The following is a 57,671-nucleotide window of genomic DNA, read 5'->3' on the forward strand; positions in this document are numbered from 1 at the left end:
CACTGATCCGCGGGCATCTGGTGCGGATGTCGGACGAGGAACACGTCTTCCTGCTGACCCAGCATCACATCGTCTCGGACGGCTGGTCGATGGGCGTGCTGCTGCGTGAACTTAGCCAGCTTTACCGAGCATTCGAGGCTGGGCAGGACGATCCCCTGCCGCCGCTTGCGATCCAATATCCGGATTACGCCGCCTGGCAACGCCAATGGCTGTCGGGCGAACGGCTGCAGAAGCAGGCGCAATATTGGCGCAGCGCCCTGGCAGGCACGACCCGTCTTGTCTTGCCGACGGACCGTGCGCGGCCTGGCCAGCAGTCGTTTGCCGCGGCCACGGTCCCGATCGTCATCGATGCGGATCTGACGCGGGAGCTGAGGCGGCTGAGCCTGCAGCATGGCACGACGTTGTTCACGATCGTGCTGGCGGCCTGGGCGGCGGTGCTGTCGCGTCTGTCGGGACAGGACGATCTTGTGATTGGCGTGCCGAGCGCCAATCGGGGGCACCGGGAGATCGAAGAGCTAATCGGCTTCTTCGTCAACACCCTGGCGCTTCGGCTGGATCTGTCGGGCGAGCCAAGCGTGTCGGAGTTTCTGGAGCGGACGCGGCGCACGGTGCTGGCTGCGCAGGAGCATCAGGACCTGCCGTTCGAGCAGGTGGTGGAGATCGTGCAGCCGCCCCGCGCTCTTGATCACACGCCATTGTTCCAGGTGATGCTGGCCTGGGAGAACAATGCGCTTGGGGCGTTGGAGCTGCCGGGGCTGAGTGTCGAAGCTGCCGGGGACGAGATTGATCAGGCTAAGTTCGATCTGGAGCTGAGCCTTGGCGAGCATGGCGCGGAGATCGCCGGAACGCTGGCTTATGCCACGGCGCTATTTGATCAGGCGACCATCGAGCGGCAGCGTGGTTATCTGCTGGCGCTGCTGCGGGCGATGGCTGCCGATGCGCAGCAAGAGGTCCGCCGGATTGAGCTGCTGTCGACTGCCGAGCGCACCTATCTGCTGGAGGAGCTGAACCGAACGGCGGCGAGATATCCTGCGGAGCGGTGCATCCATGAGCTGTTCGAGGCGCAGGTCCAAAAGGCGCCGCATGCAGTGGCGGTGGTCTGCGACGATGAGCGGCTGAGCTATGCTGAACTCAATGCAAGGGCCAACCGCCTCGCACATCACCTGATCGCCCTCGGGGTTAGGCCGGACCAGCCGGTTGCGATCTGCCTTGAGCGCAGTTCGATGATGGTGGTGGGGCTGTTGGCGATCATGAAGGCTGGTGGGGCCTATGTGCCGTTGGACCCGGCATATCCGTCGGCACGGCTGCGCCAGGTGCTCAACGATGCGGTGCCCCGCCTACTGCTGACCGATGTGGCCGGCCGTGCAGCCTTGGGCGCGGTAGTGTCGGCCGATGTGAGCGTGGTGGAGCTCGATGCTGCGGCGCCGGCCTGGGCCAGCTTGCCGGATGCAAATCCTGACCCGCGCGCGCTCAGCCTAACCTCCCGCAATCTCGCCTATGTGATCTACACCTCGGGATCCACGGGCACGCCCAAAGGGGCCCAGAATGAGCATCGGGCTATCGTTAATCGCCTGATCTGGATGCAGAACGCCTATGGTCTGAAGGCAACAGACCTCGTCTTGCAGAAGACGCCATTTAGCTTCGATGTCTCGGCTTGGGAGTTCTTTTGGACTTTGCTTGAAGGGGCAACGCTGGTGCTGGCGCCGCCTGGTGCGCACAGAGATCCCGATGCATTGGTCGACTTGATCATCAGCCAGCGCATCACGACGGTTCACTTCGTGCCATCTATGCTGGTCAGCTTTTTGGATGCCAAGAGTGTTGAGCGCTGCACATCGCTGCGGCGGGTTTTATGCAGCGGCGAGGCGCTCCCTGCCGCCAGTGTGCATAGAGTTCGGCACGTATTGCCCTGGACGGCCCTGCACAATCTCTACGGTCCGACTGAGGCCGCGATCGACGTTACATCCTGGAGCTGCCCCGCTGAGTTTGATAACGCTATCGTTCCGATTGGCCGTCCAATCGCCAACACGCGGGTCTACTTGCTGGATGGTCATGGCGGGTTGGTCCCGTTCGGTGCGGTCGGCGAGCTTTACATTGGCGGGGCGGGGGTGGCACGGGGCTATCTGAACCGCCCTGAGCTGACGGCCGAACGGTTCATCGCCAGTCCCTTTGTCGAGGGCGATCGGCTGTACCGGACTGGCGACCTGGCACGCTACCTGCCGGACGGCAATCTTGAGTTCCTGGGCCGCAACGACGATCAGGTGAAGATCCGCGGCTACCGCATCGAGCCGGGCGAGATCGTAGCAAAGCTTTGCGAGCACGCCTGGGTGCGCGAGGCGGTGGTGGTGGCGCGCCAGAACGGCCCCAGTGACAAGCATCTGATCGCCTATGTGGTCTACGCGCCCGAGGCCGGCTCTGACGAGGGCGATGCAGGCACCCTTGCGGGCGCTTTGCGCGCGCACTTAAGTGCGCGGCTGCCGGACTACATGGTGCCGAGTGCGTTCGTGCGGCTGGCAGCGCTTCCGTTGACGCTGAACGGCAAGCTCGATCGCAAGGCGCTGCCGGCCCCTCGCGACGAGGCTTATGTGCGCCGGACCTATGCGCTGCCACAGGGCGAGATGGAGGCGGTTCTGGCCCAGATCTGGGCCGAGCTGCTCGGGCTGGAGCGGGTCGGACGAGACGACAACTTCTTCGAACTGGGAGGGCACTCGCTCTTGGCGGTGCAGATGATCGAGCGTCTACGGCGGCGGTCACTGCGCATCGAGGTGCGCACCTTGTTCGTCAAGCCGGTGCTGGCGGATCTGGCTGCAAGTCTGGGTCGTCATTACGAGGCGGCGGTCCCGGCCAACTTGATCACCGAGCGGACTGCGGCGATCACGCCGCAGATGTTGCCGCTGATCGAGCTGACGCAGCGTGACATCGACCGGATCATCGCCACGGTACCCGGCGGGGTTTGCAACATCCTGGACATTTACGGTCTGTCGCCGCTGCAGGATGGCATCCTGTTCCATCATTTGCTAGCGGCAAAGGGCGATCCATACCTACTGGTGTCGCAGATGGCGTTTGCCGAGCGTGGGCTGCTCGATCGCTATCTTGCCGCGGTCCAGCGGGTGGTGGATCGCCACGACATCCTGCGTACCTCGTTTGTCTGGGAGGGGTTGTCGCGGCCAGCCCAGGTGGTGTGGCGGCAGGCGCGACTGGAGGTGATCGAGATTCAGCTGGATGGCGCTCACGGCACTGGCGCCGAGCAGCTCAAGGAGCGGTTTGATCCACGTCGGCACCGCATCGAGCTTGGCCGCGCGCCACTGCTGCGGTTTGTGATTGCGCGCGAGCCCGGTAGCGCGCGCTGGCTGCTGCTGGAGCTGCAGCATCATCTCATCGGGGATCACACGACGCGCGACGTGATGCATGCTGAGGTCCGGGCGGAGCTGGAGGAGCGTGTGCATGAGCTGACGGCGCCGCAGCCATTCCGTAATTTGGTGGCACAGGCGCATCTACGTGGTGATGCCAAGTCCGATGAAGCGTTCTTCCGGGAGCTGCTGGCCGACATCGACGAGCCGACCACGCCCTTCGGCTTGAGCGAGGTGCGCGGCGACGGTGGCGGGGTTCGAGAGGCTCATCGGATGCTGCCGCCAGCGCTCCATGCGCAGCTACGCGAACAGGCGCGTCGGCTGGGGGTGAGTCTGGCGAGCCTGTGCCATCTGGCGTGGGGACAGGTGGTGGCGCGCAGCAGCGGCCGCGAGCAGGTGGTGTTCGGCACGGTGCTGTTAGGCCGGCTGCAGGGCAGTGCTGGCGCCGACCGCGCCATGGGGCTGTTCATCAACACCCTGCCGCTGCGACTTGATCTCGATGGGACCGCCGTCGAGGCGAGCGTGCGGATGACGCACGCCCGGCTGGCCGACCTGCTGGCACATGAGCATGCCTCGCTGGCATTGGCACAGCGCTGCAGCGCTGTTGCGGCGTCGGCGCCGCTGTTCAGCACGCTGTTGAACTACCGTCACAACACGGCGCCGGCTGTGCCGGGCTCCGGGACGGATAATGTCTTGTCGGGCATGGAATGGCTGGGTGGGGAGGAACGCACCAACTATCCCCTGACCCTGTCGGTGGAGGACTTTGGCGAGGCGCTGGGCCTCACTGCGCAGGTGGCGGAGCCAGTCTCGGCGGATCGGATCTGCGGCTACATGCAGCGCGCGCTCGAGCAACTGGCAGAGGCGCTCGAGCATGCCCCGGATACGCCGGTACGTGACCTCGACATCCTGCCGGCCAAGGAGCGTACCTATCTGCTGGAGGATCTGAACCGGACGGCGAGGGCCTATCCATCGGACCTGTGCGTCCATGAGCTGTTCGAGGCGCAGGTGCAAAAGGCGCCGGAGGCGGTGGCGCTGGTCTGCGATGATGAGCGGCTGAGCTATGGCGAGCTCAATGCGCGGGCCAACCGCCTGGCACATCACCTGATCGAGCTTGGGGTCAAGCCGGACCAGCCGGTTGCGATCTGCCTCGAACGCAGTCCGGCGATGGTGGTTGGTGTCTTGGCGATCCTCAAGGCGGGCGGTGCCTATCTGCCGCTGGACCCAGCCTATCCCAGCGAGCGGCTGCATCAGGTTGTCGACGATGCCGCGCCGAGGCTGCTGCTTTGCGACGTCGTCGGTCGCGCAGCACTCGGCGCCGAAGTGCTGACCGATGTGACGGTGATTGATCTGGAGACGGCGACCCCGCCCTGGGCCGAACGGCCGGCTTCAAACCCTGACCGGCGGACGCTTGGCCTCACATCGGGCCATCTTGCCTACGTGATCTACACGTCAGGATCAACCGGATCCCCGAAGGGGGTCATGGTTCAACATCAGGGATTGGTCAATCTGCTGTCGGCTCAGGTCGGGCTCTTTGGCGCGTCTTCCAACAGCCGAGTCGTGCAGTTCGCCTCCATTGCTTTTGATGCAAGCGCTTGGGAGCTTCTTATGGCGTTTGGCTCCGGAGCCTCTTTGCACTTGCCTTCGGAAGAGATCCGTCAAGCGAGTAACAAGCTATTGGAATATCTCCAAAGCGAAGCCATCACCCACGCGACATTACCCCCAGCATTGCTTCAGACAAGCGAGGATCTGGAAGGTTTGACCTCACAAGTTCTCATTCTCGCCGGAGAGCTGCCGAAGCCTGAACTCATCCGAAGTCGGACCCCAGCATCAATTTTCAACGCTTATGGCCCGACCGAGGCAACGGTCTGTGGAACGATCTGGACTTGCCCGGCTGATTTCAATGGGTCGGTGGTCCCGATCGGGCGTCCAATTGCCAACACGCGGGTGTACCTGCTGGATGGTGATCGCGCGCCCGTGCCGTTCGGTGCGGTGGGCGAGCTTTACATTGGCGGGGCAGGGGTGGCGCGTGGCTACCTGAACCGCCCTGAACTGACTGCCGAGCGGTTCATCGCCAGTCCCTTTGTCGAGGGCGATCGGCTGTACCGGACCGGCGACCTGGCACGCTACCTGCCGGACGGCAATCTGGAGTTCTTAGGCCGCAACGACGATCAGGTGAAGATCCGCGGCTACCGCATCGAGCCGGGCGAGATCGTGGCGCGGCTTTGCGAGCACGCCTGGGTGCGCGAGGCGGTGGTGGTGGCGCGCCAGAGCGGCGCCGGCGACAAGCATCTTGTCGCCTATGTGGTCTGCGCGCCCGAGGCCGGCTCGGACGAGGGCGATGGAGGCGGGCTGGCGGGCGCCTTGCGCGCGCACTTGAGTGGCCGGGTGCCGGACTACATGATGCCGAGCGCGTTCGTGCGCCTGGCGGCGCTTCCGTTGACGGTGAATGGCAAGCTCGATCGGAACGCGCTGCCGGCCCCTCGCGATCAGGCCTATGCGCTGGCGGCCTATGAGTCGCCGCAAGGTGCGGTGGAGACGGCGCTGGCGCGGATCTGGGCCGAGCTCCTTGGTGTCGAACGCATCGGACGCAACGACCACTTCTTCGAGCTGGGCGGCCACTCGCTCCTGGCGGTGCACCTGCTCAGTCGAGCATTAAAGTTTGGGCTGAGTTTTAGCGCCACCGACCTCTTCCGGGCTCCCGTTCTGAAGGAGCTTGCATCAAAGATTCGTTTGCAGGTGCAACCCAGTAACTCGGCAGTGGTTTCCGTTCGACCGACCGGATCGCAGCCACCGCTCTTCTTTGTCCCCACAGGTTGGGGAGATTATTCCTATGTCCTCGGTTTGGCGGCGGAAATGGACGCAGACTGCCCGGTCTACGCTCTGCCATGGCCCCCTTTCGATGACGTTTGTCCACCGACACTTGAGGCGATGGCAGCGGAGGTGATTGTTGCAATTAAACAGATCCAGCCACGTGGCCCGTACCGCTTGGCCGGATACTCATCAGGTGCAATCCTGGCTTATGCTATTGCCGAGCAGTTACTGAGCATTGATGAAGTCGTGTCATTCATTGCGTTCATCGATGTTAGCCCACCTGCGGCTTCAAACGCGTCACTTAACCATTTGGCGCGAGAATTTGTTTTGGATCGTTGTGGAATCTTACGCGACGAACATCGCGAGGTTTTGGCACGCGACACCGAACAATGCTCAATCTCTGAGTTGCTTGAAAAGGCGCAGCAAATCGGAGCGTTAGCTCCAGATTACGATCTCCACAGTTGCGCTTCAATGTATCTAAGGATCGCGACATTTCACCAGGCGCTGCAGTCTTATCGCCTTCGGTCGCTCCCGATTGAAATACACCACTTTTATGCCAATGAGCCTCTTGTCAATCGTTGGGTATCAGCTGACAAACAACTTGATCGCGACTTGCCGAGGCAGGGCTGGGACCGGGTCCTGAATGCTGGGGCTGTTCATGCGGTACCCGTTCCAGGCAACCACGAGACAATGGTGAGCAATCCAGAAAACCGCCGAGTTCTGGCTCGAGCCATTTCCACGGCCTTGATCGGGACTGTTGAACAGACCCAAAGAACTTCTCCGAGGGCTCAGGGTTCGAAGGTTGTCTAGGGCCGCAAACTATTCACTACTTGTGGCATACGGACCTCTCGTGCACTGACTCTGCTCTATGACATCGCGAGCATCCTTATGCAGCCACAGTCGCCGGTCGTGAACTTTCCAGCAGGGCTAGGTGGACCGGCCATCGCGCGTCCTCAGGCGCTGACGTCGGCCATGCCTGCGATTGGCACTGTGGCCTTGTCGCCCCGCAGCAAGCACGGCAAGGTTACTTGTGAGAGGTTTCTCACTCCTGCCTTCGGGCGCTCGATCCGGAGCCGTCCGTGCGCCCATCTGTTCCAGCAAAGCAAGAAAGGCCCGGCCTTTGTCCGTTATGATCCACTGTCCGGGTTCTCGCGCAACCAGCCCTTGTCCGAAAATGTTGAGATCCGGCGCCCGCTCCGCCAATCGCTTCATACGATCCGTCCACTCCGGACCGCTGGTGTAGTACACCGCCAGGTAATCCTTCAGGACAGCGAGACTCGCACAGCCCTCCGGTTGGCCAGCGAGAATCTTAAGTATCGAGACCTGAAAACTCAATTTCTCCGACCAAACGCCTCTTAGCGCGGCACCGGCCGGACCCCGCGCTCGACTTCAAAACTAGAGCCTGAAAGAAATGCTGATGCACGGACCATCCGGCAAATTTGCATGAAGCTTAGGCTGTGCTTTGTTGTCTGGGGGGACCCTTTTTGAAGCAATCTTCGGCCTTTCCTGGATGGCGTGCAGGCTGTCGAGCATCGAACCTGACTGATGGTGGACAGCCCGGAGCTTTGCGAAGGGAGCTTGTGCGTCTCACGTCAGGTCTCGCGAGCGAGAGTTTTCGACTAAGGTCGACCCCGCAAGAAAGCTGAAGACTACCATACGCGCGTGAATGTATCGGCGCCCTTCAGCTTGCTGGGCTTGCCGTTCTTATCAACGTAGAACAGCGTCCATGACGTTGGCATTTGAGGACCGTTGATTTTTCCAACCCAGCGGGTGAGAGAATTGCACTGCCCAAAAGTAACAACAAAATACAGTCCGGTTGGACGGACGGCTCCCGATGCGGGATAAGGGATACCCTGGCAGGCAAACCCTTGAGCATGGTTTGTGAAAGTACCTTGTATGGTCCCGCCATTCGTGGACCAAACAAACAGTTCCGACCCCCGTTCATTCTTCCAGTATGAGGGCGCAGGAAGTCCCTGCGCGCCCGCCTGACCGACGGCCAAGAAAAACTGACCGATCAACAAAAATGCCAGAAGTCTCTTCATAGTGAAGCCCCCAAACTCGCCTGAAAACGGCATTCGGGTCACCAGTCTGATACAATTTCCGGTGACGTTTGCTGCTCTTCTTTCGCGTCTGGTGAAGGAATGCGGCGCACATGCAAGAGTTCACGCTGGAACTCGGCGTCGCTCCTCGGCCCTGCATCGGTGGGACGGTGCGCCCAAGCGGCCGAACTCCAAGACCATCATAGGCTAGCTGTCCGTCATGAGTTTAATCTCTAGAGGCAGAGGCAATTACTACACCGATAGCGGGACTTCCGGCGCGCACCGCGCCTCGCCCGCAGCTCTTGACCGGTGCCGATTATTACGTGAACGAGAAGCATCAAAGTCTGGGAATGGCAGCTGAGAATGATAGAAGTGATTGAGGCGAGCCCCTCGGAGTTACCGCGCGTATTGCACAAAAACTCATGGCGCTTGTCTTGGATTCTCGCGCTCGTGGTCATCTCCTTTGGTCTGTGTGCCGCGGCAGCCTATGTTGAGCTATGCAGAATTCTGGGTGACGAGGTGATCAGGCGGCGTGGGTTGCCGGCATTTGGATAACCTCGATGCCATCGTTGAATCTGACACCTGCGATGATCTTCGGCAACTGATTTGTGCCTTTGAGCCGCCGCCAGGTTTTTGATGCGGCGACAACCAGTTTGAACACCATCAGCCTGGCGGTCGTTGCCGACAGCGATCCTTTCGTCCGCACGGTTCTGTGCCGCACGGTCGCGAACACGGTTTCGATGGGGTTGGTAACCGGTATGAGATGTCTCGGTGCCAACGTTCTGCCCCGGCGTCCCACGCCGTGGCGTATGGTGCGACCATCGGGACAGAGGCACCGGGAGCACGAAGGTGCGGGCAGGCCGATACACACGATGAGCCGAGAGCTCGAGTTAGTAGCTGGCCGCCTCTGCGACTCGCCCGGTTGCGCCGAGAGCGCGAATCCGTAGTTGTCGTGTCGCCCGCAGCTCCCGTCATGTGTCAGGCAGGAGGTGCAAATGCGACGGGTAGTTGGCATTGACGTCCACCGTACTTTCGGGGAGGTGGTGATTTGGGAAGACGGCAGGCTCCGACATGCGGGCCGCATTGATATGACGCGGACTGCGCTGGAGGGATTTGGCAAGACCCTGCTGGCCAATGATGAGGTGGTGGTTGAAGCGACCGCCAACAGCATGGCGGTGTCGCGGGTTCTGGCGCCGTTCGTGGCGCGGGTGATTATCGCGAATCCGTTGCAGGTGAAGGCGATCGCCCAGGCTCACGTCAAGACCGACAAGATCGATGCCGGCACGCTCGCCAGTCTGCAGGCGGCCGGGTATCTGCCGCAGATCTGGACGCCGGACGCGGAGACCGAACGCAAGCGTCGGCTGGTGGCGCGGCGCTACCAGGTTGTGCGGCATCGCACGCGGCTCAAGTCGGCTGCAGACCACGGCATAGCCCTCGAGGTCATAAAGCCTGTCGGAGGCCAAAGGAGGCTTCGTGCTGCTCCCAATGCGATGGGTCGTCGAACGATCCTTCGTGTGGGCCACACGCTTCCGAAGACTTGTCAAAGACTACGAGCGATGCGCTCAGACTCTCGCCGATCTCCACCTGATCGCTTTCGCATGCATCATGCTCAAAAACGTCGCTAAACTCGCTGCTGGTTCCTAACAGCCCCTAGGCCGCGAACATAACCGAGTCGACTATCGGGCCCTGCCGCGCTTTCCATCAGCCGCGCGCGAAGATCCGTGAGCCGCAGCGCTTCTTCGGCCGTCCAGATCCCAGCGATGCTCCAGGCCGCCATCTCGCCGACGTTGCAGCCGGTGACGGCGGTTTGCTCGATCAGGAGATCGGCGATGCAGGCGTGAATCGCGAGCGTCGATGTAACCGTGAGGATCTGGCTGGAATGATTGGCGGAAAGTTCATCAGCGGTCCGCGTCCTGATGAACTGCCGGGGGTCCGCGCGGAGACAAGCCATCGCTGCGGCAAAACCGGCTCCGCGGCGGGCGGCTCTGCGACAAGATCAAAAATCTTGTCCGAGAGCGTACCTTGACCGCCGCAGAGTAGTGCTAGCATCAGAGTTCTATCCTATCGACGAACAGCGCCATCGCGAGCAGATCGGCCGAGCCGCCGGGGCTGAGATTGCGCGCCACGAACGCCTCATGAATGTCGGCCGCGCGCCGGCGCCATCCAGGCGATCCGAAGTCGCCGGCGGCAGGGAAGCTGGAGGCACTCTCTTGCGCGAAGTGCAGTCCCTCGGGCCCGCCACGATGCAGCAGGTTGGTGTCGGTGACCTTGGCGATCAGTCTCATGCAGGTCTCAACGCGCACTGCTTCCTCGTCGTCGGGCGCAAGCTTGCGCGCCGCATGCAATGCGGACAGGGGCCGAAGATCGACAGATGCGGGCTGCCGCCGCCACAGCAGCCGGCGCGCCCGCCGATCAGGCCGATGACATTGATGTCGCTGCGCCGCGCCTCGATCACCGCGCGCATGATTTCCGCGATCGCGAGCTCGCCGGCATTGGCTTCCTGAAGTCGCCCGCCGCAGGTGTCGAACAGGATCACCACATCCTGCTTGAGCGCGCGCGCCGAACGCAACAGGCCGGTGAGCTTGGCGCCGTGGACTTCGCCGAAGGCGCTGCCCATGAAGTGTCCTTCCTGCGCGGCTACGAGCGCGGATGCGCGTCCATCCTCTACTTCACCGTGCGCGCAATTATGGGAAGCTGAATGGCAGGTCTGTTCAAAGTTGCAGAAGCCGAAGAAGATGGCGGCCTCCTCTCCGATCGCATCCGCAATGCGCTCACAGGCGAGATCGCGTCCGGCGCGCTCGTCGCCGGTTCGGCTCTCGAAGAGCAGTAGCTTGCTGATCGCTTCGGAGCCTCGCGTACCCCGGTGCGGGAGGCGCTGCGACAGCTCGTCGTCAGCGGGCTGGTTGAGGTCCGTTTGACACCCGAACGGATCATGGACATGTTCGAGACCAGAGCAGAGGTGGAAGCCATGTGCGTCCGCCTCGCCACCTATCGCATGACGCCGCTCGAGCGCAGCCGTCTGATCGAGTTGCACGAAGGCTCGCGGGCGATGGTCGAGGCCAACGACGTCGATGCCTATGATGCGTTCAACCGGGTTTTCCACACGAATGCATCTACGGTGCAACGCACAACTCGTTCATGGCCGAACAGGCCCAGGACGTCCGTGCCAGGCTAAGTGCCTTCCGCCGCACGCAGTTGCGGCAGGGCGATCGCATTCGCAAGTCCCGCGACGAGCATGATGCCATCATGCAGGCGATTGCCGAAGGGGACGGCGAGAACGCCTCACGCCGGATGCGTGCGTATATGCTGAACGCCGCGGCAGCGCTGCGGCGTTACATCGAAGATCGCGTCAGGCCCGTCGAGGGGCCTGAGCCCGACAAACTCTGACAAGGCGGTCATCGACCACCCTTGACGTAAACGAAGGCAGGCGCGGCTGAAGGTACCTCCAGCCGCAATCCGGTTGCCCGCGTGCCGGCAGTCACCGGGGCGCCGCGCCAGCGATCAATTTTCGGCCCCTTCGCATGCCCACCGGAGGACGCTCGGATGCGCGAGTAAACTGGCCGAGCTCTCCAAAAAGTGTGAGTTACGGCCTGAGGCCAATCTAAGTTTGAGGCTGGCGAACGCAGGACAACCAAGAATACGGTTAGGGCACTTCGGGGCTGTAATCGCTGCCGACGTTGCGATGAGAGGCGCTCCCGTTATCGAGGCTAAAAGAATGACACGTTTACAGATCTTTTAAGTTGGAAAGATACGTAAACAGAACATAATGGTTGATCCCAGTTTCTGAGCACGATATGTATACGGATCTTGTAAAAAGGTACGAGTAGGGATCATGGAGCGCGGCTCGGAGACCACCTTCCACCTAGGACGGCTCCTCCGGGATGCCAGGAAACAAGCGGGTCTGACTCAAGAGCAGGTGGCTGAACGCGCGGGGATTTCGAGGCCTCGTTACCGTGACATCGAGCAGGGCGCGGCCGCCGCGCGTGCCACGACCCTGATCAACGTCGCGCGCGCGCTGGGTATGGAGTTGATGCTGATCCCACAAGCAATGGTCCCGGGCGTCAATGCTCTGCTTCGCCCTTCCGACGACGAAGACCGACCGGCCTTCACCACCGATAAGGACGGTGATGAATGAGTGTCCAAGTCCGCGCCCCCAACACCATCCGATCGCTCGACGTGTTCCTTCAAAAGCTCAAGGTCGGAACGCTCGTACGCACGCCGGGCGATTTCAACGCTTTCAGCCTGGATCCAGCGTATCGAGCCATGGCAAGGCCTCCAATCTTGAGCCTTTCGTTGCGCTCCGCCGATGGCGGCCTTCGCAAAGATCCGAAACCCCTAGCGCACGTCTTGCCGGCCTTCTTCGCGAACATGTTGCCTGAGGACAGGCTCCGCGAGGCAATGGAGAAACACCACGCAGGAGCGGTGAGGCCGGGCAACGATTTCGACCTCCTGGCGGCGCTTGGCACGGACTTGCCGGGCGCCGTGCGCGTCGTGCCCAGCGACGGCACTACCACAAAAGCTGCTCAAACCGATCCACAAGTGATCAAAGCTCGTTTTTCCCTGGCCGGAGTTCAGATGAAGCTCTCGGTGATGAAAAACACGGGCAGGGCAGGCGGATTGACCTTGTCCATCGGCGACGAGCAGGGTCAGTACATTGCGAAATTCCCCTCAACCAATCTTGTCGGATTGTCGGAAAATGAGTTCGCCATCCTAGCGCTCTCGGAGGCAATCGGTATGGATGTGCCTCAACGAGAGCTTGTTGAAAAATCGGATTTCGAGGAGATACCTGAAGAGTTCAACACCCTCTCGACCGGTAAAGTTTTGTTGGTGAAGCGTTTCGATAGGGGCCCCGACGGCAGGCGGATACATATCGAAGACTTTGCTCAGGTTTTCGGCCGGCAACCATCCAAGAAGTACGATGACGCTTCATACCACGATATCGCCTCCGCACTGAACGTCGCGGTGTCGACAGATGCCGCACTCGAATTTGTCCGCCGCCTGGCTCTTGCTGCGCTCGTCGGGAACGGAGACATGCACTTGAAAAATTGGTCTACGATCTATCCGGGCGACGGTTGCACTCCGGCCATCGCCCCGGTGTACGACGTGCTGTCGACCACGGCCTATTTTCCAAAGGACGACATGGCGCTGTCATTGGGGGGCGAGAAGTCCTTCAAGGCGCTTACTCCGGATCGTTGGCGGAAGTTTGCCAACCGGGCGCGGCTACCGGATCCCGCCGTCATCTCGGCCGTCAAGCAAGTCGTTTCATCGGTGAACGAGCTTTGGTGGAACCTTCCTGAGCGGGATGTTGTTCCGACGGCTGTCCTCGAAAAGATCGATGCAAAAATCCGCGAGATGAGCTTGGTTCTAGATCCAAGCTAAGTCTCATCTCTTTTGCCCTTCAGGCTCGCGAGCATTGCTGCCGTCGGGATACTGCTCGCTCGGGCTCATCAAAGACAGCGAAGGAGCAAGGGATCGTGCTGCGCGAGGCCTGGTCTGGGCGGCAGCCTCGACGGCCAGCTTCGCTACGGCGCGCTGGGGGCGCTGCGGTTCGATCCGCTCGTGGGCTCTCGATCATCGCGGGTGCGACAAGAGATGTGGGTCTTGGCGCGACCAATTGGATCAAGCAGTCGAACTTCTCGATTGCCGAGTCGCTGCCCGGCACGATTCATGGCCGGCTCTACGATCAGGGGATCATACCAAATATCGCCCCAGATCGTGGCGCTTTGCAAGGCTGACTGTGATGAACTTGGTCGGAAGTTTAGGTTTGTCGACTGCTAAGGCGGACGTGTGCACGAGGTGTGACCAGGATGTCAAAAAACCCTCATCAGGATGTGATTAGAATGTAGCTGGTCTAAAGCGCCAAGACATTCAAAGCAGCGATCATAGAGGCATGGACCAAGCGGTCGCATTTCAGAAATGAGACGGCGACAATAAGGTGAACGGCCGCGCGGCTGACACGTAACTACGACTCCAAATTGGTCCGTTGCAAAAGGCAGAAGGCGCGTATCACCATCGAACTCACTTGCCGGCCTCTCGGTGCGGTCGAACTCGCCACATTCTTCTTGACGTCAGTTCTGCAGGCGAGCGCGCCAACCGCCTTTTCGATGGATTGATCACCCGAAGAACGCCTGACGCATCGATCGCAGTGCTCCGTCGATCACCTCCGGCCCGTCGATCACCATCGAGGCCGGTGGGGGCTCGGAAACGCAGATCAAGGAGAACTATTATGGCGAGCATCCGTACCTTCACGAGGACCGGCAACAACGAGATCATCGGTGGAATCGTCACCCTCTCGCTCCAGGCCAGGAACGTGCGGATTGCCCCCGAAACCAACCGCTCCGGCGACAACCGAGCCACTGGGTCTACGTCGGCCGTTGGAGATCAGGGCCGCCCGGGCGAAGGGCTCCAACGAGGGGGTCTGAAGCTCGACGATCCGAGTTTCACCCCACCGATCTTCGCCAACCTGCCGACGAGGAAGGTGAGGGCTTCAGCCTGATCTGGCCCCGTCCCAGCCGCGCAAGGGCGACTGACCCCGACCATGCGAGGATCGCAGGACGGACGCACCGAACCCCTCAAGCAGCTTTAGTCGCAAGTAACGGAGGGCGCGTCGTGGTGCTTGAGGTGTCTCTTTCGGACATTGTAGCTTACCAGCCAGATCACGCCGACCGCGATCGGCACGAAGGCCGCGGTCAGGAACGATGGCTCTACTCGCAGTCCGACGTCATGCGCGCCCTTGGCAAGATAGCTAAACAGGCTGACCACATAATATCCTATCGCCCCGACCGACAATCCTTCGACCGTGCACTGCAGCCGAAGTTGCTGTCTCGCGCGCTCGTTGATAGCCTGCAACAGGTCATGATTCTGCCGTTCGATTTCGACGTCGACCCGGGTTCGCAACAGATCGGCGGCACGCGCTAGCTTGTCCGATAGAGTCGCCTGACGGTCCTCAACGGTCGCGCAGGTTCGCATCGCCGGCGCCATACGGCGCGCTAGAAACGCCGACCAGGTTGGATAGCCCGAGATATTGTTGCCTTCAATGATGGACAGACGCGATTGGACCAGCTCGTTATAGGCCCTGCTCGCGCCAAAGCGAAACAGGCTGCCGGTCGCGCCTCTTTCGAAGGAGGCTGCCAGCGCCGTCAGCTCCGCAAGCAGATGGTTGTTGAACCGCAGCCCCTCACCGCTTTGCATCTTCTCGAGCGCCTCAACAAGCCGGCGGTCGATGCGATCAACAGATGGTGCAAGCTCAAGGGCCGCCGACAGACCAAGCAGCGCCAATGGACGGTAGGTCTCGATTTCCAGGAGCCGCTGCACTAGCGCTCCAAGATCGTGGGATGTCATGCCAAGGTCGCAAACGAGGATTTTCGTGAAGCCTTTTTCGTCCACGCGGAAGTCTGAGGCGGCAATGCCTGTGCCGCTCTTTGTGGCAACCATGGCGAGGCTGTTCTCGTCAAAAATCTGTTCGGCCCGCGTAGTCGGCGAGGCGTCCTGCTCCACTTCTAGCCTGATCGCGACCAGCAACTGTCCGGTCTGACGCAACGCGCGGATCAGCGATCGGACAGTACCATCAACTTTGTCAAATCGGTCTGCGGCAGAACAATTTGAATTAGTCCAGATCCAGGTGAGTGTTGTAAATTCAGAATGCTGCTCCCAGCGTAGCGTAGCGGGCCCGATGACAATCTGATGAAGTTTCGCCGATTGCTCAGGCGGCGTAAGATTGCGCTCGAGGCAAAAATCGATAAAACGGCAGCGTTCGCTTGCGGCCGCCTCGCCCTGTGCAAGAAAAGCGAAGTGGATCACACTGAACGGCGAATCAAGGCGCGTGAAGGGGCGCGCGTGCACTTCGCGGAGCACAGCGTCGCGTTGCGGATGTGGCGTGAAGGTTCGCAGATCCAGTTCGTCATCGATCATGTATTGACGCCTCGCTTCAGGTGAGCAGGCAACCGTCAGCCTAGACGCCGGAGGCAATGGCGGTGCTGGGAAACGGTTGCGCGCGGCTAGGTAGCTGACGAAGCCGTGTCGATGATCACGCCGCTTGAACTCGGGAAAGAGGTCTTGCGGGACGCGCGTCAGACCAGGCAGATTAAGGTGGAGCCGCCCCATCCAGCTTTCGACGCCATCAACGTATGGTCCGTTGTTTATGGCGAAATGCCGGCATTGAGGCTCAACAGGTGTGGCGGTGCGCGCGCGACCTTTGCGGTGGCGCGCGGCACCGTTCGATGGATGCCTAGATCTACGTGGACATTGTTGTCTGGCCGTCCCTCAGGTTCCGCCGCGTGTCCGCCGATAAGCACCTTGGTTTGTGGCTTGAGCATGCCGACGTGCAGGGAGGTGCCGGGCGGAAGCTCCTTCGCGGCCACGACCCAAAGCTCCTGCTCGCCCTGCAAACGATTCGGGCGCGAGTTGGCGAGATTGAATGCGGCGAAGGCCGAAATGAGGCTCGTCCCTGGAGGACGACGCTCGCATTTGGTCGACAGAGCCAGTGTGCGTGGCTTTACAGGAACGGGCATGAAGCCTGCCAAGACGTTTTTCGTCCCCACCAATATCGCTCGAGCGTGACAGACTTTCGGTCGCTCGATGCAAGCGCGTCTTTATGTCCCATACCAAATTTGGTAGGCAGCCGTTTAGCTCCGCGTTGCGTAAACCGTCGTTTCCACGGCAAAGGTTGATATTCGAAGCAGCGGCAATTTGCTCAAGCAGAATCTTCGGTCCCCAAAGCCGCTCCGCCGCAGCTTACCGCGATGCCGCGACTAGCAGTTCGACGGTCGCGAATGAACCTTTGCCGCCATCAGGCGACGTCAGCAACTGCGGGTTCAAGGCTGAAGGGCTGACCGTCAAGCACAAAGGCAACTTCGTCATTCGATTCGCTTTGACGATCTCAGCCTTGGACGTTGATCGCTGTACCAGCTTTTGTGCCGACGAGCTCTGACAAGTTTGAGGCTTGTAGCGTCGCTATTTTAGGTGACTGGGGTGCATCGCGATCAACTTGCCGAATTCGAGAAGTTCATCGCGGCCGTCAGCTTTTGGTCAGGGGACCGGTCTAGTCAGGCGCTGTCCGAAAGGTGCCAGGGCATCCCCACGAAGCTCCTTCTGACCTGCGCTGCATTTTCATCCAGCGGCAGTTAGAATCTCGGAGTGCATGCAGCGAGACCGAACTTTGGATCGAGCTATGCAGAATTCTGGGTGACGAGGTGATCAGGCGGCGTGGGTTGCCGGCATTTGGATGAATGCCGTCGGTGAATCTGACACCTGCGCAGAGCAAGCTGCTTCTCGACGATATGCACGCCTGGCCGCTGCGCGCGCGCGAAACCCTCTCGCGCTCGTCCGAGGTGCTCAAGGCTATCAATTATATGCTCAGGCGCTGGGAAGGGTTCGCTCGCTTCCTCCATGACATCGCCCAGAATAAAGGTTTGCTGACGCATGCTGTCCCTGATGGCGCGTCCATCGTTGGAACGGAGCTTCGCTCAGCTGATCTCAACTTCGGCCGAGTTATGAAGACGCTCCGGCGAGCGCGGCGCCGAACTGCGCGCGCTCGCCGGCTCGCTCTACGTTTCAGAGAATTGTGCTTTTCGTTTATTGTCGGCGTCAGCTTACGGACAGCTAAGCTGCTTATCGGCGGGGTTAGGTCTAATGACCTGAACACAATGCAAAAGCCATAGGAGTGTGGTCGCCATGGGCGGTCGAATTAACAATTGGTCGGATATTCCATCCGCTGATGAGTATCATAACGCGAACTCCCCGGAGCACAGGAATGCTGACTATTTCGCGGACGCGTTCGGTAGAATGGGATTGCAGGATTCGGGTGCCAGCTCATCCTCGCAGCCGAGTTATTACCTCACTTCAAGATCTCCCGTTGTTGAGATCGACCAAGCCGAATTCCGGGAACGGGTGAGGAGTTTTCATGGTGACGAGATCAATCATATCGCCAACAATCCGCAGGAATACTCAGAATTTGTATCCGAAAGAGCTAGGCGCACCGCGGATGTCGCTAGCAATTACGCGATCCGAAGGGATTCTGGTGCCGCCCGATATTACAGCTACCAACTGGGAAACAGGAGCGTCGGCCTCCAAAGAACGGAAGCCGGATTTCCTATGGCGACTGAGTTCACCAGCCAACGGTGGCGAGAACAGTTCCCCGGACGAACTGACGTCACATCAATCGTGGATTTTCAGGTTGCTCATCCGCTCGTCGGCAACGCCGGCGATATTCTGCTTGAGCACCAACTACAGCAAGACGGCGAACGGCCGCTGGTGAATTGGCGTCCTGCTAATGATGAAGCGAGAGCCCGTGCAGAACAAATGGGCTTCGTTGATGTAGATCACAATGATATGGTACTCGATCCCACCCAGTCCCGACAGTGGAGATATAGGGATGGTGAATGGCAACGTGCAACCAATTCTCCGATGTATCTCTCCAAAGTCAAAACGCCGAGTGATGATGAACCTTCACCAGGGTCCGATTCGGATGGAGACTTTATGTGACGTGAGATCTCCACCAATCGATTGAGGTGGAGCAGGAGCGCAGACCAACCGACACCTGCGGCTTACGATCGAGGGTTGGATGGAACGAAGCCGAAGTCAAATTCGGCTCAATGCGTGAGGTGCACTGTACTGACCTCACCGCGGGGGTTTAGTAGAGTTGTTGCCTATAATAGCACAAAAGAAAATCCCGGCTTCCAACCGGGGTTTTCGACTGTGGCCCGGGCGGGAGAAGCGGATTGCCTATGGCATGCGCGAGCTGACAAGTCAGTATTCGACTCGCTGGCGGGCGAATGCGTCGTATCCTCCCAGAAATTGAGCTGCTGCCGGTTTGATGGACACCGCGATTAGGTGTTTCATGAAGTCGGAGGTGGGCGACGAAGAGACTGCCTTGCCAGCCTCACTCCTGCCCACGCTCCGCACCCTCAATGTCATCGGTAACCAGTTGAGCAGGCTGCCGGCCCAGCTTCCGGGCGGACTCCGGGACCTCTACGCCTCTGATAACCGGCTGACTAGTCTGCCCGACCTTCCAGCCAGGCTCCGCCGCCTAGACGTCAGCGAAAATCAGCTGACGAGCCTGCCCGATCTTCCAGCCAGACTGCGCTACCTGGACGCAAGCAACAACCAGCTGACGAGCCTGCCCGACATCCCGGCCAGGATTGGATATCTGGACGTCAGCGAAAATCAGTTGACCGATCTGCCCGGGACACTCCCGGTCGGGCTTGAAATGCTCGGCGCCAGTAACAACCAGCTGACCGGCCTGGCCGCGACCGTGCTGACGCAGCTCGGCAGCGCGTCCAGCATTGACCTGCGGTCTAATCCGATACCGGCCACGGTGCTGGCCGATTTGGCGTCAGCCACACGTGGCGCGGATTATGCCGGTCCGCAGGTCTTGCTATCGATGCCACTACAACCGGTGGAACATCAGCCGCGGCTACTGTTGTCGCGGATTGGCTCGCCGACGAGCCCGGCGCAGTGGACGCGTGGCAGGGCTTCGCCGAAGAGCCCGGTGCGCAGGACTTCGCACTCTTTCTCGAAAGTCTCGCGGGCACCGTGAACTATGGTCATCAGCCGTTCCGCGACCAAGTAGCCGAGAATCTGCTACGAGCCGCGATGAGGCCGGCGCTGCGCGAGCGGCTTTTCGAGCTGGCCAATGGATCGACTGCGTCGTGCGAGGACCGCATCACTTTGACCTGGAACGGCATGCAGACCGCACGCCTGAACGCTGATGTCAATGAAGGGCTCTATGACAATCGGCTCGATCAACTGCTCCAACACGGCCGTGTTATGTTTCGTTTGGAGGCGCTTGACGAGATCGCACGCGAGACGGTCAGCTCCCTCCGTGGTGCCGACCCGCAGGCAAATATCGACGAGATCGAGGTCTATCTTGCCTATCAGACCCAGCTACGGGATCAGCTGGAACTGCGCCACATCGCCCCGGATATGCGCTTCTTGAATCTTGCTGACGTCACGCCTTACGACGTTGCCAGGGCTGAGACGTCGGTGCGGGAACAGGAAGAGACGGGTTTGGCGGATTTTCTGGCAACGCGCTGGGAGCCTTGGGATACGGTGGTGAGGCGGATCGCCCCCGATGATCATGCCGCGATGCGGGACCGGCTTGCCGATGCCCTGGAGGATGAGTTTCCGACGCGCTTGAACGAGCGGCTCGCGGAGCATGGCCTGACGGAGGATGTTGATGCCCGGCGGGTGGTCGGAGCACAGATCCTCAGCGAAATCGCACGTGAGACAAGGGCGAGCTAATGGACAGGGTTCTCCGGGAGCACGGCCTCGAGCTTTGATCGATGCGATAGCCGCCCCGATCACGCGGTCTCGTTTGGAGATTTCGGACGAGCAATTGGTTGTCGTCCGTGAAGAGCGGCTACCCGTGCCGCGGTTGGCAAGAGATCACACGTCCACGCTACAACGGCGCGGACGGGCCCTTCCGCACCTCCAAAAGCGCCGCCGAATTGCGCGACAACGCGCTCAATGTCGGTCATGGTTAGTCTGGACACGAACAGCAAACACGCAACGGCTTTTTGGGCTCGCAAGGTTGAGTGGAATCCATCGGCTACAAATTGGCCCAGGGCGCTGATCAACCAACCCGAGAATCCCTGCTGGTGCAATTCGGCAGGCCAAAGCTGCAGCTCCTTTTGAGTACTCTTATTCATCGGAAACAGCACCTGAGCCGCTTGCTGCAATGGCTCAGATCAGAGCGCTCGTGCGGGAAAAGCATGGCGGAAGAACTCTTCGCCGCTGAAGAACTGGAAACATGGGTCGCGAACCCAGCGCTCGCACACACCTCTCAGACAGCCCGTAAATGTCCTTGAGCCGCAAGACGGATCATGAAGTGGGTCTCGACCCAAGCCGGCCGTCCTCGCTGTAAAGCGGAGCGATCTCGCCGTCGAGCCAGTCCCACTCGATCTTGTTGGCGAGCTGAACCAGCTCGTGCTTCATGTTAATGATCTGATCCAGCCGCGCCCGGAACACATCGTTCGATCCCGTCGTCTTGTGCTTCTTCGGCGCATCGTCCCCTTCGATGCGCTACTGAATCATGTCCGATGAGCTCATCGAGGTTGAGGCGTGCCGCTCCTAGGCACCGCTGGTCGGAAAGAGGAATGCTCGACATCGGGACAGAGCATTATGGAGCGCCGCTTCGCGGAAGATCCTGATCTACATTCAGTGCCGTGCGCGGGCTCTCTTGGTCTTGGTTTCCTTCGGGCTCGATCGTTTGTCGTGCGGCGCTGGGGAGGAGCGGCCTGTCCCAACTACTCGCCCGACGATCGCTCGTGCCAAGCCATCAGCGGTTTCGAAGCGAGGTATCCCACGGCGAATGCGAGCCCTCTCAGAAAACGTCATGGTTCGTTTTGCTTTCCCGTCAGTGAAGAGCAGTACGTAATCGAGCACCGACTTGTTATGCTCAGCCATCCTGGCTGCGGCAATCCAGCCGTGAGGCAGGCGTGTCTCACGCTTTATAGACCAGTACGGTGCGCGGTTTTGCCTTCCGCACCAGAGGGCTACGCGAATTGAGATGTTGATCGACCCGTTCACGCGCAAGTAACCCGTTCCTTCGCGAGAGGCAGTTTGGCCACCTGTCTTTCTAATAGCCATGCCGATTAGCGAGCCGAGCTTTGCCGTTTCCTCAGCCCACTGGGGACGCGAGCCAAGAAACTCATAGCTTCGCTTGGGAGTGTAGCCGATTAGCCGATACACGTTCATCATGCCACCGAAGTGGTTTTGATAGGTCGAGGCGCAAGGGAGGCCTACCGTGCTGGCTATGATGGCAGAGCTCAGGCGTCCCTCCTTGAGCAGCGTCTTGCGTAGACGGGCAAGCATCTCCTCTTCAGTGAGGTCGACACGCCGTTCTTCAATGATCTTGTTTACCTTCAGGAAGGTTTCGCGTTCGACGATCGGCTCGATACATCCCTCGCTGGTGATCCAAAGCTCGGGAGGATTGCAGGTGCAGTTCCGCCGCAGCTTGCGTGATCGGCGGTTGAAGGTCATGTTTCCAATGTAGTTCTCGTTTCTGAGCACCGCGTTAACCGCTGCACGCGTCCACCGAACTCCTGTGCTGGTGAGTATGGCCTTCCGGTTTAGCTCCCGTGCGATAATAGCTTCAGACTTTACCTGCAGAAATCGATCGAAGATCCACTTCACCACGGCTACTTCCTCGGGAGTGCCGGGGCGCACTCGGACATGATCAGTTGAGAGGTACTTCTGATCACCGTTCTTCAGTACGCCTCGCGACCGCTGACTCTGATCGACAAGTTCTCGCAAGAGCGCATAACCGGGGCGACCTCCGACCTTGAAGCCAAGCCGGGCGAACCGGCACTGCGCAGCGTGAACCTTTACCGAAAGCTCGCGACTGTATTCCGCTGCCATTACGCGCTTGATGTTCTTGATGATGCTGGAGAGCACGCTGCCGTCATTGTCAAACTGCTCCGCACAATAGGCGATGTTGATGCCTGCCTGTTTGCAGAGGAATTCGTAATACGCGCTCTCGTCGACATTCTGAAAGCGGCCCCACCGGCTTACGTCATAGACCAGAATATGACCAAAATCGGCTTCTCCTGCTTGGACATCCTTGATGAGCTGTTTAAGGCCGGCCCTGTTCTTGATGATCAGGCCGCTCTCTCCCTCGTCGCGATAGGTTCGTACAATCATCAGGTTATGGGCGTGCGCGTATGCTGCAATCACAGCAGCCTGATTCTCAATCGAGTATTGCTGCCGTTGTGTCGACATGCGTACATACTGTGCGGCTCTCATGCCGAGCTGCGATCGTACCGGGTGAGCCTTATAGATCTCGAGCGCGTTGGCCATCATTCTCGCTCCCGAACGTTACACCGGAGCGAATCAAACATTTATTCGACATTGCAGCAAGAATTACTTCGATTGGAAGAATCCCCTCCATTTCCGCCGTTGTGATGTAGTTGGGGCGAACGCCTCGCTCCGAAGGCCTTAGGGCGTCAGACTCGATCCGGGCTTGGCCACGACGGAAGACATCGATCTGCTGTTCGACGCGCGCGGCGGGCTTACGTTCGTCGCAGACGACGCCGTCTCTGAGTCATCGCTCACGAAGATACTCAAGCGAGTGGGCACTAGCTTCGAACGCGCCAAGCAGACGTTTCGCGCTGTAAACCGAGACGGCTATCTCGCCGATTTGATTAGGCCCATGCAGAGCCCGCCTTGGCGGAAGGCTTTAGATAAGATCGGCTTGGACCCGGAAAAGTTGACCGCTGTGCAAATCGAAGGACTCGATTGGCTGCAGAATGCTCCCGCGTTCGAGGCGGTCGCGATCGACGAAAAGGGCGAACCGGTACGCATCGTAGCTCCGGATCCGGGGGTTTGGACCGTCCATAAGCTATGGCTGTCCCGTCGGGCGGACAGAGAGGCGATCAAACGCCAACGACAGTAGCACAGGCAGAAGCCGTGGCGTTCTGGTGGTGAACTATCTCCCGTTTGACGCGACAATTAGGGATGCTTCCGAAAGAGGTGGTGGACAGCGCGGCGCCTCTTTTCGCCAAGAAGGATGGCGTTGCGCGAGCCTAGCGGGCAGGGTCGGCAAAAACGGGTCCGACATACCCGGCGCCGCCGATCATCGCCGGCACCATGATGATGATCAGCATCCAGCTGCTCATCGACTTGCCCAAGATCATGATGTCGGGCATCAGCACCAGCTTGAGCATTGGTGCCGCTGGCAGCCCAGCGGCTGGAGATCGCTTACGTACGTGGCCTTGATATCCCGTCTACAGGCTTGGTCGCTGATTTCAAAGACGGGATTCGTCCATCATCTCACCGTCCGTAAACGTCAGCAGCCTCAGTACCTCGTTGTTAGAAGCGGAAGCGTGCGCTCCAGCAATTCAGTAACGTCCCGCCTCCCGGCGGTCGAACCACGCGTCTGCGCTTATTGCGGGGGTGGGTTTGCTCGTCCTGGACCGGACCAACCTTTCGAATGCATAGCTATTGCGGTCTCGGTCGGCTTGAGGGAACCAGCAGTCCGGGACGCACGTAAAGCGCAAGAAACCAACGCTTTTCATTAGCCGTGACACACCAACGGAGCGTGGAAACGATTGCTCTGGATCAAGCGGATCGCGATGGCTGGCCATCCCAACTATTTTCCGATGCGGTCGACAAAATCGCCAAGTGCGGCCTGGCCGGTGAACGAAAAGAGCACGTATCTGGTGCGGTGGTTCCGATTCGGCAAAATGGTGCCTGATAAGTTATTATTATTATTATTGAGTTGTCTGGTGGGCCCGGCAGGACTCGAACCTGCAACCAGACCGTTATGAGCGGCCGGCTCTAACCATTGAGCTACAGGCCCAGTCCTGGCGGCCACCGAAAAGCAGCCAGCGAGGTTGAAGGGGATCGTCTATCGGGTGGCTGGCATTCTTGCAATGCCAATTAGAACAAGTGCGAGGCTAAGTCTCACCGCGGACCAGAACAGGCAGATCGGCCAGGCGAGCATCTCGCCTTCCTACAGCAGGAGCGCCGGCACTCTCGCCGAGATACGGTGAGCACGGCCGCTCACCGCGTCCTTTGCTCCCGTCGCAGATGGTGAGGTCGACGTCCGCGGCAATAGCATCCACCGGGGTCCGAGCGACCTCGCCTGGCAAAGCATGAAGCTGCCGAAAAGCCAGTGGTTAGCTGCTGTATTGCCGTGTCGCCCGGATACCTGCGCTCCACGCGTATAGCAGGGCTCGTCATTCAATTCGTATCCGCCGATCGCGCGGAGCTTGAAGTTCACCGGGGTGTGGGAGGCGATGGTGCGCGCGTTCCGCCAATGTCGGTTGATCGCGAGTTCTCGGAGATCAGAGAAGCTCCGCCGACCTCGAAAAGCTCGGTCGTCGCGGCGAGAGATGACAACTGCGTCTGTGCTGCGGCGAGTTCAGACGCATCAAGCTGTTGCGAGTCCTGTTAGCGGCTGTCTAGTGTTCTCGCGAGCTCGTCGACGCCGGCGAGGACTGCTGCACGCGCGCCAAAAGCAGCGCTGAAAAGCTTGCCGATGACCCGTTGCACCAGGGATCGTTCCGCGGCAGGTCGGCAACCGGCGTGCGTGAACGTGCGGGTTCGCGCCTTAATCCACTCCGTCGTGTCGCTAGCGACGCGCCGCACAATTCCAGCGAGGGTCGCAAGCAGGACCAGTTGAACATATGCCGTTCCAAAAAACCGGCTCTCCGTCCTAAATCCGGAACCAAGAATTCGGTCCTCGGGGATCGCCTACATTCTTGAAATCAGTTGTACCGCTCGCGGTGGCAGAAGCCATCCCAATCGTCGTGGATGCTGACGCCGGGCTGATTGGTGTCGACGAGTACGGCGATCCGCTTGCCGCTCTGGTCAGCCGCTACGATCAAGTTATCGGCGTATAGCGTGCCAGTTCGTAATACTTCGTGCCATTGAGCCGCATTCCGCCTCCGTCCGACGTCATCGCCGTCAGGTAGCGATCGGCGGCGCCGACGCCCAACGCGGTCGTGGCGCCCCCGATCAGCGCACTGTTAGCGACGGCTTTGATCTCATTTCTTGGTCAGCTCTCATTCTCGTGGAGGAATGCCGCAATGAATTCGCAACGAATTGCACGAAACGATCGTGAACAGAACGCGTATTAAGAAAGTCAATGATTTAGAAGATGTTCACTGCGTTCGGGACGCAGGGCATCCCTCCGTCAGATCGCGACTTGAACCGAATGTCGGTATCGGTGGTTGCGCCTCCCCGCAACCAACGAACGCTGCGAAAGCAAGCTTCGGTGTTAGCTAGGCGCGGCAATCGCCCGGCGACTCTCGCAATTCCACTGGCGCGGTCGAAGCCTATGGCGAGTTGCTTGTGCCCGGCTATTTTCTTGAGCGGGCTATTTTACTTGCTTGCGCTACTTCAGCGCCCCTTCGCTTCAGACTGAAGCGGCCGGCGACTTCACTCAGAGAAATGGTCCGTGTGTAACTGGGGAGCGGATATGCCGCGTGCGCAGCCCCTTCGGGGAGGTTATGGGACCCAGGAGTGTCGATCCAAGATAGAGCATTTGATCTCAACTGAGAGCGCCGTCGTGAAGGCAACTGACGAAATCGACGAGATCCTCGATCACATCGACGATGATACGTTCTCAGCAAATCACGCTCTCTCTCCTGGCTAGAACTTGTCGGCCTGCTGTCCGATGGGCTGGGATCGTGCGGAAGCTGGATCAGCCCATCGATATCACTCCAATTCGATGAGCAGATCCTTAGTCTCGACCTGGCTGCCCGGACCGACATGGATGGCCTTCACTCTTGACGCCCTGTCCGCGTGCAACCCAGTCTCCATCTTCATCGCCTCGATGCTCAGCAGGAGATCTCCGGCCTCGACGGCTTGGCCCACGGAGACTGCGATGGAGGAGATGGCGCCCGGCATTGGGGCGCCGACCTGGCTCGGATCTCTGTCCGTGGCCTTCGCGCGGACCGCTATCTTGCTCTTGAGTTCACGATTTGGAACGCGGACTATGCGAGGTTGACCGTTCAGCTCGAAAAAGACTTTGACCTCGCCTTCCTCGGAATTTTCGCCGATGGCCTGAAGACGAATTTCGAGCGTCTTGCCAGGATCGATCCCAACCGAGATCTCTTCTCCGAGCTGCATCCCGTAGAAGAACGTACGAGTCGGAAGCGTGCGCACCGGGCCGTAGATCTGATGGCGTTCGATATAGTCGATGAACACTTTCGGATACATGAGGTATCCGTGTAGATCCTCGTCATCCGGAGCGAAGCCGTCCAGCGTCGCTGCTAGTGTCTTGCGGGCTGCTTCCAAATCGACGGGCGCCAAGCCAAGGCCGGGCCGTGTCGTCAACAAGGGGCCGCCTTTCAGCACCTTTCGTTGCATTCCCTCGGGCCAGCCCCCATGCGGTTGGCCGATATTTCCCTTCATCATATCCACCACCGAATCGGGGAAGGCGACCTCGACGGAGGGGTCCTCGACTTGCCCGCGGCTCAGGCCCTGGGCGACCATGACCAGGGCCATGTCGCCGACGACCTTTGAGGACGGCGTGACCTTCACGATATCGCCGAAGATCAAGTTGGCGTCCGCGTAGGCTTTCGCGATGTCGGGCCAGCGCTCGGCCAGGCCGAGCGAGCGAGCCTGGGCCTGCAGGTTGCTGAACTGCCCACCGGGCATTTCGTGAAGGAAGACCTCCGAAGCAGGTGCGGTTAGACCAGATTCGAAGGCGGCATACTGAGCCCTGACCTGTTCCCAATAGTTTGAGATTTCGCGGATGGCCTCACTGTCTAGTTCCGCGTCACGGTCGGTGTGTCGAAGCGCTTGGACGATTGATCCAAGGCAAGGCTGCGAGGTGCCGCCCGAAAAGGCATCCATGGCGGCATCGACCGCGTCGACACCGGCTTCGCAAGCGGCGAGGACGGTCGCCGCCGACATTCCCGAGGTGTCGTGCGTGTGGAAGTGAATCGGAAGTCCCACGTCCTCCTTCAGCGCCTTGATGAGGATTCGAGCCTGTTGAGGTTTCAGCAGGCCCGCCATATCCTTCAAACCGAGGATGTGGGCACCTGCCACCTTTAGCTCTTTTGCCCGATCGACATAGTATTTAAGGTCGTATTTTGGGCGCTTGGGATCCAACAAATCCCCCGTATAGCAAATGGTGCCTTCGCATACCTTGTTTGCCTCGATGACGGCATCCATGGCGACACGCATGTTCTCAACCCAGTTGAGCGAGTCAAACACGCGAAAGACGTCGACTCCGGACTTTGCGGCCCGCAAGACAAAGCTGCGAACCACATTGTCGGGATAGTTGGTGTACCCGACCCCGTTGGCGGAACGCAGGAGCATTTGGGTGAGGATATTCGGGATCGCGGCCCGAAGGTCGCGCAACCGTTGCCATGGACATTCCTGAAGGAAGCGATAGGCCACATCGAAGGTCGCGCCGCCCCAGCATTCGATGCTGAAGAGTTGAGGGAGGTTTGCGGCATAGGCGGGCGCGATCCGGAGCATGTCGATCGAACGCATTCGCGTGGCAAGCAGCGATTGATGCCCGTCGCGCATCGTCGTGTCGGTGATCAGCACCCGCTCCTGAGCGGATAGCCAGTCCGCCAGGGCCTGCGGTCCGTCCTTTTCGAGAATGTCGCGGGTGCCGGGAGCGATAACGCCTCGTGGCGGGGGCAGCCTGGGCTCGGATATCCCGGTCGTCGGCTTTGGGCGCGTCTTGGTCTCGGGATGTCCGTTGACCGTGACGTCCGCGATATAAGTCAGGAGCTTGGTCGCTCTGTCGCGCCGTTTTGTGAACCTCAGCAACCCCGGCGTGGTGTCAATGAACTGAGTCGTATACCCGTTGCTCCGGAATTGCGCGTCGTTGAGAAGGTTCACGAGAAATTCGATGTTGGTGCTGACACCCCTGATACGAAACTCGCGGAGCGCGCGAACCATCCGGTTGGTCGCAAGGTCTTCTGTCGGAGCCCAGGCTATCACCTTGACCAGCAACGAGTCGAAATGTCGTGTGATGACGGCGCCGGAATAGGCGGTGCCGCTGTCCAAGCGGATGCCCATTCCCGTAGCCGAGCGGTAGGCCGCGATACGACCGTAATCGGGGATAAAGTTGTTCTGTGGATCCTCCGTGGTTACACGGCACTGCAAGGCATGCCCAGTGAGCCGAATGTCCTCCTGTCTGGCGACACCTGTTGCTTCGGCAAGCGTAGCGCCTTCCGTCAGCAACATCTGCGCCTGCACGATGTCGATACCGGTGACTTGCTCCGTTATCGTGTGTTCGACTTGGATGCGCGGATTGACTTCGATGAAATAAAATCTCCCGGAGTCCACGTCCATCAAAAATTCGACCGTTCCGGCACATCGATAACCGACGTGCAGGCATATGCGCCTCGCAAGCTCGCATACTTCGGAACGTTGTTCCGCCGAGAGATAAGGTGCAGGGGCGCGCTCGACCACTTTTTGGTTCCGGCGCTGAACGCTGCAGTCGCGCTCGAAGAGATGAAAGATGTTGCCGTAGCTGTCGCCGAGGATCTGGACCTCGACATGGCGCGCCCGCTCGATCAGCTTTTCCAGATATCCTTCGCCGTTTCCGAAGGCGGCTTCGGCTTCGCGGCGGCCTTCGAGAACTTTGGACTGAAGTTCTTCCGGGCTATAGACTGTACGCATTCCCCGACCACCGCCGCCCCAGGACGCCTTCAGCATCAGCGGATATCCGATGTCGGATGCCTCCTTGCGGATAGCGTCGAAATCGTCGCCTAAGACACCAGTTGCTGGCACGACGGGTACGCCGGCTTCGATCGCAACGCGACGAGCGGAGGCCTTGTCGCCGAGAAGACGCATCGTTGCGGCCGTTGGCCCGATGAAGGCGATGCCGGCAGCCTCGCACGCTTCCACAAGTTCGGGACTCTCAGAGAGAAGTCCATAGCCGGGGTGGATTGCGTCCGCACCCGACGATCGCGCAACGCGGATGATCTCGGGGATCGAGAGATAGGCGCCCACGGGCGACATCCCCCGACCGATCAGATAAGCCTCGTCGGCCTTGAACCGATGCAATGAAAGCTTGTCTTCTTCGGCATAAATCGCAACCGTCGTCTTGCTCAACTCGGTCGCTGCGCGCATGACGCGAATTGCGATTTCGCTTCGGTTTGCGACCAGGATCTTGTTGAACTTGCGCACGTTCAAGTATCCTCTTGCTCAAGGTGTTGGACGGGAAAGGAAGACGGGCACGACAACTGACGCCGTCGTGCCCGTCACTATGTTTCCGTACTAGACAGATGGCGTCGCGAAAGTTCGTAACGTCCGATGCTATGGCAAATTACATCGTAATGGCGATCTTTCCGAAGTGTGCGCCACTTTTCATGTAGTTGAAGGCGTCTGCAGCCTCGGACAGATCGAAAGTCTTGTCGACGACCGGCTTGATTCCAGCCACCTCGATCGCGCGATTCATGTCAACGAAACCACGCCTCGAACCAACGGCGATCCCTTTGACGTTCACCATTGGGCCGATCAACTGTCGGATGTTCAATTCCGTCGAATAGCCGGCGACAAACCCGACGACACTGATCGTTCCCCCAAAAGCAACCGCGCTCAACGACCTGCCCAACGATGATCCAATGGTCTCGACCACGATATCCGCGCCACGGCCGTCGGTGAGCCGCTTTACTTCGACATCCCATTCCGGAGTGGTGCGATAGTTGACGCCAAAGTCGGCCCCAAGCGCTTTCGCCCGCGCCAGCTTTTCGTCGGATGACGACAGAATGGTAACTCGGGCCCCCGACAGCTTGGCGAACTGAAGTGCGAAGAGCGAAACACCGCCGGTTCCCTGGAGCAGAACGTCGTCTCCGGATTTGACGTTTGCTTCGTTCAAAGCCGACCACGCTGTAAGACCAGCGATGGGCAGCGTGGCGGCTTCCACGTCGGTCAGGTGCGACGGAGGCGTGACCGCGTCCTCTTCCGGGATGAGGATGTAATCCTGAAGAACGCCGGCCAGCGGCGCACCGAGGGTGCGCTTCGCGCGTTGCTCCGGAGTAGGTTTGCCGTCGTGCCAGCCCTGGGTGTAGATGGGGACGATTCGATCTCCCTTCTTGAACCGGGTGACGCCCGGTCCGATCTCCGCCACAGTGCCGCACGCGTCGGAGGCGGGCACATAGGGCAAAGGAAGACCCTTGATATAGTCACCGCCCAGTACGGCCAGGTCGCGATAGTTCAGCGTCGCCGCCTCCACCCTGAGCAACACCTCTCCCTTTCCTGGCGTTGGTATAGGGACCTCGGTCAACTTGAGGCCCGAGATCGCGAACTGGTGCGCTTGCATAGCCCGCATTGTCGCCGACATGATTGCTCCTCGTTTTTTTTGTGGCGGTTCCGCGCTATCGGATATCAGCGCCGCCTGGTTAGTGATCAAGCGTGCTTGATCACGACTGTCTTCAGGTTCGAATAGTCGTCCATCGCCACAAGACCCTTTTCCCGTCCATGGCCGCTTTTGCCGGTGCCTCCGAAGGGCAACTCGATGCCCGCGCCGGCTCCGTAACAGTTTACGAACACTTGGCCGGAGCGCAGCCGCTTCGCAAGATGCATTTGTCGGCCGCCATCCCTGGTCCAGACTGCTGCCACAAGGCCGAATTCAGTTCCGTTGGCGATGCGTACCGCGTCATCCTCATCGTCGAACGGAATGGCGGCCAGCACGGGGCCGAACACCTCCTGTTGCGCGAGCTCGTGGTCCGTCGGCACCGGCCCGAACAGCGCGGGCCGGACGAAGAACCCACCCGGGTCGACGCCCTCCGCAATCTGGCCTTCGGCGAGGAGGGGGAGGCCGCTGGTGGTGGCGCGATCGACGAAGCCCAGGACGGTCTTCTTTTGTCCGGCGGTGATGATCGGACCGCAGTCGAGATCCATCTCCGGGCTGCCGACCCGCACGGCCTTGAATCGCTCGCTAAGTGTCGCGATGAAGTCGTCGAAGATGCGCCTTTGAACAAGGACGCGGCTTCCGGCCGAGCAGGTTTGGCCACTATTCTGGATGATGGCGGCGCAGATCGTCCTGGTGGCCGCTTCGAAATCGGCATCTTCGAACACAAGCTGGGGCGACTTGCCGCCGAGCTCGAGAGTACAATTGATGTAGTTGTCCGCGGCCAACTTCTGGATCTGCTGGCCGACCTCGGGTGAGCCGGTGAACGAGACAAAGTTCACGCCGGGATGCGTCGTAAGCGCTACGCCCACTTTGCTTCCAAATCCTGTCACGATGTTGATCGCGCCGTCGGGAAGGCCGGCTTCCGTCGCGAGCTCGGCGAGCCGTAGAATGGAGGCGGATGCGGCCTCGGCCGGCTTGAGAACAGTTGCGTTGCCGACCGCTAGCGAAGGAGCAAGTGTCCGGCCGAACATCTGGGCGGGATAGTTCCAGGGAAGGATATGCCCCGTCACACCCTTTGGCTCACGCACGACGGCGACGAAATGATCATTGAGGTACGGAATCGTGTGTCCATAGACCTTGTCCGTTGCGCCACCATAGTACTCGAAATATCGAGCGACCGCGTTGATATCGTTTCGCGCCACCGTCATGGGCTTTCCGGTGTCCCGCGCTTCGATGGCGGCAAGCTCCTCCTTCTTCTCGAGGATGCGCTGCGAAATGGCGATCAGAATGCGTCCCCGTTCCGCGGCGGTCAACTTGCCCCATGCGCCGGTTTCGAAGGCGCTGCGGGCCGCCTTGACGGCCAGATCGACGTCCTCACGGGTGCCGGCGGCGATTTTGCCGTAGGCCTTCCCCGTGCTGGGATCGATCATATCGGTCGTCTCGCCATTGGATGCGCCGACCCATTTGCCACCAATGAAGTGCTTCGACATGATGTCAACTCCTGTCTGTTGCCGCCGCGATCTAGAAGCACGGGCAGGAGGGTGGTCTCAATGGCGTCTACGATCTACCTGCTATTATGTTGCCCTATGGGTGCGATCGCATGGCGCGTCCCATTTGATTGCGTCGGACGGTAATCGATCCGAAATCGTCAGTTATCGGCCCGAGACAAGATGGCTCGCGCGATACACTCGCCCGAGCCATCGAGGGAAAGCGAGAGCCTATCGGCCCGTCGGCGAAGGCCCCACCTACGTCACGCGTGCGAAAAGCAACGCCGCGTATGGACTGGGCGATGAGGTCGCCGTTAGTTTCCGACTTGCGGATCGGATGCGAATTCTCGGGCGTTCCCCCTGGTAAGCACTCTTGTCTCGAGGTCGATCCGGGCTTTGGGCGTCCCGCCCTTCAGCGTGGTAACCATGGCATTCATGCCCTCGTAACCCATTCTGAAGGGATCCTGCACAATGACGCCCAGAAGCTTTCCTTCCTTGATCAGTTCGTAGGCGCGTGCACTCAAGTCGAATGTCACCAGCTTCACGTCCTGTCGCTTCGCGGCCTCCAGGGTCGCGGCGGCACCTTGAGCCACGATTTCGTTTTCGAAGAAAATCCCGGCGATGTCCGGCGTCAAGGAGGCTACCGTGTTCTACTTCTGGTTGTGATTAGCCTTCGCACTGGCTCGCGTTTCGAATCCGTACGTCGGCGCGGATCCGAGACGTCGCGTTCACGACTACTTCGCGGTTTGCGCTAGCGAGAATTCTCTATTCACCTGAACGAAACTCGGAGACGATCTCATGAAGTTGTCATCCGGACCGCTCATCCTGGAACGCTTGACACGCGTAGCAAGCCAATCCCCCCGGCCGATGAGATCCCATGCGATGTTTGTCAGGGTTTCGGCAGCCTTGACGGACGCGCGCGTCACGAATTGGGATGGATTGCGCGCCAGGAATATCCCGCGCCGGAAGACGGGCTTCACGATCCGGGCTGCGGACAACTCGCCTCGTTTCAGTTCTTCGGAGATGGCCGCGTGCGCGAGCAAGGTATGGCCATGGCCGCTCTGAACCAGGTGCTTGATGACGGTGAGGGAGTTGATCTCGTGTTGGATGTTGAGCTTCAGCTGGGACGAGCGTGCGCGCTCGTCGACGAAGCGCCGAAGGCCGTGTTGCCCCGTCGGCACAATGAGGGGGAAGCTGTCGACTGCACTGAGATCGACGGCGTCATCAGCAAAACCGTGCCGGTCGCAGTGCTTAAAGGCGTTCGGAGGACCGACCAGAAAAAGTTCTTCGACGGCGATTTGTTCCAGCAACAGATGCCGGCTGTCCTGAATCCCGTAGAGAATGCCGACGTCAAGGTCGCCCTTGGTCAGCCACTCGCGGATATGTCCTGACATCGCCTCGATTAGTCTCAGCTGCACGCGAGGTGTCTCCTGTGCAGCTGCAGCAATAAGGGGAGCGCCGATCAATGTGGCAAAAGAGCTCGGCAAGCCAATCGTGACCTCCGATCGGACATAGCTATCCTCCGCCTTGATCTCATCCCGAGCGCGCTCGATGTCCGAAATGATGTTGCGCGCGTGCTCGCGGAAAACCTGTCCGGCCTCGGTGAGCACGACCCCGCGTGACGTTCGTTGAAAGAGCTTCGAGCCCAATTCCTCCTCGAGCCGGAGAAGCATCTGGCTCAACGAGGGTTGGGCAATATCCAGGCGCTCGGCGGCTCCGGTCACCGAGCCCGTCTCTGAGATAACCAGGAAGCATTTAAGTTGGCGCTCGTCCATTGCGCCGCCCTCTGAATCCGAGTCTAACGCGCCTTGCCGCCTAGCCCATCGTCGGCCGGCCAAATGAATCGCTCCTCATAGGCGATGACTCCGCATATCGTAGAGGTGAAGTTGGGGAGATCGGCCAACAATGTCTTCCCTTCGGGGCTCGAAAGAGACGCGTCATGGGCCTCCTTGCTTTCGAACCAGAGCTCCGAAAAGCCGTCGTAGGCCGCATTGGGATAGGCATCGCGATCAATAAAGTTGATCGCGTAGCGCTTGAGCCCCGGGATTTTCTTGCACAGCTCCGCATGAACGGTTCGCCAATGCTGGACGAACTGCTCTTTCGTCATGTCTTCGCGCTTTGTGAGAAAACCGATACGTTTCGCGTATTTCGCGTTCACGTCGTTAACCTCCCGATGCTGCTTATTGCGCCAACTAAAGGCGCCTTGTCCGAAGCCGGTACCGTAGCTGGCAACTGACTGTTATTGGAATTTCTTCTAGGTTGGAATTGAAGCTAGGCCATTTTCCAAACGAACCAGAAGCGGTATGTTCCGAATGAAGCGTTCGTCAGAGCCGAACGCGGGCACAAACTTACGGCGGAAGATGCGTTACGATCTGGTCGATTTGAGAGTGTTTCTCGCGGTTCTAGACGAAGGAAACCTATCGCGCGGTGCCCAGCGGTGTAACCTGGCGCCATCCTCCGTCAGCCAACGTATCAGGCAGCTCGAAGACGCTCTCGGTACCCCCCTTCTTGAACGAAATCGCGAGGGTGTCAGCCCCACGCCTGCCGGTACAGTTCTGGCTAACTATGCTCGCAAGTCGTTTGAGCTGCTTGAGCAGATGCACGCCGATATGCTGCCATTCTCGGCGGGTATGCCCGGGAGGATCACACTGTTTGCGAATACCAACGCAGTTAATTCGTTTCTCCCCGATGATCTTGCAATCTTCTTCAAGCATCATCCATCTGTCCGTATCGCACTCGAAGAGAAGAACAGCCACGACATACTGGCCGCGGTCGCAGACCGGCGCGCCGATGTCGGGATCGTTGCGCTTCAGGCCAACCATAAAGAACTAGCCTTCTTTCCGTATCGTGATGACGAGCTGGTTGTCCTCGTGCCGCTGAGCAGCCCGATCAATAAAGACAGGCCGGTTCGTTTCGAGGAATGTCTTCGCGAGCCATTCGTTAACCTGCAACGAGGCGCAGCGATCAACGCCTTCTTACTGAGCCATGCCGCAGCTCTTGGCGCGACGCTCGATATTCGCGTGCATGTTCCCGGCTACCGGGCCATTGCTCATCTTGTCGCGTCAGGGGCGGGCGTTAGCATTGTGCCCCGCTCGGTTGTTGAGAAGGAAGACGAGAAGCGACTGGCGATGTTGCCTCTGGCTGAGCCATGGGCAGAGCGAAATTTGCGAATTTGTGTCCGGCAGGACGCCCCGGCCAACCATCACCGCGACGAGCTCGTGAGGATCCTTGTCGAGTGCGCTGCCGCAGCGACGACTGCGGCCTAGTCGGAATGCGCTCGTCCTGTTCGTTGGCCAGGTCATGGGAGCCGCGGTCGTAACGGTCTCTGTTCAGCGCATCGAGTCCCTTCACGAGCTTCGCGCGAGGGGATACGGTCGGCGCCGATCGGCTGAGCGATCGGTGAGGGTGGGCTCGGGAGATTCCTGAGGCTCCCCACCCCCCGCAAAAGGGGGTGGGGTTGGCTCCTGTCGTGGTCCGTCCCACGGACTACTGCAACAATGTAGATACTTATTGTCGCGGCAGTGCGCCGATGCTCGCGGACCCGATGTCAAAGCCGATAGACGCGTAGAGCGTTATCGTGAAAGAGCTTCTTCTTGTCGGTATCGGACAAGTCCTTCACGATCTCGAAGAAAGCCTCGTAGATCCGGTCGAAGCTGGCGTAGATCTTGTCGACTGGGAAGTTGCTTGCGAACATGCACCGATCGACCCCAAAGTAGTCGATCGTCTTGAGGACGAACGGCCGGATGCTTGCGACCGTCCACTCAGGGTCGACCATTCCGAGGCCTGAGATCTTGGCATGGACGCTTGGAACGGACGCCAGAGCCCGCATGCCGTCTTGCCAGGTCTGAACGCCCGCCGCATCCCGCTGAAGAGGCATTCCGGTATGGTTCAGGATGATGGTCGTGTCCTCGTGGTCACGGGCAACGCGGGCTGCGTCCATCATCTGGTGGGGATAGAGCTGAAGGTCGAAAGAGAAGTCGTACTTCTTCAGCAGGCCAAAACCCTTCAGCCACTTCGGGTCTCGCAGCAGGTCCGAACGTTCGATGAAAGTGTAGCGAGGATCCTGATGCCAGTTGAGGATCTGGCGAATGCCGCGGACCGCCTTGCTTTCCGCGTGGCTTGCAAGAACGCTGTCGGCATTGTCGGCCTCCAGATCCGCGTGCGCGACGATGGCCGTCGGGAAACCTGTCTTGTTTTTCATGTCCTGAAGCCAACGTGTCTCGGCGAGAATGTCGGCCGAGAGCGCGTCGAGATGGACGTCCTTCACGACATTCCATCGTTTGGAATCCTCGCGGTAGTCCGCGAGTGAGTAGGATTTCATGATGGACCGGAGGCTACCTGCGATCGGAGCCACCGGTTCGCCGTTTTGGCAAAGCCAGGGATAGGAATAGTTTTCGAGATCCCAGAGGTGATGATGGGGGTCGATTATGGCGCTGACGGACATGACGTCTCTCCAATGGCTCTATCTATGGGTCAGCCCGCGACGTACCCGCCATCGACCATCAAGATATGGCCGGTAATGAAGGCGGCATCGTCGCTTGCGAGGAAAACCAGGGCTTTTGCGACTTCGTCGGGTTCGGCCCAACGCTTCATCGGATGCGCGGCCTTCACGGCATCCGCGCCTGCCTTCGGGTCGGGAAGGCCATTCAGATAGCGCGTGAGGAACGGCGTATTGATAGCACCCGGACCGACGGCGTTCACGCGGACGCCCGAGCCGGCATACTCAACGGCCAGTTGCCGGACGAGCTGCAGAACGGCGCCTTTCGAAGCGCAGTAAGCGGCCTGGGAAGGCAGTCCGACGACGCTGGAGATGGAGCCGGTCGCCGTAATCGATCCCTTCTTGGCGGCGAGCATGTTTGGAAGAGCTCGCTTCGCGGTCAGGAAGAAGGATTTTGCGTTCCCCGCGAGGACTGCATCCCAGTCTTGCTCGCTGGTTTCGTGCAGCGCCTTGGCAATCATGTAGCCGGCGTTGCTGATAAGGGCTTGAACGGCGCCGAACTTGTCCTCGCCAGCACCGAAGATCTTATCGACATCGACGCTCTTCGAGACGTCGCCAGTGATCGTCGTGATCCGGGCGCCGGAGAATTCCCTATTCAGGTCATGAACCTGATCGGCAATGTCCGTCGCGATGATCTTGGCGTCGTTCTCGGCGAGTTGACGGATGACTTCCTTGCCGACTCCCCCCGCAGCTCCCGTCACGAGCACGACGCAATCTTTCATACCATTCCCTTTTGCCTGCATGAGCTAGTCCTCCCAAAGGTTAGTGTGAGGATGCGACGTAATCCCAGGTGGCGCGCAGGCAGCTAGGCCGCATTCATTCTGATGGCAATTGGTACTGGCTATGGCCGCCTGCCAGCGGTCGGTGCCAGCGATATCAAATTCTAATCGGTGCCAGAGCGTAGGGATAATTGCCGATCGGGGGATCCAATCGCCATGCTCGGACCGTGCCGGCTTTGAGACAGGAAGCTGGCGTCATTGCCGTGAGGTATGGCGCCGCCGCTTCCAGAACAGAACGATCGGACGAGCCGACGGTGGCTCGGAGAAGAATATTCCTTTGCATAGGGAGGTGGGAATGACTGTTAGCAAGCGCGACGTATTGAAGTTTTCGACGCTACTCGGAGCGTCCGTTCTGGCATCGCCGTTCATCGGCAGGGCGATGGCCGCGGACAAGAAGTTCAAGCTCGGATATTCCCAGTTCTGGGGCACGAATACCTTCCTTCGCACACAGATCGCCGGCGCCCGGAAGGCGATGGGCGAATGGGAAAAGAAGGGCGTGTCGGTCGAGCTCTTGGTGACCAACGGCGGCGACACCGATACCACCAAGCAGGTCGGAGATCTCGAAGACCTTTATACGCAGAAGATCGATGGTCTGCTGATCTTCCCTGGTGACTCAGTCGTTCTCGCAGATCCCGTCAAGAATATCTACAACAAGAACAAGATTCCGGTTGTTGTCACCGATATCGGCCTAAACTCGGGCGACTGGGTGACCTACGTCGTGACGGCGAACGAATTGGGCGGTCGCATGGCCGCCGATCATATGGCCACTCTGGTGCCTAAGGGGGCCAAGGTTATCGTCTTCGACCATGGTCCGGCCGTGCAGTGCATCATCGACCGCAATCGCGGCTTCGAGCAGCGCTCCAAGGAGCTCGGCTTGACCGTCCTTCCGCGCAAGGTGATGAAGCTCTCCCTCGAGGACGGCCGACGCACGATGGAAGATACGCTGACCGAGATCCCGGACATCGCCGGTGTCTTCTTCCAGAACCACGCGCCGACGATCGGTGCTGAGGCGACGCTCGAGGCGGCGAAGCGCTTGGACGTGAAGCTCGTCAACTTCGATACCGATCCCACGGCCTACCGCCTCGTCAAGGAAGGCAAGATCGCGGGCACGATCGTCCAGAACCCCTTCGAGATGGGCTATGTCGGCATGAACTCGATGCTGTCGTTCCTGACGGGCGGAAAAACGGATAAGCTGGTCGAGTTGCCGCCGAAACTCATGACCAAGGCCAACGCTGCCGAGTTCGTCAATGAACCGCAGGTCCTCGACGCCAAGGTCAATTGAAGCGCGAACAAATCGTGGAGTGTCCGGCGAATGCCGGACACTCCGGACGGGGGAAACAATGAGTGAGTTGGCACTCGTCTGCAAGGACGTCAAGAAAACCTTCGGCAGCATCAAGGCTCTTCGAAGCGCAAGCTTCACGCTGGAAAAGGGACAGGTGGTTGGGCTCGTCGGAGAGAACGGAGCGGGCAAGAGCACCCTTCTCAAGATTCTAGCCGGCGTCTACCAGGCCGATTCTGCCGAGAGCATCAAGTTGCTCGGGAAAGATTACAGCCCACACAACGCGATCGACGCCCTCAAGCGCGGCATCGTGACCATCCATCAGGACATAAATCTTGTGGAAGGAATGACCGTCGCGGAGAACATTTTCCTGAACAATGAGCCGACGAGTCGTCTCGGCATTCTTACGGCTGGCAGCCTCAACGCGAAAGCGCAAGAGCTTCTCGACCACTACGGAATCGAGGTCGACGCAAGTCAGCAAGTCAGCCGGCTGCCGAATGACCTGAAGAAGATGGTGCAGATCATCAAGGCGATGACTTGGAAGCCAACCATCTTGCTGATGGATGAGCCCACGTCCTCGCTGACCGCAACCGAGGTCGACGTCGTTCTCAAGCTCATTACCGAGTTGTCTCGCAGAGGCGTCGCGATCGTCTTCGTTTCCCATTATCTGTCCGAAGTATTTCGGATCTGCGACACGATTACGATATTGCGCGACGGCCAGACCATCGCCAATCTGCAGAAGGAGTCGACCTCGATTTCGGAGGTTGTGCAGCATATGCTCGGACGTAAGCTGGTCGAAGTCGACGCCAGGAGCAAGCGAGGTGCGGTCGCGAGCACTGAGGTGCTTCTGTCGGTGCGGGGTCTGAGTGTGCCAGGGATGCTTCACGACGTTTCGTTCGATCTTCATCGTGGCGAAATCCTGGGCTTCACCGGTTTAACGGGCTCCGGTCTCACGGAGCTCGCAAAGACCTTGTTCGGCGTCGAGGGATATCAGCCGTCCAAGGGAACGATCGCGATCCGCGGTAACGTAAAGAGCCATTGGAATCCCGGCAAGGCCATCAAGGAAGGGGTGGCCCTGTTGACCGGTGACCGGCTGCGCGAGGGGATTCTGCCCGATTTCACCATCGCGGAGAATGTTGGGCTTCCCATCATCGGCAAGTTGCGCAATGCACTGGGGTTGCTGTCGAGGAGCAAGATCGACGCCATGGGAACGCGGTGCGTCCGTGAGCTCAACGTCAAGGCGCCGAGCGCGCATGTTCCGATCAGAACGCTAAGTGGCGGAAACCAGCAGAAGGTGCTGATTGCGAAGTGGCTGGAAACGCGCCCAAAAATTTTCATTCTGGATGATCCGACCGTCGGTATAGACGTCGGCTCCAAGGACGAGATCAGAAAGATCATCGAACGCATTGCCTCCGAAGGTGTCGGAGTCATCATAATCAGCACCGAGATGCCGGACATCGAGAAGCTCTGTGACCGGGCTATCGTGATGTTCCGCGGCTCCATCGTTGGAGAGTTTGCCGGCGCGCAGCTGGAGCACAATCGAATTCTCGAAACTTCGGTCAGTGGGAGGAAAGCGGCATGAGCACATACACGCTAGAGGCTGGGCGCTCGAATTTGCAGGAGAGTATTCGACGCTCGTACGGTCTCATCCAGTCCGTGGCTGTCCTGCTCGTTCTGGTCGTGGTGATGTCGATCGTCTCACCGCGGTTTGCGTCCGTGATAAACATTCAGAACCTGATGGCTCAGATGTCGGCAGCGCTAATCGTGGCTGCAGGCATGACCATCGTGATGATAAACGGCGAGTTCGATATCAGCGTGGGTGCCGTCCTGGCCCTGACGGCATCCATTGCCGGCAAGCTGATGCCCGAGATCGGAATCACGGCAACGTTTGCGCTTGCGCTGGTGGTGGGGCCCCTATTCGGCCTTTTCGCCGGCGTTGTCGTGACAAAGTTCGGCATCCCGTCGTTCATAACCACGCTCGGAACGATGATGATCGCCCGAAGCCTAGCGTTCGTGACAACTCAAGGACAGGTGGTGTCCAACGTCCCGGAGTCATTCAGGATTATCGGCCTTGGGCGACCCCTTGGCATTCCGATGCCCTTCATCATCGCAATCCTGACGATTCTGGCGGGTTACGTCCTCCTCAACCACACGGCTTTCGGAAAGAAGGTGTATGCCATTGGTGCGAATCGAAATGTGGCTGCGCTGTCCGGAATCAACGTGGATCGCATCAAAATCGTTTGTCTGATGATTTGTGGTCTTTGCGCGTCCTTCGCCGGGATGGTCCTGCTGGCGCGTATCGGATCGATCCAGGCCGACACGGCCCGCGGATTGGAATTCGAAGTGATTGCCGGCGTTGTTATCGGAGGTGTCAGCCTCAGCGGCGGGCAGGGCAATATCCTGCGAGTGATCATCGGTGTCGTGGTCATCGCGCTGATCAGGAACTTCCTCAATCTCGCTCGCATCGACATCTTCTGGCAGGACTTCGCGACCGGCTCGATCATTCTTGCCGCGGTCCTGTTGGACGCCCTCCAAAAGCGTATTGCGGGATCGCGTTGAGTCACCCATGGGGAGGGCCCTGCGCGGAAATCGGGGCGAGTACGCGCAGGGCCCGATGAAAAGAACTTGCGGGCGACACACCGCTATCAGGACAGCCGTTTGAAAAAGCCATCGACGCGTAAGCGTTGATTTGGAACGAGGAGGATGCCGTGAATACAGGCACGAAGGACATTGTGGACGCCGTTATCGTGGGCTCCGGACCGAGTGGAGCGATCGCGGCTCGTCGGCTGGCGGAGGCTGGATTATCCGTCGTTTGCCTCGAGCAGGGCGAGTACCCGAACTACACTTCGATCAATTTCGATGAGCCGACATTCGAGCTCAAAAGAGACCAGGTGTTCAGTTGGTACCCGAACAGGCGCATGAATGCAGCCGACTATCCGATCAACGACGAGGAATCAGACGTTGCGCCGTTCATGTGGAATGGCGTTGGAGGAAGTTCAGTGATCTACGCCGCGGCGTGGCATCGCTTTCAGCCGAGCAATTTCCGCGTCAAGACTTTGGACGGCGTCGGTGCGGACTGGCCGCTGACCTATGATGACCTGGCTCCGTACTACGCGCGGGCAGAGGAGCAGATGTCCGTGTCGGGAGTGGGTGGTGATCCATCCTATCCGCCGTTCGATCCACCGCTCCCGCCCATGCCGATGGGCGTGATCGACAAGAAACTATTCGCTGCTCACAAGCGTCTGGGGTGGCACATTTGGCCTGGTACCAACGCCATTGCCACGGTGAAGCATAACGGCATGAACCCGTGCGTGCGGCGCGGTGCATGCATGGCTCCGGCCTGTTTCGACGGAGCGAAGGGGTCCGTCGACCGGACGCATTGGCCCACCAACATCAAGCTAGGTGTGAAGCTCGTGCAGCGGGCGCGCGTGTCACGGGTCGAAACCGACCCATCGGGTCTCGCGACCGGCGTCACCTATATTGATCGTGAGTCGGGCAAGACGCATTTCCAGGCGGGGCGAATCGTCATCGTCAGTGCCAACGGCATCGGCAGCCCGCGGATCCTGTTGAACTCGCATAGTGCGAAGTTCCCCAAGGGGCTCGCCAATAGCTCCGATATGGTCGGACGCCACTTGATGATGCACCCCCACGGCATGGTGATGGGCCTGTTTGATGATCACTTCGACAGTTGGCAGGGTCCGACCGGACAGAGAGCCTATTCGCAGCAATTCACGGAGACGCAGCCCGGTGTCGGGTTCGTACGCGGCGCAAAGTGGCAGCTCATGGGCACGGGCGGACCGCTCGGGACAATTGGCGTCTGGCCGTGGGGTAAGCGCGCGGGCTGGGGAGCGGAATTCCACAAGACCGTTCACAAGCGGTTCGGTCGCTCCGCGATGTGGTCGATTATTGGCGAAGATCTGCCGAATCCCGAAAATAGGGTCGTGATCGATCCGGTCTTGAAGGATGCGGACGGAATTCCAGCGCCGAAAGTCATCTACCGGTGTGACGACAATTCCCGAAAGTTGGTCAAATGGCACGAGGAGCACGCCGCGATCTCGATGCGCGAGGCGGGGGCGTACGAGACCGTTATCGCGCCGGACTCGCGTGAAACAGGCTGGCACATTCTCGGGTCGGTTCGCATGGGGGCGGACCCCGCGACATCGGTGGTCGATGGATTCGGACGCGCCCACGATGTCCCGAATTTGTTCGTGATGGACGGCAGCGTGATGCCGACATCGGGGCCGGTGAACCCAACCGGAACCGTGGCCGCACTCGCTCTGCGCAATGCCGAAGCGATCGTGAACAGTCGTCGCGATCAGAAAGTCTCATCGAAAGTCGCCTGAGGAGCACCTTTTATGTCCACTACATACGAAGACATTCGCGCTCAGCTGGGGTGGCTGTGCGATGCCATGATCCCGGGGGACAATGAGCTGGGTATGCCCTCCGCGAGGGCCGCCGGCGTTCTGGAGACGCTGCTCCCGCGCGCACTCAAAGCGCGCCCGGATCTCGCGCCACGGTTCTACGAGATCGTCTCCAAGCTGCCTGCGGAGAATCCTCACGATCCGCTCGCGTTTGTCAATGCGATCCCGGTCGAGGAAATGGATGTCGTCGGTCGGTTCGTCGCGGGCGCGTATTTTTCGGGGGAAGAGGTATCCAAGAATCTCGGATTCACCGGCTTCCAGGCGCTTCCCATGAATCCCGACTACGACGAGATCATGGAGACGATCGAGCCCATTATTGCCCGCGGACCTTGCTACGTTAAGGTCTAGGTCAAGTCGCTCCGGACTTTGAAGGGGGTAGGCCGTCGTCCACGTGCGGCTGGCCTGCCCGTTGCTCCAATCCGGGCCCGTCGCCGAAGCCAAGTCCTGTCGCCAAGTGCATCGAGCGCAGGCGATCGAAAAGTCGTTCCGGCACACATCTCAGTCCAAACTGTCAAAAAAGATCGGGAGAATTCGATCGATGAAGATTCTCGTCGCGGTGAAGCGCGTCGTCGATTTCAATGTCGCAATCCGTGTTAAGGCCGACGGCTCGGGCGTGGACATCGGCAACGCGAAGATGTCGATGAACCCCTTCGATGAGATCGGCGTGGAGGAGGCGGTGCGCCTCAAGGAAGCCGGAAAGGCCACCGAAGTGGTAGTTGTTTCGATCGGCCCTGCCCAGGTCCAGGAGACGCTACGCACGGCGCTGGCTATGGGGGCCGACCGGGCCATTCTGGTCAAGCACGAGGACTATGTGGAGCCGCTCGGCGTGGCCAAGGTGCTCAAGGAAGTCGTTACAGCCGAAAAACCCGACATCGTGATTCTGGGCAAGCAAGCCATTGACGATGACTGCAATCAAACGGGACAAATGCTCGCCGCGTTGCTGGGCTGGCCACAAGGTACGTTCGCCTCGAAGATCGACATAGAGGAGTCGACTTTGACCGTCGTGCGCGAGGCGGATGGCGGCCTGCAGACCGTCAGGCTCAGGATGCCAACTATAGTTACGACGGATCTCCGGCTGAACGAGCCGCGCTATGCATCGTTGCCCAACATCATGAAGGCAAAGAAGAAGCCTTGCGACGAAATGACTCCAGCAGACTACGGCGTAGATGTTAAACCGCGCCTCAAACTGATCAAGACGGAGGAGCCGTCAAAACGGCAGGCAGGCGTGAAGGTGTGTTCGGCGAGCGAGCTCGCAGCAAAGCTCAAGGAAACGGGTGCGATCCGATGACCGTTCTACTCATCGCGGAACATGACAACGCGTCGCTGAAAGAAGCTACTCACAAGGCACTGTCCGCGGCCGCCAAGGTGGGTGGCGATATTCACGTACTCGTGGCGGGCTACCAGGCCGCGGCAGCGGCTGAGCATGCGGCAAAATTGACCGGCGTGACGAGGGTTCTGCATATCGACGCTGCGGAGCTCGAGCGTCCGCTGGCTGAGCCCATGGCGGCGAATATTGTCGCGCTTGCGGCCGATTACGATCACATCGTCGCGCCGGCCACCAATAACGGCAAGAACTACATGCCGCGCGTGGCCGCGATGCTTGATGTGATGCAGGTGTCTGAAGTGTCGGACGTGAAGGCAGCCGACATATTTGTCCGACTGATTTACGCGGGCAACGCCGTCCAGACGGTCCAAGCGACCGACGCGAAGAAGGTGATCACGGTGCGTATCGCCTCGTTTCCGCCGGCAAGCGAGACCGGGAACGCCGTCGTCGGGCGTAAAGAGGCCGTTGCTGACCCGGGCCTGTCCTCCTACGTGGGCGAAACCATCTCTCGATCGGATCTACCTGAACTCACTTCAGCCAAGGTTGTCATCTCGGGGGGACGGGGTATGCAGTCCGGCGAAAATTTCAAGCTGCTCGAAGCCGTGGCGCGGAAGTTGAACGCCGCGGTGGGCGCGTCTCGTGCGGCCGTCGATGCGGGTTTCGTGTCGAATGATTATCAGGTGGGTCAAACCGGCAAAGTGGTGGCACCCGAACTCTACATTGCGGTCGGCATTTCCGGCGCCATACAGCACCTCGCTGGTATGAAGGACTCTAAGATTATCGCGGCGATCAACAATGATCAGGATGCACCCATTTTTCAGGTGGCGGACTTCGGCCTGGTTGCCGATCTATTCGAGGCCTTGCCCCAACTGGAAAAGGCGCTGTGAGGATGCTGGAGTGTTGCGGTGAAGAAGGGACCGACAAGTCCCTTCTTTCAGGCGAGGCGCTGAAAGCCTCGGCATCGATCACGTTATGACATGCTTCTGAAGCAATGTGGCTTGCTGGGGCATGTATGCGTTTCCTTCGCCGCAGCGAACCAAACCATCTAGGGTGTGATAGATGCCAGCGGCGATTAAATGCGAAGCGCCGAGTTCATCAGCCATCTGATTGTAGTAGGAAAAATCCTTGCAAGCATTTGCCACGGTGAAGCGAAGTTGTTCCGTTTGTTCTTTTTGAATGTAAGGAATGAGCCGATCGAGCGCAACGCCGGCGCCGCCACCGCGGCTCAAGCAGTCCACAAGTGCGCCCATTGAGACGCCTCCTTTAGCGGCGCAGGCCACGGCTTCCGTGATCAATGTGACGGTGCCGAGTGACACAAAATTGTGGAGCAGCTTGAGCTGGTGCCCTGACCCGACGCCGCCGGCGTAAAAGATGTTTTCCGCGAACGAAGAAAGTAGAGGGTGCAAGGACTCGACCACAGCGGCGTCCCCACCAACCAGGAGGTTGAGCCGGCCCTCTTCGGCCTCCTTCGGAGTGCGCGTCATTGGAGCGTCGACAAAGTGGCAGCCTTTTGCGGAGACCAACTCCGCCAACCTGATCGTCGAGCTCGGAATTGCTGTCGAGCAGTCGATAACAATTGTACCGGGGCGGAGCGCATCAAGTACGTCGCCGCTCCCGGTCAGGACATCCTCAACTTGAGGAGTGCCCGTAACGCATAGGATGAGAACGTCGGATGTTCTCGTGAGCTCTGACGCTGAAGGCCACCCCACCGCGCCCTTCGCATCGAGATCGTCCGTCGGTTGGTTGCCCGCGTGTCTTAGATAACGGGTCTTCCACCCTCGGAGGATAAGATTTTTGGCAATGCCGTGCCCCATCAGGCCGATCCCGATAATACCTATCTGTTTCTCCATATCTGCTCCTCTCTGGCGGCAACCTCGCCGCAACCTTTCCTCGCGTTCTTTAATTCGCCGGTCGGTCCTGAATGGGCGGGCTCGCGGATGAACTACGATGCCAAGGGGGATCTGCGCACAATGGCGTCGATCCGGCGATGTATTCGGTCGTAGTCCTCAGCAATGCGTCTTGCGGTCTCGACAACCGGTGCATCCACCATCTTCCCGTCGACCCCGTGGGCGCCACGGTTGCCTGCCGCGAGAACCGCGCGGGCATGCTCGAGATCCGCTGCCGGAGGGGCCATGCCGCGCAGCGCCGGCACGACCTGCGCAGGGTGGATCAGCAATTTGCCCCGAAAGCCGAGCTCTCGGGCCAGGGAGGCATCGGACTCAATTCCTGCCTCGTCTCCTATCGAAATTGTCACGCCGTCGAGCGGCGCGGCCGCACGCGAGAGGGCCGAGGCGAACACGAGTTCCGACCGGGCCGCCAGCAGTGCGCGCGCCGAATGAGCGGCTCCGATCGAATTCGCATAGTCGATCGATCCGAACGCCACTCGGGTGCATAGAGGTGCGAGATGGCGGGCGTTGGCGATGCCTGTAGCCGTCTCAACCAGACCTATTGTCAAGCGACCCGGAAGCAAGTCGGCGAGGCGTGAGAGGTCCTCGCATTGCTCCGTTTTGGCGAGCATGACGCCGATCGAGCTCGGCAAATCCTCGAGGAGACGAACATCTTCATCGTGATCCGCCGTTCGAGGTACGTTCATGCGGATGATGACCTGGCCGGGAAATTCCTGCGTTGGAAGAACGGCGCGCAACGTTCTCCGGGCAGCGGCGCGATCATGTGCCGCAACTGCATCTTCGAGATCAATGACGATCGCGTCGGCGCCGGAAGAAGCCGCCTTGTAGAAGCGTTCAGGCCTCGTGGCGGGAATGAACAAGGCAAGAAATGGATCGCTCATCGTCATGACCACCCAAAGGCGTCGTCGCGGAGGTTCGGGCAGCGTTAAGCATCCGCTTCTGCGACCGCAACACCGAATCGTTGACCTCTGATATTGCGAAAACCAATGACTGAAAGCCGCGGGACTCTCGATAGGGTAAGTCAATAGCACCCATCGGCACAATGCAGTTGCGGAGAAGGCAATTGGGCCACAGTCTTCAGGTACAGGAATGGAGGCAACGCACAATGACGGATCTCTCTAACATCATTGTTGTTGCCGTCGAGCACGCCGTCGCCGCGCCCTATGCATCGGGCAAGCTCGCTGACGCCGGCGCGAGAGTGATCAAGGTCGAGCGGCCGGAGGGAGACTTTGCCCGGGCGTACGATGCACTCGTGAACGGCCAGAGCGCTTATTTCGTCTGGCTCAATCGGGGAAAGGAATCAATCGCTCTGGACCTGAAAGCGACGGAGGATAAGGCGCTGCTCAAGAACATGCTGAGGCGGGCCGATGTCTTCATTCAAAACCTCGGTCCCGGTGTGATCGAATCGCTCGGTTTCAGCTCCGATGAACTCCTGGTGCTCAATCCGCGGCTGATCGTGTGCAATATCAGCGGCTATGGCCGCGAGGGACCAAGAAGCGAGCAGAAGGCCTATGACCTCCTGATTCAGGCAGAAACAGGCCTTTGTGCGGTCAATGGGATCGGCGATGAACCCGCGCGTGTTGGCGTTTCCGTCTGCGACATCGCGGCCGGCATGACCGCCTACCAGGCAATCCTTGAAGGCTTGCTGGGGCGCTCGAGGTCCGGCAAGGGCCGTGTGATCGACGTCTCTCTCTATCACGCGATGGCTGATTGGATGAACGTCCCCTTTCTGCAGCACAAGTACGGGCAGTTTACGCCAATGCGACTTGGGCTAAGGCATCCGTCCATTGTTCCGTACGGGAAGTTTGCGTGCCGCGATGGCAAGGACGTCCTGATATCGGTGCAAAATGAGCGTGAGTGGAAGTCCTTGTGTGCCGATGTCTTCGGAGCGCCGACGCAGGTGCTCGCTCCGGGGTTCGAGAGCAATAAGGTTCGCATCGAGAACCGAGCCCAGGTCGAGGCGTGGTGTGCCGACCAAATCGTAAAGCTTGATTCTGATGAGTGTGTCGCGCGCCTGTCACGCGCGCGCATCGCGTTCGGACATTTTTCCGAACTCAAGGATCTGATCGACCACCCGCAAAACAAGTACGTTACCGTGGCGACCGATGGTGGCGACATCGAACTCCTGGCGCCTGGTAGTTCGGTGCGCGGCGAGTCGAAGTGCTATGGCGGGGTCCCCAGCCTCGATCGCGATGGAAACAGGATAAGAGCCGAGTTTTCGCCGGAGCGCGTCCGGGTCGCAAGCAATGCGTGATGCCAGCAATTCGGGCCACGAGCTCTTTGGACAGTGGGCTCCAGGGACACTCCAAGGTTCCAGTGATACCAGACGGTTGGATAAGCGGATCGTCCTCTTGCCGTCGACGGCATCATTGCTTTCGGCTGGTCCCAGCGTTGCAGGTGGTACAAGGTCTAGGCAGACAAGCTTAGAAGACGCGTTTGTCGAAAGCGGCCTGATTGCGGCGCTAGCCTGCTTATCGTGCTAAGAGCGATTACCGCGCGCCCGTCAACGTGACGTCGACGTGTTTGAAGTGGCCGCGCGCAAATGCAATAAAAAAGCCCGGCGTAGATGTGCCGGGCTCAAGTCAGTGGCACCCAGGAGGATGCACGGGAGAAACGGCGAGAAGATGCCAGCCAAACGGCTCCCGACCAATTATTAAATCGTTCTCGTTGCCATAGTGGTTTGCAATACGTCCTCGCATGAGGTGTGCGTTCGCGTTGATCAACATGATGTCGGGCTATCTCGGAGAATCGAGCCGATGGATGACGATTTTCTCGTCGAGCGCGTGCGTCAGCTTAGGGAGATTGCGGGACGCCGATCCCTTCATTTAAGCGACGACTCCTGCATCTCGCGGGCAACTACGAGCGCAGAATTCTCCGACGCTCCAGCGTCACTGTCCCTCCAAACACGTCAGGAGAACCAAACGCGCGATCGAGAGGCTGACGACCGAATGATCAGGTGCTCCCGTCGGTCGGTGAGTGGCAGCATCGGATGACAGATCCTGGCGTCGTACATCGTCGCAGCACGGGTATGAGGACCGCAGGGCCTTCGGTTTCTGTGTCGGTGATGCCTGCTACCGTGGCTGTCGCGTGAAGACGGCCAAAACTCCGGCCGTTCTCGCAAGCTCGGCCGCTTGATCGGTAAATCTGCATAATTGGCAAGATAAGTCTGATTGTTGCGGTCATGAGCGAGACTAGATTGCGTCACTCCCAGGCCGAGCAGATTTGGGTGGCCGGTTTTGACGAGCCTTGAGGACGGTGATGAACTATCAACTTTTGCAGGGACTTCGCGTCGTGGAGAACTCGGCGTTTATCGCCGCACCTCTCGCCGGTATGACCCTATCGCAGTTCGGCGCAGATGTGATCCGGGTCGATATGCCGGGCGGAGGTATCGATTACGTGCGTCAACCGATGATGCCGCGAGGTCGGAGCCTGTACTGGACCGGCCTCAACAAGGGAAAACGCTCGTTCGTTGTCGACTTTCGCCGTCCAGAGGGACGAGAACTTGTCCAATCACTTGTGGTCGCCACGGGGGGTGGTGGCGGTGTGCTACTGACGAATATGCGACGCCGTGGTTGTCACACGATGTTCTCACACAGCGGAGACCGGATGTCATCACATGTTCGATCGAGGGCAATCCAGACGGATCGACGGCTGTCGACTAGCAAGAGTGACTTCTCGCAGCTTCCTCCGATTCCAACTCCGATGATCCCGGGCGGACACCAGCCGGCTCCCAGCGTCGGTATAGTGTCCAATATCCAGTCAACGACGGAATCGCTTGGATTGAGCGTGACGAACCGCGCCTTGTTCTCCGATCCGCCGCCCTTGGCGCAAAGCGTGATGTCGAGGTGTTCGCCGGGCACAAGTTCGGCATGAACCACCGCCGGCGAATTATCGCGCGTGTCCTACGAGCGAACAGCGGATCGAACACGATCGATGCTCGTAGCGGATTGTTTTGGTCCGTGTAGGCAAGCCTCACGCCCTCGTTGATCAGGTCGGAAAGGCTTCGTGTCGCCGCGAAGCGCGCGTTTATGCCCACTTTCACAAATGCACTTACCAAGCCCGTATCTTGGCACAGGGGCCGCTTTCCGAGAGCGGACATTCGCGAATTTACAAGAATTTGGGCGATCGCATCCTTCGCCGCGGGGCTCTTCTCGGTTTCATAGGCATAGTTCAGGTGACGAATGTAGTCTGGTGGATGGTAGTAGGAAATGTATTGGAGAGCGTCCGCGACGCTACGAATGACATCATCCTCGCTAATGAGCGCGGTCATAATAGATCTTCTCCTCCGGGAGGCCCAAATGCACAGTCGACGAAAATAGCTCGATCAAGGATGTGACCTAACCGCGGTCGGGGCTTTCACCGGATCTCCAGGTCCTCGTCGTCGAGATCGTCGGCACCGCTCTCACGACGTCGATGACGGTGCCATCCCTGTATTCGACCACTGCGACGATCTTGTCGTTCTCGATGGCGCGCGCCGTCACTGGGCCTGCCTTGCGTATCGCTTCTTCCTTCAATCGTTCGATCGAGACCACAGGTATATTCGCGAACTTTAGGCGATCCAGCAGGTCGGTGCGTTGAGGATTGACCGCGACGCCGGATTCGGTGACGACGACATCGATGGTCTCCCCTGGCGTGGTCAACGTTTTGACGCGATCGACTATCTTCGGCACGTTACCGGCGGTCAGTTGCGTGGTTATCAATGTGAGCTTGGCTCCGGCAGCGGTGTCCGCATGTCCTCCCGATCCTCCGAGGATCAGGCCTTGATTTCCCGTTGTTACGTTGACATTGAAGGCGAGATCGACTTCGGCGGCGCCGAGGATGACTGCATCCAGCTGGTTCACGACACATCCGCGATTGTGCGGATTGGCGTACATTGAAGCCGACATGCCTTGATGAGCCGGGCTCCGCCGAAAGGATGCGACGGCTTCGAGGTCGAAGGCCTGTACATCGAGCAATGCACGAAACAGGCCCGCGTCGAACATTTGGACGATCCCACCGGTGATGCCTCCGGAAGCGAAGCTGCCTTGCACCTTGCGGTGAATCATGATGTCTCGGAGAAAGGCCGCCGCGGCAAGCGATACGCCGCCGGCACCCGTCTGAAACGAGAAGCCTTCGTTAAGCAATCCGGATGCCTGGATTATTTTGGCTGCCGTTTCGGCAATCTGCAAACCGGTGGGATTTGTCGTCAGACGCGTGGTCCCCGAGACGATCTGCTCCGGATCGCCGACGGAATCGATGGCGACGACGAAGTCGACGCAGTCTTGTGAAATCTCTATCGGTGTAGCCGGATATGGAACCAGATTGTCCGTAATGGCGACGACGCGATCGGCGTACTGAACGTCGGAAACTGCATAGCCAAGCGGACCGCAGGCGGCCCGGCCGTTGACGCCGTTGAGATTACCGTACGCATCGGCGGTCGGCGCAGCAACGAAGGCTACGTCGATGTGAAGTTCGCCGGATTCGATGCAGCGCGCACGGCCCCCGTGCGTAAACATCAGTACGGGTTTAGCCAGTTCCCCCCTTGAAACCGCATCGGCAAGCGGTCCATAGATGGTACTCGCCGCCAGTCCACTGACAACCCCACGATGGATGTGCTGGACCAGTGGAGCATGGACGGGAAACAGCGCGCTTGCCGCCACCGTAATGTCTCTCAACCCCTTCGCCGCAATTTCGGAAAGTACCAGATTCAGGACGCGATCACCGTTGCGGAGATGGTGGTGGAATGAGATGGTCGCACCATTCCGAAGCTCGCATGCGTCGAGCGCTGCCCTGACGCTTGGCAGTGTTTTTGGAACCCCACGCGTGGCGCTGCGGAGGACGGTCGCGGCGCGCGATATGGGACCGGGCACCCGCAATGCCCCAGCGAAGGGGTTCACGTTGCCGTAGCCTTCTATGGAGCTGGGTAACCCTCGTCCTAGGATGTCCGGCATCTGCGACTTTCCTTCGAGCAGTGCGGAGGTCTGCCATACAGCGTCGTTTGGCTTGAGAACGAGGACTAATAGCCCTGTGCCAAAATCCAGGTGTCATTTGCCATATGTGGTGGGGCGGAGAAATAGCGAATTCGCTTGAAGAGCTAGAGCAAATTCCAATGGCAGCTAGCTCACACTTAGAGGCGGACCGGAGCGGTCAGTGACCGCGCGCTGAAGGCGATCCGGAGGCGATCGTCGTGTATTGCTCAAATGCAAGGGGCGTTCGTGGGAGCCGGACATTTGAGCTCGCATTAAGCGACAGAGCCGCACAATCGATCAAATAAATGCGATTGTATCAAGGTGGAGTTGCCCCCGTCAGACCGGACACTCGGCTGGTTTGAGTGATGCAATGTACTCCCGCGGTGAGCGGTAGCCCAGCCGGGAGTGCGGGTGTTCTGAGTTGTAATCCTCCATCCATTGGTCGATCCGCTGTAGGGCGGTGCTCGCGTCAGGGATCGGGTTCACACGAACATACTCACGCTTGAAGGTCTTGACGAACGCCTCGGCCATGCCGTTGCTCTCGGGGCTTTCGACCGGCGTGAAGCAGGGCTCGAGGTTCAGGGCGGCGGCAATCTCAAGGTTGCGATAGGCGGCGAAGATGGATCCATTGTCGGTCAGCCATTGCACCTTGCGCGGAGCCCGGATGTCGGCGAACCGCTGTTCGACACAGTGGACCATCATGTCCCGGATCATCTCACCGGAGATCCCAGCTGTTGTGGCCACCCAGCTAATGACCTCGCGGTCGTGGCTGTCCAGGGCAAAGGCAACCGCACGATCTCGCCATTTCCAGCAGGTGAATTCCAGCGCGTCCGAACACCAACGCTCGTTGGAGCGGCTTGTCATGATCGTTCCGTCATGGGCCCGCGGGGTGCGGCGCCCTGTATGCCGGGCCAGCAACAAGCCGCTCTTCTTCATCAGTCGGTAGACGCGCTTGGCGTTGACAGGGTCGTGGCCGGCGGATCGCCGCTCGCGCTTGAGGAGCGCGGCGATCCGCCGGTATCCATAGCTTGGGCGGCTATCCACCAGGCGACGGATATCAGACGTGAGCTCCGCATCCCCGGCGCGGGTCTGGGGACCGCGCTTCGGACGCTTGCCACCCGCTCGCTCAATTAGGTTGGAGCGGGCCACCCCGAGGGTCTCTGCGATCCGTTTCACGGGGCATCCTCCGGTGCCTGCGATCGCGACAGCAAGGTCGGTTTTTTTACGCGTGCAAGATCAAGAGCCTCCTTGAGGATCTCGATCTCCATGGTCTTGCGGCCCAGCAGGCGTTCGAGGTCTCGAACCCGTTCCTCCAGCCGCCGGACCTCGGACGCGGCGACCACATTCTCGTCGGCCCGCACCGCTTCCTCAGCCGTCTCCATCGGAAGACCAGGCTCGGGGAGAGCCCATGGCGACGAGCAACATAGCTGATCGACATGCTCGGTTGCAGCGTCTCGTTGACGACCAAGAGCTTCTGCTCCGTCGTAAACCGCCGCCGCCGGGCAACGCCGGTGATGACTTCCACCTTCGAAAACGTGTCGGACATAGGCGTATGCCTAGGACTAGGCCTAGCTCCTCCGGCTAACGCCGGTGTCCGGTCGAAACGGGGGGCAGTTCACCAGGCGAGCTGGCCAGAGGCCGGTAGGTCAGCGACACTTATATCTGAACGAGGCGAAGTTTCGGCGCGCCAATCAAGGGAGCGAGCCGTTGCTGGATCGCGACGAACTTTTCAAGAGGGCGCCACTGGATCGACATCCTTGCGATCCGGCCATCAGTGTCGACGCTCAGATCATCAACGCCAGTGACCTCGGCGTCTCCCGCGCGGATTCGCAACATGATGGCAGCGCGGTTCTCACCCGCGATGATGTCGGTCGCCTCGAACTAGTCGATGCCCGAAAGAAGGACCCTAAGCACGCCCAGAGCCGCCTCCTTACCAACAAAGGGCTCCGTAAAAAATTGGACTCTCCAGCACCACGTGATCGGCGAGATGCTCGCCAAGAGAATCAGGGTTGCGAGCGCGCATTCCTTCGAGAAAAGGAGAAACATGGTCCATCATCATCACAGCAGCTCCATGTTGGGGAATTTCGGTATCATGAAGAAATAGGATCTCGGCTCCCGCCTTGCTTTTGGCGTTAGGATGTTCAGGTCTGCTATTTCGAGAGATGGCCGTCAAAGAATGACGCAATCTCCTCGAACACCTCGCGCGTCTCTGGCATGGTGTCATCGCGAAGATATTGCGCGTGAGACATGGCCTCGAAGATCTGGAGCTGTGCGTCCACACCGGACTGGCGAAGCTTGCGGTGTAGGCGTACCGTGCTGCTCAGCAGTAAATCTCGCGTGCCGCTCGTCAGGATCGCTGGCGGAAGCTCCGCAAGCTTCCCGTAGATAGGTGATAAGAGGGGATCAGCGACATCGTGCCCGTTTGCGTAGAGGCGAGCTGCCGGCTCGCAGAAGCCCTCGCGTGACACCAGAACGTTGTCAATCATCGAGTTGGTGGCGAAGCTGTCGCCGACACCGGTCAGGTCCGCCATCGGAGCGCCAAGCCCGATGGCGCCAGGAAGCGGGATGCCTTGATCTCTAACGCGCAACATTGTTGCAAGTGTGAGTGCAGCTCCGGCTGAGGTGCCGAAAATGGCCATTTGTGAGGAATTGCGAGTCTTGAGCGCCTCTTTCCAGACGGCAACCACATCATCAAGCGCAGCCGGGAAATAAGCGGTCGGTGGCATGCGATAATCGATAGCGATGACGTGATAGTTACCGAAGCCTGCCATCAAAATCGTCTCGACAGCCGCCGCCTCTCCGCCACCAAGAACGTAGCATCCCGCATGAACTTGAAGCAGCAGCCGATTGCGATTTTTCGGCGCTAGGCTGGAAGGCATGACATCGAACACGCGCACGCCGCCCATCACCATCGGTGTCACGGTCACATGCAGGCGCTCCGCCAAGGCCAGCGCCGTCTTGGTGCCGTTCGCCTCACTCGATCGCTGCCGTTCAGCCCAACCCTGTGGAGTGTTGGGCCACTGATTGAAGTCGGCCGGTGGTGGCTTTGCGACCAGCGTTTGAAGCGCGCTGCTGATGTCGGAAGGCGCAGGCAGGGGGCGGGCGGGCGCGACGCGGTCCTGCGCGTTCGCAGTGCCAAAGCAGACAGACAATGCGACCAAACCAGCAGTCCGCACGAATGAGGGCAGCGTCTTCACGAGGGTGCTCCTATCAGCCCTTCACGAGGCCGGCAATTTTTGCGAGTGCCGCATACTGAGTCTTGAAAGCCTCTAGAACCTCAGGCGGTGCGCTCTCGGGGCGGCCTGAGTGGAAGGGCGGGTCAGGCTCGTACTCCATCAGCAACTGGACGACTTGAGCTTGGACGGGGCCGCGCAGCATGGCAGCTACGGTTAAGGCGAAGTCGATGCCGGCCGTTACTCCTCCGCCGCTCATGTAGCGGCCGTCAATGACGACGCGAGCGGGGTCTGGGATGGCCCCATACTGCGGAAGTAAATTGCGCTGCGCCCAGTGACAGGCACTTCGTCGCCCCTTCAGAAGGCCGGCTGCTCCAAGGATGAGCGAACCGTTGCAGATCGAGGTGACGTATTTTGCCCCGTCAGAGAGGCGTCGCAAATCCTGCTGCACATCAGGCGTCATCATCGTCGAGCGATCCGTGCCGCCGGGGACACAGATCAAATCGCAGCCCTGCACGTCTGCGAGCTTCTGGCTTCCGCCGATCGAGACGTGCGTATCCGAGATGATCGTGCCACCCTGCGGACTTGCGATACTAACCCTCACATGTGGAAGGCGGGCAAGTACCTCATTTGCGCCAGCAAAGTCCTGGAGCGTGAATTTCTCGTACAGGACAAACAGGATGTGGAATGGGCTGCCGGCATCGATGGCTTCGGCGGCGATGGCTGCAGGCAGCGGTAAACCGCCGAGGACCGCGGCAGCCCCGGCGAGACCGCCGAGCATGAGCGCGCGGCGCGAAAGATCGGCCGACGCCGAGACGTTTAGCTTTGACTCGATGTCTTCGGCCATGTGCAATGCTCCAGTTGTCACGTCAGCAGCGCCGAATTGCGCTCAAGCATTTTTATCGTGATCAACGCCGGGCCCAAACGACATCGTTCCCTCAATTCACGCCATGGCTCAGGGCCAATTGTGCGGGTACCGCAGCGTGTCCGGAAGTCTTTCGTTCAATTTGGGCGATGTTTTCAGGAGCTGAACTGGTGCTGCATTCGGCTACTCGAGGAGGTCGTCAGTTCTCCAAAGAGCCTCGCAGCGCAGATCCCTCAACAAATTTGCTTATCCATGCTCGTCCATGTGGCAACCAGGACAACCTCTCACATCGGGTGGAAGCCGCTCTAGCGGCCAGGAATGAGGGATCTACGTCGTTTTTCGGCGGTAGCGACCTTGATAGGTTGGCTGCAAGTACTAGCGCTTTCGGTGACTATTAAGGCAAATCATGACCGGAGAAACGCCGGGAGACTTGGCGCACATTGAGGATATCAAGCGCCTCAAGTCTCGCTACTGCCGCTTCATAGACGGCAAGCAGTGGGGCCGCTTGAAAGAGCTGTTCACCCCCGAACTGCAACTTGAAGGCTTCACGATTGTTGGCGGTAACGGTGCAACTTTTGTCGATGATCTGGCTCGGCGACTCGAAGCCTCAATGACCGCCCACCATTGCCACACCCCTGAGATCAGATTGACCGGACCCCACACTGCCGAAGGCGTGTGGGCGATGATGGATTTGGTTGAGTGGCCCCATCCAGTGGACCTCAAGAACTTCTCCGGTGCGACGGGATTTTACGGGACCGGGTTCTATGAAGAGCGCTATCGCTGGGACAACGGCCAGTGGCGGATCGCATTCATGCGCCTGACGCGAACCCGATTCGAACCTCTGATCCATGGCGCGCGGCCACCGGGCTTCGACGTATTTGCCGGTCTTCGCGGCTTCACGCCACCTTCGTCCGATTGGATGCGCTGATGCGCGATGCTTGATACTCACGATATAGAGAGGACCGATGATCGAACCGCTTAACAGACGCTCCGTGATGACGCTCACCGGTGCTGCCGCCGGCATC

The 57,671-nt window shown here is 59.5% G+C and carries 36 protein-coding genes, 1 tRNA gene and 12 pseudogenes (1 of these 49 running past the window's edge); 24 read left to right on the forward strand and 25 right to left on the reverse strand.

Annotation, left to right across the window (positions count from 1 at the left end):
* On the forward strand, positions 1 to 6,968 hold a 6,968-nt coding region (locus tag AC066S_RS34205), incomplete at its 5' end, for an amino acid adenylation domain-containing protein (protein WP_478271730.1).
* Positions 6,969 to 7,807: 839 nt separating this feature from the next.
* Here the strand turns inward: AC066S_RS34205 and AC066S_RS34210 are convergent.
* Positions 7,808 to 8,200 (reverse strand): avidin/streptavidin family protein, encoded by a 393-nt coding sequence (locus AC066S_RS34210; protein ID WP_126262181.1) that lies wholly within the window; start codon positions 8,198 to 8,200, stop codon positions 7,808 to 7,810.
* A 520-nt stretch (positions 8,201 to 8,720) separates the two neighbouring features.
* Positions 8,721 to 8,948: pseudogene (locus AC066S_RS34215) on the reverse strand (IS256 family transposase); the annotation flags it as partial.
* A gap of 244 nt (positions 8,949 to 9,192) precedes the next feature.
* Here AC066S_RS34215 and AC066S_RS34220 point away from each other — a divergent pair.
* Positions 9,193 to 9,609, forward strand: a pseudogene (locus AC066S_RS34220) (IS110 family transposase); the annotation flags it as partial.
* Between the two features lie 55 nt (positions 9,610 to 9,664).
* Positions 9,665 to 9,841: pseudogene (locus AC066S_RS34225) on the forward strand (transposase); the annotation flags it as partial.
* Positions 9,842 to 10,245: 404 nt separating this feature from the next.
* Here AC066S_RS34225 and AC066S_RS34230 read toward each other — a convergent pair.
* Together AC066S_RS34230 and AC066S_RS34235 are read right to left on the reverse strand one after the other, a co-directional pair.
* Positions 10,246 to 10,500: a triphosphoribosyl-dephospho-CoA synthase gene (locus AC066S_RS34230; protein WP_430642555.1), complete on the reverse strand. Its 255-nt coding sequence runs from the start codon at positions 10,498 to 10,500 to the stop codon at positions 10,246 to 10,248.
* A gap of 77 nt (positions 10,501 to 10,577) precedes the next feature.
* A pseudogene (locus tag AC066S_RS34235) lies at positions 10,578 to 10,859 on the reverse strand (biotin-independent malonate decarboxylase subunit beta); the annotation flags it as partial.
* Positions 10,860 to 10,895: 36 nt separating this feature from the next.
* On the opposite strand from AC066S_RS34235, the pseudogene AC066S_RS34240 reads away from it, so the two are divergent.
* The 4 genes and pseudogenes from AC066S_RS34240 to AC066S_RS34255 all read left to right on the forward strand — a co-directional run.
* Positions 10,896 to 11,584, forward strand: a pseudogene (locus AC066S_RS34240) (GntR family transcriptional regulator).
* Between the two features lie 445 nt (positions 11,585 to 12,029).
* Entirely contained in the window at positions 12,030 to 12,332 is a 303-nt protein-coding gene (locus tag AC066S_RS34245) for a helix-turn-helix domain-containing protein (RefSeq protein WP_126261749.1), read from the forward strand.
* Positions 12,329 to 13,576, forward strand: coding sequence for a type II toxin-antitoxin system HipA family toxin (locus AC066S_RS34250; RefSeq protein WP_126261748.1), 1,248 nt, complete (start codon positions 12,329 to 12,331; stop codon positions 13,574 to 13,576). The genes AC066S_RS34245 and AC066S_RS34250 overlap by 4 nt, the downstream gene beginning before the upstream one ends.
* Positions 13,577 to 14,423: 847 nt before the next feature.
* Positions 14,424 to 14,713, forward strand: a pseudogene (locus tag AC066S_RS34255) (DUF736 family protein); the annotation flags it as partial.
* A gap of 66 nt (positions 14,714 to 14,779) precedes the next feature.
* On the opposite strand, the gene AC066S_RS34260 reads toward AC066S_RS34255, so the two are convergent.
* Together AC066S_RS34260 and AC066S_RS34265 are read right to left on the reverse strand one after the other, a co-directional pair.
* Positions 14,780 to 16,108, reverse strand: coding sequence for a DUF3422 family protein (locus AC066S_RS34260; protein WP_164719091.1), 1,329 nt, complete (start codon positions 16,106 to 16,108; stop codon positions 14,780 to 14,782).
* Between the two features lie 227 nt (positions 16,109 to 16,335).
* Positions 16,336 to 16,719, reverse strand: coding sequence for a DUF2169 domain-containing protein (locus AC066S_RS34265; RefSeq protein WP_126261747.1), 384 nt, complete (start codon positions 16,717 to 16,719; stop codon positions 16,336 to 16,338).
* A gap of 732 nt (positions 16,720 to 17,451) precedes the next feature.
* Here AC066S_RS34265 and AC066S_RS34270 point away from each other — a divergent pair.
* From AC066S_RS34270 to AC066S_RS34280, 3 genes and pseudogenes are all read left to right on the forward strand, one after another.
* Positions 17,452 to 17,589: pseudogene (locus AC066S_RS34270) on the forward strand (IS66 family transposase); the annotation flags it as partial.
* Positions 17,590 to 17,869: 280 nt separating this feature from the next.
* A complete protein-coding gene (locus AC066S_RS34275) occupies positions 17,870 to 18,679 on the forward strand; it encodes an effector protein NopP (protein WP_283810187.1) in 810 nt (269 codons plus the stop codon).
* Between the two features lie 382 nt (positions 18,680 to 19,061).
* Positions 19,062 to 20,475: pseudogene (locus AC066S_RS34280) on the forward strand (NEL-type E3 ubiquitin ligase domain-containing protein); the annotation flags it as partial.
* 383 nt (positions 20,476 to 20,858) lie between these two features.
* Here AC066S_RS34280 and AC066S_RS34285 read toward each other — a convergent pair.
* Positions 20,859 to 21,214, reverse strand: a pseudogene (locus AC066S_RS34285) (transposase); the annotation flags it as partial.
* A 138-nt stretch (positions 21,215 to 21,352) separates the two neighbouring features.
* Positions 21,353 to 22,996: a recombinase family protein gene (locus AC066S_RS34290; protein ID WP_235885246.1), complete on the reverse strand. Its 1,644-nt coding sequence runs from the start codon at positions 22,994 to 22,996 to the stop codon at positions 21,353 to 21,355.
* Positions 22,997 to 23,156: 160 nt separating this feature from the next.
* Between AC066S_RS34290 and AC066S_RS34295 the strand changes: the two genes are divergently transcribed.
* Positions 23,157 to 23,588 (forward strand): GSU2403 family nucleotidyltransferase fold protein, encoded by a 432-nt coding sequence (locus AC066S_RS34295; RefSeq protein WP_126261745.1) that lies wholly within the window; start codon positions 23,157 to 23,159, stop codon positions 23,586 to 23,588.
* Positions 23,589 to 23,718: 130 nt separating this feature from the next.
* On the opposite strand, the gene AC066S_RS34300 is transcribed toward AC066S_RS34295, so the two are convergent.
* Positions 23,719 to 23,859 (reverse strand): hypothetical protein, encoded by a 141-nt coding sequence (locus AC066S_RS34300; protein WP_164719090.1) that lies wholly within the window; start codon positions 23,857 to 23,859, stop codon positions 23,719 to 23,721.
* Between the two features lie 559 nt (positions 23,860 to 24,418).
* A tRNA-Ile gene (locus AC066S_RS34305) sits at positions 24,419 to 24,494 on the reverse strand.
* Positions 24,495 to 25,398: 904 nt separating this feature from the next.
* On the opposite strand from AC066S_RS34305, the gene AC066S_RS34310 reads away from it, so the two are divergent.
* Positions 25,399 to 25,539, forward strand: coding sequence for a hypothetical protein (locus AC066S_RS34310; RefSeq protein ID WP_157336773.1), 141 nt, complete (start codon positions 25,399 to 25,401; stop codon positions 25,537 to 25,539).
* Between the two features lie 817 nt (positions 25,540 to 26,356).
* On the opposite strand, the gene pyc is transcribed toward AC066S_RS34310, so the two are convergent.
* The 6 genes from pyc to AC066S_RS34340 form a co-directional block, all read right to left on the reverse strand.
* Positions 26,357 to 29,797, reverse strand: coding sequence for a pyruvate carboxylase (gene pyc, locus AC066S_RS34315; protein ID WP_126261744.1), 3,441 nt, complete (start codon positions 29,795 to 29,797; stop codon positions 26,357 to 26,359).
* Positions 29,798 to 29,936: 139 nt separating this feature from the next.
* The gene (locus tag AC066S_RS34320) at positions 29,937 to 30,953 is read right to left on the reverse strand and encodes a zinc-dependent alcohol dehydrogenase family protein (protein WP_205680556.1); all 1,017 of its coding nucleotides are present in this window, start codon (positions 30,951 to 30,953) and stop codon (positions 29,937 to 29,939) included.
* A gap of 65 nt (positions 30,954 to 31,018) precedes the next feature.
* Positions 31,019 to 32,455: an aldehyde dehydrogenase family protein gene (locus AC066S_RS34325; protein WP_126261743.1), complete on the reverse strand. Its 1,437-nt coding sequence runs from the start codon at positions 32,453 to 32,455 to the stop codon at positions 31,019 to 31,021.
* A gap of 311 nt (positions 32,456 to 32,766) precedes the next feature.
* Positions 32,767 to 33,087 carry a substrate-binding domain-containing protein gene (locus AC066S_RS34330; RefSeq protein ID WP_126261742.1) on the reverse strand — a complete coding sequence of 107 codons (321 nt, stop codon included), beginning with the start codon at positions 33,085 to 33,087 and terminating at the stop codon, positions 32,767 to 32,769.
* Positions 33,088 to 33,186: 99 nt separating this feature from the next.
* Positions 33,187 to 34,227: a LysR family transcriptional regulator gene (locus AC066S_RS34335; protein ID WP_126261741.1), complete on the reverse strand. Its 1,041-nt coding sequence runs from the start codon at positions 34,225 to 34,227 to the stop codon at positions 33,187 to 33,189.
* Between the two features lie 23 nt (positions 34,228 to 34,250).
* Entirely contained in the window at positions 34,251 to 34,610 is a 360-nt protein-coding gene (locus AC066S_RS34340) for an EthD family reductase (protein WP_235884886.1), read from the reverse strand.
* A 202-nt stretch (positions 34,611 to 34,812) separates the two neighbouring features.
* Between AC066S_RS34340 and AC066S_RS34345 the strand changes: the two genes are divergently transcribed.
* A complete protein-coding gene (locus AC066S_RS34345; RefSeq protein WP_126261740.1) occupies positions 34,813 to 35,718 on the forward strand; it encodes a LysR family transcriptional regulator in 906 nt (301 codons plus the stop codon).
* A gap of 281 nt (positions 35,719 to 35,999) precedes the next feature.
* On the opposite strand, the gene AC066S_RS34350 is transcribed toward AC066S_RS34345, so the two are convergent.
* Entirely contained in the window at positions 36,000 to 36,896 is an 897-nt protein-coding gene (locus tag AC066S_RS34350) for an amidohydrolase family protein (RefSeq protein WP_126261739.1), read from the reverse strand.
* 29 nt (positions 36,897 to 36,925) lie between these two features.
* Positions 36,926 to 37,693 carry an SDR family NAD(P)-dependent oxidoreductase gene (locus AC066S_RS34355; protein ID WP_235884885.1) on the reverse strand — a complete coding sequence of 256 codons (768 nt, stop codon included), beginning with the start codon at positions 37,691 to 37,693 and terminating at the stop codon, positions 36,926 to 36,928.
* 415 nt (positions 37,694 to 38,108) lie between these two features.
* Between AC066S_RS34355 and AC066S_RS34360 the strand changes: the two genes are divergently transcribed.
* From AC066S_RS34360 to AC066S_RS34390, 7 genes are all read left to right on the forward strand, one after another.
* Positions 38,109 to 39,011, forward strand: a complete 903-nt coding sequence (locus tag AC066S_RS34360; protein WP_235885245.1) for a substrate-binding domain-containing protein — start codon at positions 38,109 to 38,111, stop codon at positions 39,009 to 39,011.
* A 58-nt stretch (positions 39,012 to 39,069) separates the two neighbouring features.
* Positions 39,070 to 40,590 (forward strand): sugar ABC transporter ATP-binding protein, encoded by a 1,521-nt coding sequence (locus AC066S_RS34365; RefSeq protein ID WP_126261738.1) that lies wholly within the window; start codon positions 39,070 to 39,072, stop codon positions 40,588 to 40,590.
* Positions 40,587 to 41,567 carry an ABC transporter permease gene (locus tag AC066S_RS34370; protein WP_126261737.1) on the forward strand — a complete coding sequence of 327 codons (981 nt, stop codon included), beginning with the start codon at positions 40,587 to 40,589 and terminating at the stop codon, positions 41,565 to 41,567. The genes AC066S_RS34365 and AC066S_RS34370 overlap by 4 nt, the downstream gene beginning before the upstream one ends.
* Before the next feature lie 149 nt (positions 41,568 to 41,716).
* On the forward strand, positions 41,717 to 43,351 hold the full coding sequence (locus AC066S_RS34375; RefSeq protein WP_126261736.1) for a GMC family oxidoreductase: 1,635 nt from the start codon (positions 41,717 to 41,719) through the stop codon (positions 43,349 to 43,351).
* A 12-nt stretch (positions 43,352 to 43,363) separates the two neighbouring features.
* Positions 43,364 to 43,777: a hypothetical protein gene (locus tag AC066S_RS34380; protein ID WP_164719089.1), complete on the forward strand. Its 414-nt coding sequence runs from the start codon at positions 43,364 to 43,366 to the stop codon at positions 43,775 to 43,777.
* Positions 43,778 to 43,967: 190 nt separating this feature from the next.
* The gene (locus AC066S_RS34385) at positions 43,968 to 44,717 is read left to right on the forward strand and encodes an electron transfer flavoprotein subunit beta/FixA family protein (RefSeq protein WP_126261735.1); all 750 of its coding nucleotides are present in this window, start codon (positions 43,968 to 43,970) and stop codon (positions 44,715 to 44,717) included.
* Positions 44,714 to 45,640, forward strand: a complete 927-nt coding sequence (locus AC066S_RS34390) for an electron transfer flavoprotein subunit alpha/FixB family protein (RefSeq protein WP_126261734.1) — start codon at positions 44,714 to 44,716, stop codon at positions 45,638 to 45,640. Before AC066S_RS34385 ends, AC066S_RS34390 begins: the two co-directional genes overlap by 4 nt.
* Before the next feature lie 78 nt (positions 45,641 to 45,718).
* Here the strand turns inward: AC066S_RS34390 and AC066S_RS34395 are convergent, their stop codons facing one another.
* Together AC066S_RS34395 and AC066S_RS34400 are read right to left on the reverse strand one after the other, a co-directional pair.
* The gene (locus tag AC066S_RS34395) at positions 45,719 to 46,714 is read right to left on the reverse strand and encodes an NAD(P)-dependent oxidoreductase (protein ID WP_478271735.1); all 996 of its coding nucleotides are present in this window, start codon (positions 46,712 to 46,714) and stop codon (positions 45,719 to 45,721) included.
* Positions 46,696 to 47,541, reverse strand: coding sequence for an HpcH/HpaI aldolase/citrate lyase family protein (locus tag AC066S_RS34400; protein ID WP_478271731.1), 846 nt, complete (start codon positions 47,539 to 47,541; stop codon positions 46,696 to 46,698). The genes AC066S_RS34395 and AC066S_RS34400 overlap by 19 nt, the downstream gene beginning before the upstream one ends.
* 224 nt (positions 47,542 to 47,765) lie before the next feature.
* Here AC066S_RS34400 and AC066S_RS34405 point away from each other — a divergent pair, with 224 nt between their 5' ends.
* Positions 47,766 to 48,914 (forward strand): CaiB/BaiF CoA transferase family protein, encoded by a 1,149-nt coding sequence (locus tag AC066S_RS34405; protein WP_126261731.1) that lies wholly within the window; start codon positions 47,766 to 47,768, stop codon positions 48,912 to 48,914.
* 1,004 nt (positions 48,915 to 49,918) lie between these two features.
* Positions 49,919 to 50,170: pseudogene (locus AC066S_RS34410) on the forward strand (CoA transferase); the annotation flags it as partial.
* A 149-nt stretch (positions 50,171 to 50,319) separates the two neighbouring features.
* Here the strand turns inward: AC066S_RS34410 and AC066S_RS34415 are convergent.
* From AC066S_RS34415 to AC066S_RS34435, 5 genes and pseudogenes are all read right to left on the reverse strand, one after another.
* Positions 50,320 to 50,930, reverse strand: a pseudogene (locus AC066S_RS34415) (fumarate hydratase); the annotation flags it as partial.
* A gap of 67 nt (positions 50,931 to 50,997) precedes the next feature.
* On the reverse strand, positions 50,998 to 52,590 hold the full coding sequence (gene citF, locus AC066S_RS34420; RefSeq protein ID WP_135167356.1) for a citrate lyase subunit alpha: 1,593 nt from the start codon (positions 52,588 to 52,590) through the stop codon (positions 50,998 to 51,000).
* A gap of 354 nt (positions 52,591 to 52,944) precedes the next feature.
* A pseudogene (locus AC066S_RS34425) lies at positions 52,945 to 54,154 on the reverse strand (IS3 family transposase).
* 604 nt (positions 54,155 to 54,758) lie between these two features.
* On the reverse strand, positions 54,759 to 55,805 hold the full coding sequence (locus AC066S_RS34430) for an alpha/beta hydrolase fold domain-containing protein (protein WP_235884883.1): 1,047 nt from the start codon (positions 55,803 to 55,805) through the stop codon (positions 54,759 to 54,761).
* Positions 55,806 to 55,818: 13 nt separating this feature from the next.
* A complete protein-coding gene (locus tag AC066S_RS34435; protein ID WP_126261729.1) occupies positions 55,819 to 56,628 on the reverse strand; it encodes a DJ-1/PfpI family protein in 810 nt (269 codons plus the stop codon).
* Positions 56,629 to 57,052: 424 nt separating this feature from the next.
* Between AC066S_RS34435 and AC066S_RS34440 the strand changes: the two genes are divergently transcribed.
* On the forward strand, positions 57,053 to 57,574 hold the full coding sequence (locus AC066S_RS34440) for a nuclear transport factor 2 family protein (RefSeq protein ID WP_126261728.1): 522 nt from the start codon (positions 57,053 to 57,055) through the stop codon (positions 57,572 to 57,574).
* 37 nt (positions 57,575 to 57,611) lie between these two features.
* Positions 57,612 to 57,671 carry the beginning of a RidA family protein gene (locus AC066S_RS34445; protein WP_209312009.1) on the forward strand. The gene runs 468 nt beyond the window's last position, so the window shows 60 of its 528 coding nt (coding positions 1-60); the start codon lies at positions 57,612 to 57,614; the stop codon falls past the right edge of the window.

The organism is Bradyrhizobium sp. CFUWI, from assembly GCF_056429085.1.

Excerpts from the sequence above, each read along its gene's own strand:
- AC066S_RS34380 (WP_164719089.1), top strand. The coding sequence starts at position 43,364 with ATGTCCACTACATACGAAGACATTCGCGCTCAGCTGGGGTGGCTGTGC.
- AC066S_RS34435 (WP_126261729.1), bottom strand. The coding sequence starts at position 56,628 with ATGGCCGAAGACATCGAGTCAAAGCTAAACGTCTCGGCGTCGGCCGAT.
- AC066S_RS34360 (WP_235885245.1), top strand. The coding sequence starts at position 38,109 with ATGGCCGCGGACAAGAAGTTCAAGCTCGGATATTCCCAGTTCTGGGGC.
- AC066S_RS34345 (WP_126261740.1), top strand. The coding sequence starts at position 34,813 with ATGCGTTACGATCTGGTCGATTTGAGAGTGTTTCTCGCGGTTCTAGAC.
- AC066S_RS34390 (WP_126261734.1), top strand. The coding sequence starts at position 44,714 with ATGACCGTTCTACTCATCGCGGAACATGACAACGCGTCGCTGAAAGAA.
- AC066S_RS34210 (WP_126262181.1), bottom strand. The coding sequence starts at position 8,200 with ATGAAGAGACTTCTGGCATTTTTGTTGATCGGTCAGTTTTTCTTGGCC.
- AC066S_RS34260 (WP_164719091.1), bottom strand. The coding sequence starts at position 16,108 with ATGATCGATGACGAACTGGATCTGCGAACCTTCACGCCACATCCGCAA.
- citF (WP_135167356.1), bottom strand. The coding sequence starts at position 52,590 with ATGCCGGACATCCTAGGACGAGGGTTACCCAGCTCCATAGAAGGCTAC.
- AC066S_RS34335 (WP_126261741.1), bottom strand. The coding sequence starts at position 34,227 with ATGGACGAGCGCCAACTTAAATGCTTCCTGGTTATCTCAGAGACGGGC.
- AC066S_RS34355 (WP_235884885.1), bottom strand. The coding sequence starts at position 37,693 with ATGCAGGCAAAAGGGAATGGTATGAAAGATTGCGTCGTGCTCGTGACG.
- AC066S_RS34245 (WP_126261749.1), top strand. The coding sequence starts at position 12,030 with ATGGAGCGCGGCTCGGAGACCACCTTCCACCTAGGACGGCTCCTCCGG.
- AC066S_RS34350 (WP_126261739.1), bottom strand. The coding sequence starts at position 36,896 with ATGTCCGTCAGCGCCATAATCGACCCCCATCATCACCTCTGGGATCTC.
- AC066S_RS34365 (WP_126261738.1), top strand. The coding sequence starts at position 39,070 with ATGAGTGAGTTGGCACTCGTCTGCAAGGACGTCAAGAAAACCTTCGGC.
- AC066S_RS34405 (WP_126261731.1), top strand. The coding sequence starts at position 47,766 with ATGACGGATCTCTCTAACATCATTGTTGTTGCCGTCGAGCACGCCGTC.
- AC066S_RS34300 (WP_164719090.1), bottom strand. The coding sequence starts at position 23,859 with ATGCTCAAGCTGGTGCTGATGCCCGACATCATGATCTTGGGCAAGTCG.
- AC066S_RS34400 (WP_478271731.1), bottom strand. The coding sequence starts at position 47,541 with ATGAGCGATCCATTTCTTGCCTTGTTCATTCCCGCCACGAGGCCTGAA.
- AC066S_RS34370 (WP_126261737.1), top strand. The coding sequence starts at position 40,587 with ATGAGCACATACACGCTAGAGGCTGGGCGCTCGAATTTGCAGGAGAGT.
- AC066S_RS34325 (WP_126261743.1), bottom strand. The coding sequence starts at position 32,455 with ATGTCGAAGCACTTCATTGGTGGCAAATGGGTCGGCGCATCCAATGGC.
- AC066S_RS34290 (WP_235885246.1), bottom strand. The coding sequence starts at position 22,996 with ATGATGGCCAACGCGCTCGAGATCTATAAGGCTCACCCGGTACGATCG.
- AC066S_RS34275 (WP_283810187.1), top strand. The coding sequence starts at position 17,870 with ATGGGCGGTCGAATTAACAATTGGTCGGATATTCCATCCGCTGATGAG.
- AC066S_RS34440 (WP_126261728.1), top strand. The coding sequence starts at position 57,053 with ATGACCGGAGAAACGCCGGGAGACTTGGCGCACATTGAGGATATCAAG.
- AC066S_RS34250 (WP_126261748.1), top strand. The coding sequence starts at position 12,329 with ATGAGTGTCCAAGTCCGCGCCCCCAACACCATCCGATCGCTCGACGTG.
- AC066S_RS34385 (WP_126261735.1), top strand. The coding sequence starts at position 43,968 with ATGAAGATTCTCGTCGCGGTGAAGCGCGTCGTCGATTTCAATGTCGCA.
- AC066S_RS34320 (WP_205680556.1), bottom strand. The coding sequence starts at position 30,953 with ATGTCGGCGACAATGCGGGCTATGCAAGCGCACCAGTTCGCGATCTCG.